This window comes from Streptomyces sp. NPDC107562, assembly GCF_055657325.1.
Genome location: NZ_JBVKBE010000016.1, coordinates 113160 through 170830, shown reverse-complemented (window position 1 = coordinate 170830; position 57671 = coordinate 113160). Strand labels below are relative to the sequence as shown.

Sequence of the window (57671 nt, the reverse complement as noted above, 5' to 3'; positions counted from 1 at the left end):
GTCGAGGAGCTGATCGGCGGGGCACGGGTGCTGCTCGTCACGGACGCCGGGATGCCCTCCGTGTCGGACCCCGGGTACCGGCTGGTGGCGGCCGCGGTGGAGCGGGACGTCCGGGTCACCGCGGTGCCGGGGCCGTCCGCCGTGCTGACCGCTCTGGCGCTGTCCGGGCTGCCGGTGGACCGCTTCTGCTTCGAGGGGTTCCTGCCGCGCAAGGCGGGGGAGCGGCTGTCGCGGCTGCGGGAGGTCGCGGGCGAGAGGCGGACGCTGGTCTACTTCGAGGCCCCGCACCGCCTCGACGACACGCTGGCGGCGATGGCCGAGGCGTTCGGCGCGGATCGGCGGGCGGCCGTCTGCCGGGAGCTGACGAAGACGTACGAGGAGGTACGGCGGGGCCCGCTCGGGGCGTTGGCCGAGTGGGCGGCCGAGGGGGTGCGCGGAGAGATCACCGTGGTGGTCGAGGGCGCCGCCGACAAGGGGCCCGAGGACGTCGGCCCCGAGGAGCTGGTGCGGCGGGTGCGGATCCGGGAGGAGGCCGGCGAGCGGCGCAAGGAGGCCATCGCGGCGGTGGCCGTGGAGGCGGGGGTGCCCAAGCGGGTGGTGTTCGACGCCGTGGTCGCGGCGAAGCGTGAGCCCTGAGTCGCGTATCCGTGCCAACCGCCGGTAAAGGGTGACGGGGCCAACGGCAAGACACCTCCAAGTCCCGCCCAATACTGGACAGAAGGCGTGCTTCCGGGCCTCCTCGGGAGTCCACTGGGTGAGGGAACGGAACCCGTTCCCCCAGCGGACGACAGGAGCTGGCATGAGCGAGATCGCAGGGCACACCGGCCTTCGCAACGGGGCGACCGCCGTGGTCAACGAGTCGTATTCGTTCGCCTGCATGCGATGCGGGCACGGGTGGGAACAGTCGTACGAGATAGAGCACCACGTCGACGGCGAGGGTCGTCAGTTCGTCCTGTACGTGGCCGACGGGCGGATCGTGCCGTCGCCGCTGAGCCGGCCGGGCTGCCAGAACTGCGACGGGCACGTGGTGCGGATCATGCGGGCCGGTCAGGTGTCGTCGGCGCGCGAGGCGGGGCTGCGGCAGCCGTCCGCGGGGGCGGCGGCCGGTCCGGTCGCGGTGCCGCGGCCGGCCGGCGAACCCGGGGCGCACGGCGAATCCCGGGCGCACGGCGAGCAGCATCACTGGCACCTGTCCGACCTGCTGCACGTCTTCCAGCGCAAGGCGGGCTGACCTGATCCGGGGCATGCCTCTCTCGTACGATCGGGGCATGCCCACCTCCGACAAGAACGCCGCACCGCCGCTCCCGCCGCCCCTGGCGGTACCGGTCGCCGACTCGCACACGCACCTCGACATGCAGTCCGGCACCGTGGAGGAGGGCCTCGCCAAGGCCGCGTCGGTCGGTGTCACGACGGTCGTGCAGGTCGGCTGCGACGTGAACGGTTCGCGGTGGGCGGCCGAGACGGCGGCGGCGTACGAGAACGTGCACGCGGCCGTCGCGCTGCACCCCAACGAGGCCCCGCGCATCGTGCACGGCGACCCCGACGGCTGGTCCCGTCAGGGGGCGCGCGAGCCCGGCGGGGACGCGGGGCTCGACGAGGCGCTCGCCGAGATCGACCGGCTCGCCGCGCTGCCCCACGTGAAGGCGGTCGGCGAGACGGGGCTGGACCACTTCCGTACCGGGCCCGAGGGCATGGCCGCGCAGGAGCGGTCCTTCCGCGCGCACATCGAGATCGCCAAGCGGCACGGCAAGGCGCTGGTCATCCACGACCGCGACGCCCACGCGGACGTGCTGCGCGTCCTGAAGGAGGAGGGCGCGCCGGAGCGGACGGTGTTCCACTGCTACTCCGGTGACGCCGAGATGGCCGAGGTGTGCGCCCGCGCCGGGTACTACCTGTCCTTCGCCGGCAACGTCACCTTCAAGAACGCCCAGAACCTGCGGGACGCGCTGGCCGTGGCGCCGCTGGAGCTGGTCCTGGTGGAGACGGACGCGCCGTTCCTGACGCCCGCGCCCTACCGCGGACGGCCCAACGCTCCGTATCTCGTTCCGGTCACGGTGCGCGCGATGGCCGCCGTGCGGGGCATCGACGAGGACGCCCTGGCCACGGCGATCGGCGCGAACACCGCACACGCCTTCGGTTACCGACCCCCGACGGGCCACGCTGAGTAGTCGCGTCGCTTTGGAGAGCGACGAACGCTCCGCTAGGTTCTGGGGGCCCGATCCGGACCCCTCTGGACCCCTCCGGCTGCTGGAGCGTGTCGGCGTGAGCAACTCGCAGTACTCGCAGTACTCGCAGGACGAGACATACGGGACCCACCCGCCGTACGAGCCCTTCGACGCCCTCGGCCCCTTCGAGGCGTACGACCCGTCGCCCGAACACGACGGGTTCGACGGGTTCGACGGGCTCGACGGGTGGGACGTGCACAGCGCGCCGACGCTGCCCTACGGCACCACCCACGCCGCCTACGCCCCGTACGACCCGTACGGGGCCGTGGCCGACGACACCTACCGGCCCGCGTACGAGACGACCGAGTCGCTGCTGCCCCGGCAGGGCACGCCGGAGACGACCGGCCCCGTCGGCCGCCCCGGGGCCGGCGGCCGGGCCGCGCGACGGCGCAGGGGGCGGTCCGGCGACCGACCGGACACCTCCGTGCGCCGCCTGCTGCCACGGGCGCTGGTCGTCGCCTTCCTCGCCGGCGGCACCACCGCCTTCGTCGCCGAGGACAAGGCCGTCGAGCTGACCGTCGACGGCGAGCCCCGCGAGCTGCACACCTTCGCCGACGACGTCGGTGAGCTGCTCGCCGAGGAGGGCGTCGAGATCGGCGCGCACGACGTGATCACGCCCGCGCCGGGCGCCGAGATCGGCCACGGCGACGAGATCGCCGTGCACTACGGCCGCCCCGTCCGGCTCACCCTCGACGGTCACCGGCAGGAGGTGTGGACGACGGCACGGACCGTCGAGGGAGCGCTCCGGCAGCTCGGCGTACGGGCCGAGGGCGCGTATCTCTCCGCCGCGCGCTCGCAGGCCATCGGACGGGCCGGTCTCGCCCTGGACGTGCGCACCGAGCGGTCCGTCACGGTCATGGCCGACGGCCGGGCCCGCACCGTCCGCACCAACGCCGCCACCGTCGGCGAGGCCGTCCGGGCGGCCGGGGTCACGCTGCGCGGCCAGGACACCACCTCCGTCCCGCCGGACAGCTTCCCGCGCGACGGGCAGACGGTGACCGTGCTGCGGATCACGGGCGGCAAGGAGACCCGCGAGGAGGAGATCCCCTTCGAGGTGCGGCGGATCGACGACCCCACGGTGTTCCAGGGCACGGAGGTGGTCGAGCAGGCGGGCGAGCCGGGACTGCGCCGGGTCACCTACTCCCTGCGCACGGTCAACGGGGTCCGGCAAAAGCCGCACCGGATCAGGACCGAGCTGGTGCGCGAGCCGACCGCGCGGCTCGTGAAGGTCGGCACGAAGCCGATGCCCACCTCGGTCCAGGGCGCCGACCACCTCGACTGGCACGGCCTCGCCGTCTGCGAGTCCGGCGGCGACCCGGGCGCCGTGGACCCCTCCGGGACGTACGGGGGCCTCTACCAGTTCGACACCGGCACCTGGCACAGCCTCGGCGGCAGCGGCCGCCCCGAGGACGCCCCGGCCGCGGAGCAGACGTACCGCGCGAAGAAGCTGTACACCCGGCGCGGCGCGGGACCCTGGCCGCACTGCGGGGCGCGGCTGCACGGATAGCCGCGGCGGCGGCCACGGATAGGCTGTCGCCGTGAGCAGCCCCACCCCCGACGCCCTCCTGGGTCCCGCCGACATCCGTGAGCTGGCGGAAGTCCTCGGCGTACGACCCACCAAGCAGCGCGGCCAGAACTTCGTCATCGACGCGAACACCGTCCGCCGTATCGTCCGCACCGCCCAGGTCCGGCCCGACGACGTGGTGGTGGAGGTCGGGCCCGGGCTCGGCTCGCTCACCCTGGCGCTGCTGGAGGTGGCCGACCGGGTCACCGCGGTCGAGATCGACGACGTGCTGGCCGCCGCGCTGCCCGCCACCGTCGCGGCCCGCATGCCGGAGCGGGCCGACCGGTTCGCGCTGGTGCACTCCGACGCGATGCGCGTCACCGACCTGCCCGGTCCCGCGCCGACCGCGCTGGTGGCGAACCTGCCGTACAACGTGGCCGTCCCGGTCCTGCTGCACATGCTCGACACCTTCCCGACCATCGAGCGCACCCTCGTGATGGTGCAGGCGGAGGTCGCCGACCGGCTGGCCGCGCCGCCCGGCTCGAAGGTGTACGGCGTGCCGTCGGTGAAGGCCAACTGGTTCGCCGAGGTCAAGCGGGCCGGCGCCATCGGCCGCAACGTCTTCTGGCCCGCGCCCAACGTGGACAGCGGGCTCGTCTCCCTCACCCGGCGCGCGGAGCCGCTCGCGACCACCGCCTCGCAGCGCGAGGTCTTCGCCGTCGTCGACGCGGCCTTCGCCCAGCGCCGCAAGACCCTGCGCGCCGCGCTCGCGGGGTGGGCAGGTTCCGCGGCGGCCGCCGAGGCGGCGCTCGTCGCGGCGGGCGTCTCGCCGCAGGCGCGCGGCGAGTCCCTCACGGTCGAGGAGTTCGCCCGCATCGCGGAGGCCGCGCCGTCGCGCGAGGCGGTTCCCGCGCCCCCGAAGGAGAGCATGTGAGCGTCACGGTACGGGTCCCCGCCAAGGTCAACGTCCAGCTCGCGGTGGGGGCCGCCCGCCCCGACGGCTACCACGACCTGGCCAACGTCTTCCTCGCCGTCGGGCTGTACGACGAGGTCACGGTCACCCCGGCCGACGAGCTGCGCGTCACCTGCGAGGGACCCGACGCGGCCCAGGTCCCCCTGGACCGGACGAACCTCGCGGCCCGCGCCGCCGAGGCTCTCGCCGCGCGCCACGGCCGCCGCCCCGACGTCCATGTCCACATCGTCAAGGACATCCCCGTCGCCGGCGGCATGGCGGGCGGCAGCGCGGACGGCGCGGCCGCGCTGCTCGCCTGCGACGCGCTGTGGGGCACCGGCGCCGGTCGCGACGAGCTCCTCGACATCTGCGCCGAGCTGGGCAGCGACGTGCCGTTCAGCCTGGTCGGCGGGGCCGCGCTCGGCACCGGCCGGGGCGAGCGGCTGACGCCGCTCGACGTCGGCGGCACCTTCCACTGGGTCTTCGCGATGGCCGACCGCGGGCTGTCCACCCCGGCCGTCTTCCGGGAGTTCGACCGGCTGGCGGAAGGCACCGAGGTCCCTGAGCCCGTCGCCTCCCGGGAGCTCCTCGACGCCCTCGCCAAGGGCGACCCCGACGCGCTCGCCGCCGCCGTCTCCAACGACCTCCAGCCCGCCGCGCTCTCCCTCTTCCCCGCGCTGGCCGACACCCTGGCGGCAGGCCGCGCCGCGGGCGCCCTCACCGCGCTCGTCTCGGGCTCCGGCCCGACCACCGCCTTCCTCGCCCGCGACCCCGAGTCCGCGGCGAAGGTGGCGCGGGCACTGAGCGCGTCGGGCACCTGCCGGACGGTGCGCACGGCGTCGGGCCCGGCACCGGGCGCGACGGTGCTCGGCGGCTGACCGGCACCGACCCGCGGTCGCGGCCGGTTTGACGACAGGGCCTAGGCTGGGAGGCTGACCGATCCCCGCGAGCAGGAGTGAAATGGCCGTCAACCTGGTCAATGTCGAGAACGTCAGCAAGGTGTACGGCACCCGGGCGCTCCTCGACGGCATCTCCCTCGGCGTCTCCGAAGGGGACCGCATCGGCGTCGTCGGCCGCAACGGCGACGGCAAGACCACGCTCATCAGGATGCTGGCCCGCCTGGAGGAGGCCGACACCGGCCGCGTCACCCACTCGGGCGGGCTGCGCCTGGGCGTCCTCACCCAGCACGACTCCCTCGACCCCGCGGCCACCGTCCGCCACGAGGTCATCCGCGACATGGCCGACCACGAGTGGGCGGGCAACGCCAAGGTCCGCGACGTGCTCACCGGCCTGTTCGGCGGGCTCGACCTGCCCGGCTTCCCGCAGGGCCTCGACACCGTCATCGGCCCGCTCTCCGGTGGTGAACGGCGCCGCATCGCACTCGCCAAGCTGCTGATCGACGAGCAGGACCTGATCGTCCTGGACGAGCCCACCAACCACCTCGACGTCGAGGGCATCGCCTGGCTCGCCCGGCACCTGCGCGAGCGCCGCTCGGCGCTGGTCTGCGTCACCCACGACCGCTGGTTCCTGGACCAGGTCTGCACCCGGATGTGGGACGTGCAGCGCGGTGTCGTCCACGAGTACGAGGGCGGCTACTCCGACTACGTCTTCGCCCGCGCCGAGCGCGAGCGGATCGCCGCCACCGAGGAGGTCAAGCGGCAGAACCTCGTCCGCAAGGAACTGGCCTGGCTGCGCCGCGGCGCCCCCGCCCGGACCTCCAAGCCGCGCTTCCGTGTCGAGGCGGCCAATGAGTTGATCAAGGACGTGCCGCCGCCCCGGGACAGCTCCGAGCTGATGAAGTTCGCGTCCTCGCGGCTCGGCAAGACCGTCTTCGACCTGGAGGACATCACCGTCCAGGCCGGTCCCAAGGTGCTCCTCAAGCACGTCACCTGGCAGCTCGGCCCGGGCGACCGCATCGGCCTCGTCGGCGTCAACGGCGCCGGGAAGACCTCGCTGCTGCGGGCCATGGCCGAGGCGGCCCGCACGGAGGGCGAGGCGCAGCCCGCGGCCGGCCGTATCGCCGTCGGCAAGACGGTCAAGCTCGCCTATCTCTCCCAGGAGGTCGCCGAGCTGAACCCCGGCCTGCGGGTCCTGGAGGCCGTCCAGCAGGTGCGCGAGCGCGTCGACCTCGGCAAGGGGCGCGAGATGACCGCGGGGCAGCTCTGCGAGACGTTCGGCTTCAACAAGGAGAAGCAGTGGACGCCCGTCGGGGACCTCTCCGGCGGTGAGCGGCGCCGGCTTCAGCTCCTGAGGCTGCTGATGGACGAGCCGAACGTGCTCTTCCTCGACGAGCCCACCAACGACCTCGACATCGAGACGCTGACCCAGCTGGAGGACGTCCTCGACGGCTGGCCGGGCTCGATGATCGTGATCTCCCACGACCGGTTCTTCGTGGAGCGCACCACGGACCGGGTGTTCGCCCTGCTCGGCGACGGCACGCTGCGGATGCTGCCGCGCGGGATCGACGAGTACCTGGAGCGGCGCCGCACGATGGAGGAGGCCGTCGCGGCCGCCACCCCGGCGGCGCCGGCGAAGCAGGCCACCGAGAAGAGCGCCGCCGACCAGCGCGCGGCCAAGAAGGAACTCCAGAAGATCGAGCGGCAGTTGGACAAGGTCTCCGAACGGGAGGCCAAGCTGCACGCGCGGATCGCGGACAACGCCACGGACTTCGCGAAGGTGGCCGAACTGGACGCCGAGCTGCGCGGGTTGGCCGGGGAGCGGGAAGAGCTGGAGATGCGGTGGCTGGAGCTGGCCGAGGACGCCTGAGTCCGGGCGCCCCGGCGCGTTCCCGTGACCGCGCAGGGCGCGCGCGTCGCGTGAAGGGGGCGTGAAGGCGCGTAACAAGGGCATCACGGGCCGGTGCTCCCTTGGGAACAGGGGCTGTTCCGGCCCGGTTCGTTGGGGGCCCCGGGTGATAGAAATGGGCGGTCTGAGAACCGTCTGAGAATCGTGGGTGTGGCGGAAACGCAGCGCCAGGGGCGCGGCGCCACATCAGTCACAAGGGGGAACCGCTGATGACCCAGCCGCCCAACCAGCCGCCGGGTGGCGGCTTCGGCGCGCCACAGGACCAGCCGCCCGGCGGCGGCTTCGGCGCACCGCAGGATCCGCGGCAGTCCGGTGGTTTCGGCCCGCCGCAGGATCCGTCGCAGGGCACGCCCCCGCCGCCCGCGCAGCCGCCCCAGCCCCCGCAGGGTCCGCCCACGCCCCCGCAGGGTCCGCCGCAGCCGGGTTACGGCTATCCGCAGCAGCCCGGTCCCTACGGGCAGCCGCAGCAGCCGGGCCCGTACGGCACCCCGGGCCCCTACGCCCAGCAACAGCCGGGCCCCTACGGACAGCAGCCCGGCTACGGCTATCCGCAGCCCCAGTACCCGGGAGCCCCCGGCACGCCCCCCGGTTCCGGTTCGCGCAACCCCTTCCGTGGCAAGCCCGCGCTGGCCGTCGGTGCCGCGGTGGCGGCGCTGCTGCTGATCGGCGGCACGGTCTACGCCGTGACGAGCGGTGGCGGCGACGACGACAAGAAGCCGGTCGCCCAACAGAGCGACGACCCCAAGCCCTCCGCCTCCGACGCCCCGGTCAACCCCGGCGACGGCAGCGGCGACGGCGGCGCCGACCCGGACGACCTCAACGCGGGCCGCAAGGCGGGCGAGGCGAAGGTGCTCTGGTACAAGGAGGCGCCCGACGCCCCCGGTTCGGGCGCCGACGCCCCCGGCATGTGGGTCACCGACAAGACGGCGGTGAAGGCGGCGTACAAGGAACTCGTCGCCTACGACGTCGGCGACGGCAACCCCACGTGGGACACGATCACCTTCCCGCAGGAGATCTGCTCGGTCACCTCGGGGAAGACGGCCGACGACAAGATCGTCGTGGCGTACATGAACGGCGCCAGCGACCGCGCCAAGTGCAACCAGATCCAGCTGATCGACCTCAACACGGGCGAGAAGGGCTGGAGCGGCGAGGTCGCGGACGGCGCGCTCTTCGACAGCGCGCTCAGTGTCGAACTCAGCCTGGCCGGCAACACGTTGATGGTGGGCCGCTCGCAGTCCGGCACGGCCTACGACGTCCGGACCGGCAAGAAGCTCTTCGACAAGAAGAAGTACGGCGACTCCTGCTTCCCGACCGCCTTCGCGGGCGGGGAGCGGCTGATCTCGGTCGCCTCCTGCGGCGCGGCGACCGACAACGAGCACGACGAGATCCAGGAGCTGGACCCGAGGACCGGCAAGGTCAAGTGGACCCGGGCCTTCGACAAGGGCTGGCGGGTCATGCGCACCTACTCCGTCGACCCGCTGGTGGTCTACAGCACCAACGAGGACAAGGACGCCTGGAACATCTCGACGCTCGACGCCAAGGGCGGCTTCCGCTCCCAGGTGAAGATCGACGAGAGCTTCGCGCCCGAGTGCGGCTGGTCCGTCCTCCAGCGCGACCTGACCGGCTGCGAGGGCGTCGCGGCCGACGCCGACACGCTCTACCTGCCCACCGAGGCCAGCGGCGGCGCGAACGAGGTCGTCGCCGTCAACCTGGCCACCGGCAAGGAGAAGTGGCGGGTGAAGTCCCCCGCGGAGGAGTCGATGCTGCCGCTCCAGGTCGAGGGCGGAAAGCTCATCGCCTACGTCCAGCCGTCGTACGACGCGGGCGGCCGGATCGTCTCCGTGCCGACGACCGGCAGCAGCCATGTGCCGACCGACCTGCTGAAGAACCCCACCGGCGCGGCGGAGGTCGAGGGCAGCTTCTTCTCCCGGGACGTCGCCTGGGTGGACGGCCGCTTCTACATCTCCACGACCAGGCTGTCCGGCGCGGACGAGGCCAAGGAGAAGCTGATGCTCGCCTACGGCAAGTGACGCGCCCCCACGACTTGTTCCGTCCCCGTCTCCCCGAGGTACCCACGTCATGACCCAGCCGCCGCCTCCGCCGCCCCACCAGCCCCCGCAGGGGGGTGGGTCCGGCTCGTCCCCGTCCCAGCCTCAGCCTCCGGCCCAGCCTCAGCCTCAGCCTCCGGCCCAGCCTCAGCCTCAGCCTCCGGCCCAGCCTCAGCCTCAGCCTCCGGCCCAGCCTCAGGGGCAGCCGCCTCAGCAGCCGCCCGCCTTCGGGGCCCCGCAGCCTCCGGCCGGGCAGCCCACGCCGCCGCAGCAACCGCCCGGTTACGGATACCCGCAGCCGCCGCAGCCGCAGCCCGGGTACGGCTATCCGCAGGGTCCGCCGACCCCTCCGCAGCCGCCGCAGGGCGCGCCCGGATACGGCAATCCCGGGGCGCCGCAGCAGAACCCGTACGGGCAGCCCGGCCCCGCCTACGCGCAGCCGACCGTGCCGATGCACCCGCAGCCGGGCCGGCCGGCCGGTGGCGGAGGACGCAACGCGCAGGTGGCCATCATCGTGGCCGCCGTCGTGGCGATCGCGCTGATCATCGGCGGTGGCGTCTGGTACTCGAAGTCGTCCGCCGACGGCGGCAAGGACGACACCGCCAGCTCCAGCGGGGGCAAGGGTGACGGGAAGGGCGGCGCGGACGAGGGCTCGTCCAAGGGCTCCGAGAAGGTGCCGGCCGACCCCAACTCCAAGGTGCTGTTCCAGGTTCCGGCGCCCAAGGTGGACAAGGACGACTCCGTGGTCGTCTCCGGTTCCTGGCTCACCGACACGGTGTACGCCAAGGCCGGTGTCGCCGAGATCGTCGGCTACGACCGGGACAAGGGCACCGAGCTGTGGACGATCCCGCTGCCCGGGCCGGTCTGCGAGGCCACCGAGCACGCCACCGCGGACGGGCGGACGGCCGTCGTCTTCCAGCCCCGGATGCCTGCGAAGAACTCCTCCGAGGGGTGCAGTCAGGTCGCCGCGATCGACCTGAACGCGGGCAAGAAGCTCTGGACGAAGACCGCCAACTCCGGTGACCAGCCGATCAACTTCGACAACGTCACCGTGAGCGCGAGCACGGTCGCCGTGGGCAGCACGAGCGGCGGCGCCGCGTTCGACATCGCCACCGGCAAGTCGCTGTGGTCGCCGAAGCCCGGGGACACCTGCTACGACGCCGGGTACGGCGGCGGGGCCAAGCTGGTCGCGGTGCGCAAGTGCGGTCAGTACGAGGCACGGGAGCTGCACATCCAGACCATCGACCCGAAGTCCGGGAAGGTGATCTCCGAGTACAAGATGGCCAAGGGCATCGAGTACGCCAGCATCGTGTCGACCGAGCCGCTGGTCGTGGCGGCGGACGTGGGTGACTCCGCCGGGGACGGCAGCGGCATCTCGGACTTCTTCTCCGTCGACAACAAGACGGGCAAGCTGCGGGCGCGGATCTCGGCGCCGGGGGACTCCTACGCGGCCGACTGCGACGGGATCTCGCGGGTCGAGGACTGCACGGGGCTCGCGGTCGGCAACGACCGGCTGTACGTGCCCACGGAGGAGCAGGACAGTACCGGCGACTACGGGCGGATGAACTCGGTCGTCGTGTTCGACCTGGCCTCGGGCAAGCAGACCGGGCAGCGGGCGGACGCCGGGGACGGGTACACGATGACGCCGCTGCGGATGGACGGCGGGAACGTGATCGCGTACAAGAGCGGGCCCTACGACAAGGGCGGGCAGATCGTCAGCATCGACGGCGGCAGCTTCAAGCAGGTCAAGCTGATGGAGAACCCGGGTACCGACGCGGTGCGGGACGTGGAGTCCGGCAAGGCGCCGCAGTACGGCGAAGTCCTGTACGCGCAGGGGCGGCTGTACATGTCCGAGGTGTACGTCAGCGGGTCGACCGCGAGCGGGGAGGAGTATCTCGCGATCGCGTTCGGCGTGAACGGCTGAGGTTCCGGTCTGCTGTGGTGGTGTGCGGCCCCGTCCCTGCTCAGGGGCGGGGCCGCACGCGCGCCGCGCGTGCGCCCGGGGCTCAACACCCCTCGAATGAGGGGATTTTCGGCGATCCGGGGCACTTCTCGCGGGTAGCGGCAGCGCGACGTCGAACAAGCGTGTAGCTTCCGGGGGCATGACGGGCGTCGATGCCGGGGGGCTGTCGTCCGGGGGGCGGGACTTCGTGGGTTCCGTGTGTGTTCCGGGTCTGTCCGTGGGGACCATTGGGCATCCATAGTGGGCGTCCATTGGGGGGACTGGGGGGTTGCTCGATGGGAGTGCGGCTGATGGTGGTCGACGACCACCGGTTGCTGGCCGAGGCGCTGGCCTCGGCGTTGAAGTTGCGGGGGCACCGGGTGCTGGCCGCGGCGGCGCCGGCCGTGGGGGCGGCGGATCTGGTGATCGCGCGGGCGCCGGAGGTGTGTCTGTGGGGGACGGCCACGCCGGCTGAGGCGGGGGCGTTCGATCCCTTGGTGCGGATCAAGCGGGAGCGGGGGCAGGTGGCGGTGCTGGTGCTGGGGCCGGTGCCGAGTCCGCGCGGGATCGCGGCGGCGTTCGCCGCGGGGGCGTCCGGGTATGTGCGGCACGACGAGCGCATCGAGGGGGTGGAGCGGGCGATCATGAAGGCGCGGGCGGGGGAGGCGGCGGTGGCGCCGCAGTTGTTGCAGGGGGCGTTCAGTGAGCTGCTGAATCCCGTGGCGCAGCCGGACGACGAGGGGCAGCGGCTGTTGCAGATGCTGACGCCGAGGGAGGTGGAGGTGCTGGTGCGGGTGGCGGACGGGGAGGACACGCGACTCATCGCGGCGGGGATGGGCATCGCGCCGTCCACCGCGCGCACGCATGTGCAGCGCGTCCTGATGAAGCTCGGCGTGGGGTCGCGGCTGGAGGCGGCGGCCCTGGCGGCCCGCACCGGCCTGCTGGACCGGGCGGGGCCGCTGCCGGAGCGTGGCGAAGGCTGAGGGGCGGGGTTGCTGTCGCGCGGTCGGTGCTTGTCTCGTCGGGGGCGGGTCGGGGGGTGTCCGTCCTCGGAACGGCGCGGAATCGGTCTCTTACCGACGTACCCGTGTTGACGCGCCAACCGCTGCGGGCGGACACCCCCCGACCCGTCCCCTCCCCGCCGCGGGCGGGTGCGGCGCCGTGTGACGGACGGCAGTCTCCATCTCCCGCAGGCGGGCAGGTCCGACGCCCTGCGCCCCCCTTCCGTCCACGGGTACGTGCGGCGCCGTGCGCCCGACGCCGGAGCAGGCCACTTCCTTCGCGCCGCGCGCGGCTGCGGCCTCGTGCGTCCGAGGCGCGGCGCCGCCGTGGGTGGAGGGCGCCGTGTGGCCCCCGCCCCTGGGGGCGGGGGCTGGGGTGGTCAAGGGGTGTTGGGGGGTTCGGGTGGGGGTGGGGGAGACGTGGGGCGGAGTTTTAGCCAGGTCAGGAAGAAGAGGCCCAGCAGGAGCATGCCGAGGCCGGTCCAGAGGTTGATGTTGATGCCCTCGGCCTTGTCGATCGCGGCCTTGTCGTCGGTGAGGCCGGTGATCGTGACGATGACGCCGTAGAGGACGAACAGGCCGCCGATGATGCGGCGGATGTCGAAGAGGCGGGCCGCCGTCGCGGACTTGCCCTCCAGTTCGGTGACCTCCCGCTGGACGTCTTGTTCGGGGCGGTCGGGTTGCTCCGACATGGTTTCTCAGATCCTTCGGTCAGAACGAGAACGGGATGTAGCAGGCGGCAGCCAGGATCACCGCGCCCCAGCCGAGCAGCGCCGGCCTGCGGTACCAGGCGTCGTCACCCTCCGCGGGCGGCTCCGCCATGCCGGGCGAGCGGGTGCCGTAGACGAGGCCCTGGAGTTCGCGCTCGGGCTTGGGGGCGGTGAAGAGGGAGACCGCCACCATGACCACCGCGCCGGCCACGAAGCCCGCGATCGCGGAGACGAAGTTGGCGCCCTGGTCGGAGGGGATGTCGATGATGCCCTGCTTGTAGATGACGAAGTAGTTGACCATCGCCGCCGTGGTGCCCGCCAGAAGGCCCCAGAAGCCCGACTTCATCGACGCGCGCTTCCAGAACATGCCGATGATGAAGACGACGAACATCGGGACGTTGAAGAAGGAGAACAGCGTCTGGAGGTACGCCATGATGTTCGAGAAGGACGACGCCAGGAACGCCGTGCCCACGGAGGCGAGGACGCCGATCGCCGTGATGAGGCGGCCGAAGCGCACGTAGTAGGTGTCCTCCTCGCCCCGCTTCACGTACTTGGCCCAGATGTCGTTCGTGAACACCGTGTTGAACGAGGACACGTTGGCCGCCATACCGGCCATGAAGGCCGCCAGCAGGCCGGTCACCGCGATGCCGAGGACGCCGTTGGGGAGCAGGTCCTGCATCAGGTAGGGGATCGCGTCGTTGTACTGGTAGCCCGACTCGGGGGTGCCGAACTGCGGGATCAGCGCGGCGGCGACCAGACCCGGGATCATCACCAGGAAGACGATGAAGATCTTCGGGAACGCGGCGATCAGCGGCGTGCGCTGGGCCGCGGAGAGGTTCTTGGCCGACAGCGCGCGCTGCACCTCGGCGAAGTTCGTCGTCCAGTAGCCGAAGGAGAGGACGAAGCCGAGGCCCAGCACGATGGTGAGCCAGTTCGCGCCGAGCGGGTTGGGGTCGCCGATGCCCGTGCCGCCCCACGAGGTCACGAAGTCGTCGCCGTAGCGGGAGGTGAGGGTGTCCGACAGGCCGTCCCAGCCGCCGGCCTTCTTCAGGCCCAGGATCGTGATCGGGATCAGCGCGGCGAGGATCACGAAGAACTGCAGGACCTCGTTGTAGATCGCCGAGGAGAGACCGCCGAGGGTGATGTAGGCGAGCACGAAGAAGCCCGCGACGACGATCGCCACCCACTCCGGCCAGCCGAGCAGCGCCTCCACGACGATGGCGAGCGCGTAGAGGTTGACGCCCGCGATCAGGATCGCCGCGAAGGCGAACAGGATCGAACTGAGCAGGTGGGCCCCCTTGTCGAAGCGGAGCAGGAGGAACTCCGGGACCGAGCGGACCTTGGAGCCGTAGTAGAACGGCATCATCACCAGGCCCAGGAAGACCATGGCCGGGATGGCGCCGATCCAGTACCAGTGGGTCGTGTAGACGCCGTACTGGGCGCTGTTGGCGGCCATGCCGAGGATCTCGGTGGCACCCAGGTTGGCCGCGATGAACGCGAGACCGGTGACCCAGGCGGGCAGGGAGCGTCCGGACAGGAAGAAGTCGAGGCTGGTCCTGACCGACCGGCGGGCGGCGAAGCCGATGCCGAGGACGACCACGAAGTAGATGCCGAGGATCGTGTAGTCGAGCCAGTTGGTGGGGAGCCGTAGCTCGGCTGAGAGATATGTGGGGGTTTCCATACGCACTCGCTTCGTTGCGTGAACTGATCCGGTGCGAACCTACGCCGGGGCGTTCGCTTATTGAACACGCCCGATGTCGAGCTTTGTTTGATTGTGATGTTGACTGTCTGTGATGAGTTGTGTTCTAGTGTGTTTGGTTATGTTGATTGGTTGGGTGGCGTGACTGAGGAGTCCGCGGTGAAGAAGACCTCGACCCGGCTGGCGGACGGCCGCGAGCTCATCTACTACGACCTGCGGGACGACGCCGTCCGGGACGCGGTCGACCGCCGCCCGCTGGAGCGGACCGTGACGACCTCCGAGATCCGCCGCGACGACCTGCTCGGCGACTCGGTCGCGATCGCCTCGCACCGCCAGGGCCGCACCTACCACCCGCCCGCCGACCAGTGCCCGCTGTGCCCTTCGCGGGGCGAGCGGCTGAGCGAGATCCCGGACTCGTCGTACGACGTGGTGGTCTTCGAGAACCGCTTCCCCTCGCTGGCCGGCGACTCCGGCCGCTGCGAGGTGGTCTGCTTCACCTCCGACCACGACGCGTCTTTCGCCGGCCTGGGCGAGGAGCAGGCGCGGCTCGTCCTGGACGCGTGGACCGACCGTACGTCGGAGCTGTCCCATCTGCCCTCCGTCGAGCAGGTCTTCTGTTTCGAGAACCGGGGTGCGGAGATCGGTGTGACACTGGGTCACCCGCACGGGCAGATCTACGCCTACCCCTTCACCACCCCCCGCACCGCTCTGATGCTCCGGTCCCTCGCGGCACACCAGGAGGCCACGGGCGGCGAGAACCTCTTCGACGCCGTCGTGGAGCGCGAGCTCGCCGGTGAGCGCGTCGTCCTTGAGGGTGAACACTGGGTGGCCTTCGTGCCGTACGCCGCGCACTGGCCCTACGAGGTCCACCTGTACCCGCGGCGCCGGGTGCCCGATCTGCTCGCGCTGGACGAGGCGGCGCGCTCGGAATTCCCCCGGGTCTATCTGGAACTCTTGAGGCGCTTCGACCGGATCTTCGGCGAGGGTGAGCCTCCGACGCCGTACATCGCCGCCTGGCACCAGGCGCCGTTCGGCCAGCTGGTGGAGTTCGAGGGCGTCAGCCGTGACGACTTCGCACTTCACCTGGAGCTTTTCACCATTCGCCGAACTTCCGGCAAGCTGAAGTTTCTCGCGGGTTCCGAATCCGGCATGAGCGTGTTCATCAACGACGTGCCGCCGGAGCACGCGGCCGAGCGACTGCGAGAGGTAGCTAGTTCATGAGCGGGAAGTACCTGGTCACCGGGGGAGCGGGATACGTGGGCAGCGTGGTCGCCCAGCATCTGCTGGAGGCGGGCCACGAGGTCGTCGTCCTCGACAACCTGTCCACCGGATTCCGCGAGGGCGTGCCCGCCGGTGCCTCCTTCGTCGAGGGCGACATCCGCGACGCCGCGAAGTGGCTCGACTCCTCGTTCGACGCGGTGCTCCACTTCGCCGCCTTCTCCCAGGTCGGCGAGTCCGTCGTGAAGCCCGAGAAGTACTGGGACAACAACGTCGGCGGCACCATGGCCCTGCTCGCGGCCATGCGGGCGGCCGGGGTGCGCAAGCTGGTCTTCTCCTCCACGGCCGCCACCTACGGCGAGCCGCGGGACATCCCGATCGTCGAGTCCGCGCCGGCCGCGCCGACCAACCCCTACGGCGCCTCCAAGCTCGCCGTCGACCACATGATCACCGGTGAGGCGACGGCGCACGGGCTCGGCGCGGTGTCGCTGCGCTACTTCAACGTCGCGGGCGCCTACGGCGAGTTCGGCGAACGCCACGACCCCGAGTCGCACCTCATCCCGCTGGTCCTCCAGGTGGCTCTGGGCCGGCGCGACGCCATCTCCGTCTACGGCGACGACTACCCGACGCCGGACGGCACCTGCGTCCGTGACTACATCCACGTCGCGGACCTCGCCGAGGCGCACCTGCTGGCCGTCGGCGCCGCCGTCCCCGGCGAACACCTGATCTGCAACCTCGGCAACGGCAACGGCTTCTCCGTCCGTGAGGTCGTCGAGACGGTCCGCAAGGTCACCGGCCACCCGATCCCCGAGGTCGTGGCCCCGCGCCGGGGCGGCGACCCGGCGGTGCTGGTGGCGTCCGCGCGCACCGCCCGTGAGCGGCTCGGCTGGAACCCCACCCGCGCGGACCTCGCCGCGATCGTCGCGGACGCCTGGGAGTTCGCGCAGCGGCGCGGCAAGTAGCAACGTAGGGAAGGTCAGGGGTCAGGGCATGAGCGAGGCTGGAGAGACGGTCGCCGAGGCGGTCGCCGAGCGGTTCCGTGAGCTGTACGGGGCCGATCCGCAGGGCGTGTGGGCGGCGCCGGGGCGGGTCAACCTCATCGGTGAGCACACCGACTACAACGACGGTTTCGTCATGCCGTTCGCGCTGCCGCACACCGCGGTCGCCGCGGTCTCCCGGCGCACCGACGGCGTACTGCGGCTGCACTCGGCGGACGTCGAGGGCGGTGTGGCCGAACTGCGCGTGGACGCCCTGGAGCCGGAGTCGGACCGGAACTGGACGGCGTACCCGGCCGGCGTCGTCTGGGCGCTGCGCGCCGGGGGCCACGAGGTGACCGGCGCGGACATCCACCTGGCCTCCACGGTCCCGGCGGGCGCGGGGCTGTCGTCGTCGGCGGCGCTGGAGGTGGTGGTCGCCCTCGCCCTGAACGACCTGTACGAACTCGGCCTGAAGGGCTGGCAGCTGGCCCGCCTGTGCCAGCGCGCCGAGAACGTCTACGTCGGCGCCCCCGTCGGGATCATGGACCAGACGGCGTCCGCCTGCTGCACCGCCGGCCACGCCCTGTTCCTCGACACCCGCGACCTCTCCCAGCGCCAGATCCCCTTCGACCTCGCCGCCGAGGGCATGCGCCTGCTGGTGGTCGACACCCGGGTCAAGCACGAGCACAGCACCGGTGAGTACGGCAAGCGCCGCGCCGGCTGCGAGAAGGGCGCCGCCCTGCTGGGCGTCGACGCTCTGCGCGACATCCCCTACGACGGACTGGGCGCGGCGCTGGAACGCCTCGGCGACGACGAGGAGGTGCGCCGGCTGGTGCGGCACGTGGTCACCGAGGACGAGCGCGTCGAACGCGTCGTCTCCCTGCTGGAGTCGGGCGGGACCCGGGCGATCGGTCCGGTCCTCACCGAGGGCCACGCCTCTCTGCGCGACGACTTCCGCATCTCCTGCCCGGAGCTGGACCTGGTCGTCGACACCGCCCTGTCGGCCGGCGCGCTCGGTGCCCGGATGACGGGCGGCGGCTTCGGAGGCTCGGCGATCGTGCTCGCGGAGGTGGCCGACGTCGAAGGCGTCACCAAGGCGGTGCGGGAGGCGTTCGCGGCGGCGGGATTCACGGCGCCCCGGGTGTTCGAGGCGGTGCCCTCGCCGGGGGCGCGGCGGCTGCGGTAGGGCGGTCGCGTCAGCCGGTCCGAAGGCCCTTGGTCAGCGTGAACTCCGTGATGCCGGGCGGGTAGTCGGGGACCGTGCCGACCACCTCGTACCCGTGTCTGCGGTAGAAGTCCGGGGCCTGGAAGTCCCAGGTCTCCACGCGGGCGGCGGTGCAGCGGCGCTCCGCGCGCGCGGTGTGCTCCGCCTGCGTCAGCAGGCGCGAGCCCAGGCCGCTGCCCCGGTGGCGGCCGTCGACCCAGAGGTACGTCACGTGCAGCCAGCTCGCCCAGGTGTGCCCGACCAGTCCGCCGGCCAGCTCGCCTGCCGTGTCCAACGCCCAGACGTGCAGAGGGGCTTCGCGTGCGGCGGGAGTTCCGCGCAGGGCGCGCAGGACGGGTGAGGCTGCCGTATTGGTGTCGCGGAGCCGCGAACGGAGAAGATCGCGCCGGGCCCTGTCGACTTCTGTCTCAATACGAAACATGCGGCTCACCATAAACGCGCCGGACGGGCAGTTCTGCAAATTGCCTTCCGCTCCTGCGCCCTGTCCGTACTCTGATGAAAGCACCGGTGGGGGCCGGTGCTGTTCAGGGGGCGAGACAAGTCGGGTACGACGCCCGAAGTGGGGGTAGCAGTTTCTGCACGGCGGCGGCCGTGCGGCTGCGGCGACCCCGTCCTGGGGGAACGGCTCGGACACCAACCCAGGACTGCTTCGGGCGTCGTGCCCGCACCGGTCACCGGCTCCCGTCGATGGGCGTTCCCCTGCTCTTCCAGAGCGCGGGGAAGGGGGTTTCGTGGTACGCATCCGAGTCTTGGTCGTCGACGACCACCGCATCTTCGCCGAGTCCCTGGCGGCGGCACTCGCCGCCGAACCGGACGTCGAGGTCTCCGCGGCCGGCAGCGGTCCCGCCGCGGTGCGCAGCCTGGAGCGCGCGGCCGCCGAAGGGCGCCGCTTCGACGTGCTGCTCGTCGACGCCGATCTGGGCGGCACCGCGCCCGGGATACGGTCCGCCGTGCCCGTACAAGACGGCGGCGACGGGGTCGTGGACGGGATCTCCCTGGTCGCGGGGGTCCGGGTCGCGCAGCCCGGGGTGCGGGTGGTCGTGCTCGCCGAGAAGGACGATCCCCGGCGGGCGGCGCTCGCCCTGCAGGCCGGCGCGAGCGGCTGGGTCGCCAAGGACTGCTCGCTGTCGCGGCTGCTCACCGTCATCCGAGGCGTGCTGCGCGACGAGACGCATCTGCCGCCCGCCCTGCTCACCGGGGTGCTGCGCGAGCTGACCGCGGCCCGTCGGCACCGCACCGAGAGCGAACGGCTGGTGGAGTCCCTGACCCCGCGCGAGCGGGAGGTGCTGCGCTGCATGGTCGCGGGCCTCGGCCGCAAGGCCGTCGCCGAGCGCCTCTACCTCTCCCCGCACACCGTGCGCACCCATATGCAGAACGTCCTCGGCAAACTCGGCGTCCACTCCACCCTCGCCGCCGTCGCCCTGGCCCGCCGAGCAGGCGTGGGCCCGGCCGACCTGGGCCCGACACCCAGAATCCCCACAGAGGAAAGCAACAGCGCCTGAACCCCAACGCCGACGGCCGCACGATGGTTCGCGGCTGAGCATCCGACTTCAGGGGCGCGTGACGGTTGGCGGCTGAGCATCCGACCTCAGGGCGCCTGATAGTTCGCGGCCGGGCATCCGACCTCAGGGGCGCGGGGAACTGCGCGACCAGCCACCCCCGGCCCGCGGACAACCGACGACGGCCGACGGCCGACGGCCGACGCACGACCTAACCGGGAATGTTGTCGAACGGCGCCGTCAGCTGACGCAACAGCGCCGCCAGTTCCGCCCGCTGCGCCCGCGACAACTCCGCCAGAATCGCCCGCTCCTGATCAAGCAGCCCCGCCAGCGCCTGATCCGCCCGATCCCGCCCCTCCTCGGTGAGCCGCACCAGCACACCCCGCCGGTCACTGGGATCAGGCAACCGCTCCACCAGCCCCTTCTTGGCGAGCCGGTCGATACGGTTCGTCATCGTGCCCGAGGTGACCAGGGTCTGGGTCAGCAGCTGTCCCGGCGACAACTGATACGGCGTCCCCGCCCGGCGCAACGCCGTCAGGACGTCGAACTCCCACGGCTCCAGACTGTGCTCGGAGAAGGCCAGCCGACGCGCGCGGTCCAGGTGCCGGGCCAGCCGGCTCACCCGGCTGAGCACCTCGAGCGGATCCACGTCGAGGTCCGGGCGCTCCCGGCGCCACGCTGCGACCAGCCGATCGACCTCGTCCTCCATGGCGATCAGTGTAGTGGTTGTGTCGACGTGAAGTCTCTTGACGTCGAGATACCCGTCTTGCCAAGCTGAGGGCATGGCCGACCCCACCTGGGACCCTGCCCAGTACCTGCGGCACGCGGGACACCGCGCCCGCCCCTTCCTGGACCTCCTGGCCCAGCTCCCCGACCCGCCGACCGACCCGCCCCGCGTCGCCGACCTCGGCTGCGGCCCCGGACACCTCACCGCGCTCCTCGCCACCCGCCGGCCCACCGCCCGCGTCACCGGCTACGACAACTCCCCGGAGATGCTCCGCCGCGCCCGCGCCGAACACACCGGCACCGACCGCCTGGACTTCGCCCACGCCGACGTCCGCACCTGGACGCCCGACGAGCCGTACGACCTGATCCTCAGCAACGCCACGCTCCAGTGGATCCCGGGACACGCGGACCGCTTCGCCGACTGGATCGCCGGCCTCGTCCCGGGCGGCACGTTTGCCTTCCAGGTCCCCGGCAACTTCACCGCCCCGAGCCACCGCCTGATGCACGAGCTGGCCGCCTCCCCCCGCTGGGCGGACCGCCTGGCCGGCGTCCTGCGGCACGACGACGCCGTCCTCACCCCCGAGGCCTACCTCGAACGCCTCACCGACCTCGGCTGCGCCGCCGATGTCTGGGAGACCACGTACATCCATCTCCTGACCGGCGAGGACCCGGTCCTGGACTGGGTGAAGGGCACCGGCCTGCGCCCCGTCCTCACCGCCCTCGCCGACGACCCGCCGGCGGCGCGCGCCTTCGAGGACGAGTACCGCACGGCGCTGCGCGAGGCCTACCCGTCAGGCGGCCACGGCACCCCGTTCCCGTTCCGCCGCATCTTCGCCGTCGCCCACAAGGAGGCGTAGAAGATCAGCGCCGGTCCGCCGGTGGCGGTCTCAGCTCTTGCGGTGCCCGATCAACCGCGGCTTCTGCTCCAGGCCGTCCAGGCCGTGCCATGCCAGGTTCACCAGGTGCGCCGCGACTTCCGCCTTCTTGGGCTTGCGTACCTCCAGCCACCACTGGCCGGTCAGCGCGACCATCCCGACCAGGGCCTGGGCGTACAGGGGCGCCAGTTTGGAGTCGAAGCCGCGGTTCTTGAACTCGCGGCCCAGGATGTCCTCCACCTGGGTGGCGATGTCCGAGATCAGGGAGGCGAAGGAGCCCGTGGACTGGGGGATGGGGGAGTCCCGCACCAGGATGCGGAAGCCGTCCGTGTACTCCTCGATGTAGTCCAGCAACGCGAACGCCGCCTGCTCGCACAGTTCCCGCGGGTGGCCCGCGGTCAGCGAACCGGTCACCATGTCCAGCAGGCGGCGCATCTCACGGTCCACGACGACCGCGTACAGCCCCTCCTTGCCGCCGAAGTGCTCGTAGACCACCGGTTTGGACACCCCGGCCTTCGCCGCGATCTCCTCCACCGACGTGCCCTCGAAGCCCTTCGCGGCGAAGAGGGTGCGACCGATCTCCAGCAACTGCTGGCGCCGCTCCGCACCGGTCATCCGGGTACGGCGCGTCCGCCGCGGCTTGTCGTTGCTGGGGGTGCTGGAGTCGGTCGCCACGCCGTCAATCATGCCGCCTCGGCGGTCTCCGCCCCGCGCCGGGAACCGCCTTCACGGTCCTGACGGCGGGAATCGATACGCGAGCGTGACGGCCAGCGCACGTCGTACGCCCACCCGGCGAGCTCGAACCAGCGGATCAGCCGGGCGGAGGAGTCGATCTGGCCGCGCTCCACACCGTGCCGCGCCGAGGTCGGGTCGGCGTGGTGCAGGTTGTGCCAGGACTCACCGCAGGACAGGATCGCCAGCCACCACACGTTGCCCGAGCGGTCCCGCGACTTGAACGGCCGCTTGCCCACCGCGTGGCAGATCGAGTTGATCGACCAGGTCACGTGGTGCAGCAGCGCCACCCGGACGAGCGAGCCCCAGAAGAACCCGGTGAACGCCCCCCACCACGACATCGTCACCAGGCCGCCGATCAGCGCGGGCAGCGCCAGGGACAGCAGCGTCCACAGGAGGAACTGCCGGGAGATCGCCCGCAGCGTGCGGTCCTTGATCAGGTCCGGGGCGTACTTCTCCTGCGGCGTGCGCTCTTCGTCGAACATCCATCCGATGTGCGCCCACCACAGGCCCTTCATCAGCGCGGGGAGCGTCTCGCCGTACCGCCACGGCGAGTGCGGGTCACCCTCCGCGTCGGAGAACTGGTGGTGCTTGCGATGGTCGGCCACCCAGCGCACCAGGGGACCCTCGACCGCCAGCGACCCGGCGATCGCCAGCGCGATCTTCAGGGGCCGCTTGGCCTTGAACGAACTGTGGGTGAAGTGCCGGTGGAAACCGATCGTGATGCCGTGGCAGCCGAGAAAGTAGAAGAAGACCAGCAGACCCAGGTCCAGCCAGCTCACTCCCCAGCCCCACGCCAGCGGCACGGCCGCGAGGAGCGCGAGGAAGGGGACGACGATGAAGAGCAGGAGCGCGCCCTGCTCGACGGAGCCCTTGCGGTCGCCGCCGAGCGTGGCGGGCGACAGGGAATCGGCGGTGTCCTGTGAGGTCGACTTCGGGGCGTCGTCGATCACATCGGAACTCGAGGTCATGGGGCGTCCCCTGTGGGGTCGTGGATTGAGGCAGGTGCCGGGCTGTGGGTACCGCGTACGACTCGGAACAAGCCATTCCTACGGTTCCGTAACCTACGGCGTCGTAAGTATGGCAGCGCGTCCCGCGGCGGCAAGAGCCCGTGATCCTGCGCGTCCCGGCCGACACCTATCCTGGGTGTCGGTCGGACAGCGCGGTCCGCTCTGATTCCTTCCCCGGAAGTCCGGCCCGTAATACGGCTCCCGCCGTGCGACGGTCACCGGGTTCCCGCCCACACGAGCTTCAGACGAGCTTCAACACTGCAAGGAGCCGCACCTGTGAGCAGTGCCGACGACCAGACCACGACGAACAGCAGTGAGCTGCGCGCGGACATCCGCCGGCTCGGCGACCTCCTCGGGGAGACCCTCGTCCGCCAGGAGGGCCCTGAGCTGCTGGAACTCGTCGAACGGGTACGCCGCCTCACCCGGGAGGACGGCGAGGCCGCCGCCGAGCTGCTGCGCGGCACCGAACTGGAGACCGCGGCCAAACTGGTCCGCGCCTTCTCCACCTATTTCCACCTGGCGAACGTCACCGAGCAGGTGCACCGGGGCCGCGAGCTGCGGGCCCGCCGCGCCGCCGAGGGCGGGCTCCTGTCCCGCACCGCCGACCGGCTGAAGGACGCCGATCCCGAGCACCTGCGGGAGACCGTCCGCCATCTCAATGTTCGTCCGGTGTTCACGGCTCACCCCACGGAAGCCGCCCGCCGTTCGGTCCTCAACAAGCTGCGGCGCATCGCCAAGCTTCTGGAGACCCCGGTCATCGAGTCCGACCGCCGCCGCCAGGACATCCGGCTGGCCGAGAACATCGACCTCGTCTGGCAGACCGACGAGCTGCGCGTCGTGCGCCCCGAACCGGCCGACGAGGCCCGCAACGCGATCTACTACCTCGACGAGCTGCACGCCGGCGCCGTCGGGGACGTCCTGGAGGACCTGACGGCGGAGCTGGAGCGCGTCGGCGTCAAGCTGCCCGACGACACCCGCCCCGTCACCTTCGGCACCTGGATCGGCGGCGACCGCGACGGCAACCCCAACGTGACCCCCGAGGTCACCTGGGAGGTGCTGATCCTCCAGCACGAGCACGGCATCAACGACGCCCTGGAGATGATCGACGAGCTCCGCGGCTTCCTGTCGAACTCCATCCGCTACACGGGCGCCACCGAGGAACTCCTGGAATCCCTCCGGGCCGACCTGGAGCAGCTGCCCGAGATCAGCCCCCGCTACAAGCGCCTCAACGCCGAGGAGCCCTACCGCCTCAAGGCCACCTGCATCCGGCAGAAGCTGGAGAACACCAAGCAGCGCCTCGCCAAGGGCACCCCGCACCAGACCGGCCGCGACTACCTCGGCACCGGCGAGCTCCTCCACGACCTCAAGCTGATCCAGGCCTCCCTGCGCGCCCACCGCGGCGGCCTGTTCGCCGACGGCCGCCTGGACCGCACCATCCGCACGCTGTCCGCCTTCGGCCTGCAGCTCGCCACCATGGACGTGCGCGAGCACGCGGACGCCCACCACCACGCGCTCGGCCAGCTCTTCGACCGGCTCGGCGAGGAGTCGTGGCGGTACGCCGACATGCCGCGCGACTACCGCACGAAGCTGCTCGCCAAGGAACTCCGCTCACGCCGCCCGCTGGCCCCGACCCCGGCCCCCGTCGACGCGGCCGGCGCCAAGACCCTCGGCGTCTTCCGGACCGTCAAGCGGGCCCTGCAGGTCTTCGGACCCGAGGTCATCGAGTCGTACATCATCTCGATGTGCCAGGGCGCCGACGACGTCTTCGCCGCCGCCGTCCTCGCCCGCGAGGCCGGCCTGGTCGACCTGCACGCCGGCTGGGCCAAGATCGGCATCGTGCCGCTGCTGGAGACCACCGACGAGCTGAAGGCAGCCGACACGATCCTGGAGGACATGCTCGCCGACCCCTCCTACCGGCGCCTGGTCGCCCTGCGCGGTGACGTCCAGGAGGTCATGCTCGGATACTCGGACTCCTCCAAGTTCGGCGGCATCACGACCTCCCAGTGGGAGATCCACCGGGCGCAGCGGCGCCTGCGCGACGTCGCCCACCGGTACGGCGTACGACTGCGGCTCTTCCACGGCCGTGGCGGCACCGTCGGCCGTGGCGGTGGCCCCACGCACGACGCGATCCTCGCCCAGCCCTGGGGCACCCTGGAGGGCGAGATCAAGGTGACCGAGCAGGGCGAGGTCATCTCCGACAAGTACCTGATCCCGTCCCTGGCCAGGGAGAACCTGGAACTGACGGTCGCCGCGACCCTCCAGGCCTCCGCCCTGCACACCGCGCCCCGCCAGTCCGTGGAGGCCCTCGCCCGCTGGGACGCCGCGATGGACGTGGTCAGCGACGCGGCGCACGCGGCGTACCGCAGGCTGGTGGAGGACCCGGACCTGCCCTCGTACTTCTTCGCCTCCACCCCCGTCGACCAGCTCGCCGACCTGCACCTCGGCTCGCGGCCGTCGCGCCGCCCGGACTCGGGCGCGGGCCTGGACGGGCTGCGGGCCATCCCGTGGGTGTTCGGCTGGACCCAGTCCCGGCAGATCGTCCCCGGCTGGTTCGGTGTCGGCTCCGGCCTCAAGGCGCTGCGCGAGTCGGGCCTGCGGCAGGAAGGGGACACGGTGCTCGACGAGATGTACGGGCAGTGGCACTTCTTCCGCAACTTCGTCTCCAACGTCGAGATGACGCTGGCCAAGACCGACCTGCGGATCGCCGGCCACTACGTCGACACCCTCGTCCCGGACGAGCTGAAGCACGTCTTCGACACCATCCGCGCCGAGCACGCCCTCACCGTCGCCGAGATCCTGCGGATCACCGGCGGGGACGAACTCCTCGACGCCCAGCCGGTGCTGAAGCAGACCTTCACCATCCGCGACGCCTACCTCGACCCGATCTCCTACCTCCAGGTCGCCCTCCTCAAGCGGCAGCGTGACGCCGCCGCCACGGGCGCCGAGCCGGACCCGCTGCTCGCGCGGGCCCTGCTCCTGACCGTGAACGGCGTGGCGGCCGGCCTGCGCAACACGGGCTGAGAACCGCCGCGAGCCCTGCCCCGACATGGGTGTGCCCCCGTGCTCCTCGTGAGCACGGGGGCACACCCGCGTCCGGTCCCGGTCCCTACACGACGACGTACGTCGCGGTGATCAGGGCCAGCCCGGAGCCGGCCATCACCCAGGCCGTCCGTATTCGTCCCAGTCCGCCCGCGACCACGACGGAGCCGAGCAACAGCGCGCCGCCCAGCGGCACCCAGGAGTACAGCACCCCCGCGGGCCCGGACCGCACGACCTCGCCGCCGCCCGGTTTCATCACCACGGTGTAGGTCTGCCCGTCCCGCACGGCGGCGGTCTTCTCGATGACGACCCGGTCACGGGCCTGCGAGCCCGCGGAGATCGGGGTGTACGGGCCGGAGCATGTGGCGCCGGCGCAGCCGGTCACCTTGATCGTCCCGCTCTCCCGGCCCTTGGTGAGCATCACGTACTGGGCGGTGCTCCAGGACGCCCACACCCCCGCGATCAGGATCAGCGCCGCGACGAGACCCATCGCCGCGAGCCGCCCGAACCGCAGCGCGACGGACACGCCCTGACTGGAGACGACGGCAGAAGGCATGGCCGCGATCCTTGGCCATGCCTGTACGGTCAGTCAACCGAGGTGGGGGACAAGTCAGGAGTTGTACAGACTCTGCGCCCGCTCCAGCCCCTCGCTCAGCAGACACTCCACGCCGTCCGCCGCCCGGTCCACGAAGTAGTCCAGCTCCTTGCGCTCGGCGGACGAGAAGTCCTTGAGCACGAAGTCGGCCACCTGCATCCGCCCCGGAGGCCGCCCGATCCCGAACCGCACCCGGTGGTAGTCCGGCCCCATCGCCTTCGTCATCGACTTGAGCCCGTTGTGCCCGTTGTCGCCGCCCCCGAGCTTCAGGCGCAGCGTCCCGTAGTCGATGTCCAGCTCGTCGTGGACCGCGACCACCTGGCCGAGCGGCACCTTGTAGAAGTCACGCAGCGCGTTCACCGGGCCGCCCGACAGGTTCATGAACGACATCGGCTTCGCCAGAACCACCCGGCGGCTCGCCGGCCCCGGCGGACCGATCCGGCCCTCGACGACCTGCGCCTGCGCCTTCCCCGCCCGCTTGAACCTGCCCCCGATCCGCTCCGCGAGCAGATCCGCCACCATGAAGCCCACGTTGTGCCGGTTCATCGCGTACTCGGGTCCGGGATTGCCCAGCCCCACGATCAGCCAGGGGGCCGCCGCGTCGGTCGTCACGTCCACATCTCCTTAGATACGCCACCAGCCGCCGCCTCCGCGAGGGAAGCAGCGGCTGGCAAACTACCGGCGATCAGGCCTCGGCAGCGGCCTCTTCGCCCTCGCCGCCCGCAGCGGCCTCCTCGCCCTCCGGGGCCTCCTCGGCCTGCGCGGCCAGGACCTGCAGGACGACGGCGTCCTCCTCGACGGCCAGCGTGACGCCGTTCGGGAGCTTGACGTCCTTGGCGTGGATCGAGGCACCGGCCTCCAGACCCTCCACGGAGACGGTGAAGTTCTCCGGGATGTGCGTGGCCTCGGCGTCGACCGGAAGCGCGTTCAGCACGTGCTCCAGCAGGTTGCCACCGGCCGCCAGCTCGCCCTCGGCGATGACCGGGACCTCGACGGTGACCTTCTCGCCGCGCTTGACCAGCAGCAGGTCGACGTGCTCCAGGAAGCCCTTCAGCGGGTCACGCTGCACGGACTTCGGGATCGCCAGCTCGTTGGACTTGCCGTCGATGTCCAGGGAGATCAGGACGTTCGGCGTACGCAGCGCCATCAGCAGCTCGTGGCCCGGGAACGTCAGGTGCAGCGGGTCGGAACCGTGGCCGTACAGCACACCGGGAACCTTGTTGTCGCGGCGGATACGACGGGCGGCACCCTTGCCGAACTCCGTGCGGGACTCGGCGGCGAGCTTCACCTCGGACATGACGATCACTCCTCGTAGAAATCAGGTACGGACGTGGTCACCCGGCCACGAACGGCCTGCTACGAAGAGCGCGTCGATAACGGACAGCCGAGTCCCGTCCGGAACGGACTACGGACCACGGCCTCCCTCGCCGAGCAACCTGAACAGACTACTCGGTGGGGAGGCCGCAGAAAAATCGATCAACCTGGAGGAGCAGCCGCCTACTGCTCGTCGAACAGGCTCGTCACCGAACCGTCCTCGAACACCTCACGCACGGCGCGCGCGATGGTCGGGGCGATCGACAGCACCGAGATCTTGTCCATGTCCCGGGCCAGCTCACCCGGCGTCGGCAGCGTGTTGGTGAACACGAACTCACTCACCCGAGAGTTCTTCAGCCGGTCCGCAGCCGGACCCGACAGCACACCGTGCGTCGCCGTCACGATCACGTCCTCCGCACCGTGCGCGAACAGCGCGTCGGCAGCGGCACAGATCGTCCCACCCGTGTCGATCATGTCGTCGACCAGGACACACACCCGGCCCTTGACCTCACCCACGACCTCGTGGACCGTCACCTGGTTCGCGACGTCCTTGTCCCGCCGCTTGTGCACGATCGCCAGCGGCGCGCCCAGCCGGTCGCACCAGCGGTCCGCGACCCGGACCCGGCCGGCGTCCGGCGAGACCACCGTCAGCTTCTCCCGGTCCACCTTCTTGCCCACGTAGTCCGCGAGCAGCGGCAGCGCGAACAGGTGGTCCACCGGACCGTCGAAGAAGCCCTGGATCTGGTCCGTGTGCAGGTCCACGGTCAGGATCCGGTCCGCCCCGGCCGTCTTCATCATGTCCGCGATCAGACGCGCCGAGATCGGTTCACGACCACGGTGCTTCTTGTCCTGCCGCGCGTAACCGTAGAACGGCACAATGACCGTGATGGAGCGCGCCGACGCCCGCTTCAGGGCGTCGATCATGATCAACTGCTCCATGATCCATTTGTTGATCGGAGCCGTGTGGCTCTGGATCAGGAAGCAATCGGCACCACGCGCCGACTCCTGATAACGCACATAGATCTCACCGTTGGCGAAGTCGAAGGCCTTGGTGGGGACAACCCCGACACCCAGCTGGTGGGCGACCTCCTCGGCAAGCTCGGGGTGGGCGCGGCCGGAGAAGAACATCATCTTCTTCTCGCCGGTCGTCTTGATCCCGGTCACAGCACTGTCTCCTCAGAGGTGTCTCAGCTGGATGTCGACACGACGTCTCAACTGGACGAAAAGCGTCGTCTCAGCTGGTGGGGTGCGGGTGTGCACTTATCACGGTACGCCGTCCCAGACGCACCTGTTTCCGGTCAGCCTTCGCCTTCCGGCTTCCTGGAAGCCGCCTCGGCCGCCTTCGCCGCCGCGCTGCCCGGACGCTTACGAGCCACCCAACCCTCGATATTCCGCTGCTGACCACGGGCCACGGCCAGCGAACCGGGCGGCACGTCCTTCGTGATCACGGACCCGGCGGCGGTGTAAGCACCGTCCCCGATCGTGACAGGCGCCACAAACATGTTGTCCGAACCCGTCTTGCAGTGCGACCCGACGGTGGTGTGATGCTTCTCCTCGCCGTCGTAGTTCACGAACACACTCGCGGCGCCGATGTTCGAGTTGTCGCCGATCGTCGCGTCCCCGACGTACGACAGATGCGGCACCTTCGTACCCTCACCGATCGAGGCGTTCTTCGTCTCGACGTACGTCCCGATCTTGCCCTTGCGCCCCAGCCGCGTCCCCGGACGCAGATAGGCGTACGGCCCCACCGTCGCCTCCGGACCGACCACCGCACTGTCCGACACCGTGTTGTCGACCCGCGCCCCGGCCCCGACCCGGGTGTCCTTCAGCCGGCTGTTCGGACCGACCTCGCAGCCCGCGCCCAGATGCGTCGACCCCTGCAGCAGCGTGTTCGGCAGCACCACGACGTCCTGCTCGAACGTCACCCCCACCTCGACCCACGTCGAACCCGGATCCACGACGGTCACACCGTCCAGCATGGCGGCCGTCAACAACCGCTCGTTCAGGATCCGCCGCGCCTCCGCCAGCTGCACACGGTTGTTGATCCCCGCGATCTCCCGGTGATCACCGGCCACCGAGGCACCCACGCGGTGCCCGGCCTCCCGCAGGATGCCGAGCACGTCCGTCAGGTACTCCTCGCCCTGGCTGTTGTCCGTACGGACCTGCCCCAGCGCCTCGGCCAGCAGCCGGCCGTCGAAGGCGAACACCCCCGAGTTGATCTCCCGGATCGCCCGCAGCTCCTCGGACGCGTCCTTGTGCTCGACGATCGCCGTCACCGCACCCGAGGCCGCGTCCCGCACGATCCGCCCGTACCCCGTGGCGTCCGGCACCTCGGCGGTCAGCACCGTGACCGCGTTGCCGTCCTCGGAGTGGGTGCGGGCGAGGTTCTTGAGGGTCTCGCCGGTCAGCAGCGGGGTGTCACCGCAGACGACCACGACGGTCCCGGCGAGACCGCCGCCGAGCTCCTCCAGACCCATCCGGACGGCGTGACCCGTGCCGTTCTGCTGCGCCTGGACGGCGGTGCGCACGTCGGGGGCGACGTCGCCGAGGTGAGCGGTGACCTGCTCCCGGGCGTGCCCGACGACCACGACGAGGTTCTCGGGCTTCAACTCACCGGCGGCGGCGAGGACATGGCCGACCAGGGAACGTCCGCAGATCTCGTGCAGGACCTTCGGTGTGGCCGACTTCATACGGGTGCCCTCACCCGCTGCGAGTACGACGACGGCTGCCGGGCGAATGGCGCTCACGGGATGCCCTTCGGCTGTGGAGGGGGTGTGGACAACCGCAGGATACCGGGGTGGGGTCGGGGGCAGATGAGAGCGGGCCCTGACAGAGCTGTCAGGGCCCGAACTCAAGTGTGGCGCACTGTGGCTCCCCCGCAAGGATTCGAACCTTGACCTGCCAAGACCAAAACTTGGTGTGCTGCCTGGTTACACCACGGGGGACAGTGCCTCAGACCTTACCGGAGTCGCGTCGCTGCGCCAGCAGCTGTCCCGTTCCACCAACCATCAATACGGCAGTACAGTTGCGCCCCTTGCCGGACTCGCACGACAAGGCAGCCGCGACAGTCGGCCGCGTCGGCGCTCTCGTGGATCATGACTCGAAACCTGACGCGCTCGCGGTCCACGCCCAGCAGGTCGAGCCAGGCGAGGAAGACCTGGATCACCGCCGGGTCACTGTTGACGAAGTCCACGACCTCGCGACGTTGATACGGCCTGCTCTTCTGCCCCTCGGCCCAATAAGGTCGTCCTTCGCGTTCGGCCGCTTCGTCCACGCCGGCGGCGGCTCGCCCCTCACCAACTGGTGGAGGACGTCGTTGTTGTAGATCTTCAGCTGGTCGCGGATCTGCCGGAGGCTGTGGCCCTGGCGTACTTGCCGTGTGAATGTGCCATGCGCATACCGTCCGGGTGGAATGATCCGTTCCGGGGGTGGACGTTCGGGGTTCAGTAGTTCGGGGGATTCCAGGGGGTTTCGTTGTTGTTCGGCTACGGAGTGTGGTGTGGCCAAGTCGTCGAAACTCGCCGGAAAAGCGATGGCCCCCGCCCGTAGGCTGGAGGGCATGACCACGACGGGGGAAGAGCGCGCCCAGGGCCTGTCGGGCCCGTGGTGGTGGGCGAGATGGCGTAGTGCCGCACTGGACGGGACGCTCGCGCTGCTGTCCGCGATCGAGTGCGGTGTCGAGGGAGTGCCGTTCGCGCGGGACGCGGGAATCCCGGTCGCCGCCGGTGTCGTCTTCGGCCTGCTGGCCGGCTCGACGCTGCTGCTGCGCCGGATGTGGCCGATCCCCGTCGTGCTGGTGTCGATCGCGATCTCACCGGCGCAGATGGGCTTCCTGCTGACCGTGGTCGGCCTGTACACCCTCGCCGCCTCGGAGCTGCCGCGCCGGATCATCACGGCGCTCGCGGGCATGTCGCTGGTGGGCACGCTGGTGGTGACGTTCGTCCGGGCGCAGCAGGACATGGCGCGGGGCGACGTGGGCATCGGCGAGTGGGTCGTCCCCTTCGTCTCCATCACGGCCTCGCTCGGCGTGACCGCGCCGCCTCTGCTGCTGGGCCTGTACGTGGGTGCCCGGCGCCGGCTGATGGAGAGCCTGCGGGAGCGCGCCGACAGCCTGGAGCGGGAGCTTCAGTTGCTCGCGGAGCGGGCGGAGGAGCGGGCCGAGTGGGCGCGCAACGAGGAGCGGACGCGGATCGCGCGGGAGATGCACGACGTGGTCGCGCATCGGGTGAGTCTGATGGTGGTGCACGCCGCCGCGTTGCAGGCCGTCGCGCGGAAGGATCCGGAGAAGGCCGTGAAGAACGCGGCGCTGGTGGGCGACATGGGGCGGCAGGCGCTGACCGAGCTGCGCGAGATGCTCGGGGTGCTGCGCAGCGGTGACGGTGGTGCGGGGCGGCGGGAGCGGGCGGCGGTGCCGCTGGCGGCGGTGGGGGCGGCCGCGGCCGCCGCGGCGGCGGCCTCGCGGGCGGTCGCGGTCGACGAGGGTCCGGTGGGGGACGGTCCCTGTCTGTCGGAGCTGGACGAGTTGGTCGGGCAGTCTGCGGCGGCGGGGATGGTGGTCGACCTGTCGGTCGAGGGGGAGGTGCGGGTGTACGCGCCCGCGGTGGAGCAGACGGCGTTCCGTGTGGTGCAGGAGGCGCTGACGAACGTCCACAAGCACGCGGCAGGGGCGAAGACCTATGTGCGGTTGGCGCACCGGGTGTCGGAGATCGCGATGCAGGTGGAGAACGAGCCGCCGCCGGAGGCCGCGTCGGCGTCCTCGGCCCGGTTGCCCTCGGGGGGCAACGGGCTGGTGGGGATGAAGGAGCGGGTCGTCGGCCTGGGCGGGGTGTTCGTGTCCGGGCCGACGGACGCGGGGGGTTTCCGGGTGTCGGCGGTGATTCCGGCGTCGTAGCCGGGGTGGGACCGCCGGGAGGTTCAGCCCGCTGTGAGGCGTACCGGTTCCATGCCGGAGACGAGGCCGGTGAGGGCGCGGTCGATGTCGGCGCCGAGGTACCAGTCGCCGGTGTGGTCGAGGGCGTAGACGCGGCCTTCGGTGTCGATGGCGAGCAGGGCCTGGGTGTCGGATTCGGCGCCGAGGGGGCTGACCTCGGTGTCGAGGGCGCGGCCGAGGTCGCCGAGGGTGCGGGCCATGTGCAGGCCGTGCAGCGGGTCCAGGTGGAGGTGTGCGGGGGCGATCTGGCGTCCGGGGCCGGTCGGGGCGATCCGCAGGCCGCCGAATTCGGCCCAGGCTTCCACGGCGGCGGGGAAGACGGCGTGCCGGTGGCCGGCGGGTGAGGTGTGCTCGCGCAGGGTGTCGGCCCAGATCTCGGCCTGCTTGATGTCCCAGCGTCCCGGTTGCCAGCCGGCGTCGCGCAGGGCGGCGTCGACGGGTACGGCGAAGCGGGTGGTCGAGGTGCGGTCGGTGTGCATCTGCCCTTCGTTCGTCGTACGGCTCGTGCGGTGCGGCGACCCGGGTGTCGAGGGACTCCGGCGGGCCGTTCCAGTCGTCAGTCGTCAGTCGTCAGTCGTCAGTCGTCAGTCGTCGGCCGTCGCCGGGTCGACGACGCGGACGCCGAAGTGGGCGGTGAGGGCGGCGCAGGCGCGGCACGGGGCGGCGAAGCCGCCGTGCAGGGGGTCGCCGTCCTCGCGGATGCGGCGGGCGGTGAGCTTGGCCTGCTTGAGGGCCTTGCGGGCCTCGCCGTTGGTCATGGGTTTTCGGGCCGCGCGTCTGCTGCGGGCGGCGTCGGCGGCGGCGAGGTGCCGGGAGATGAGGATGGCCTCGGCGCAGCGGCCGGTGAAGCGGTCGCGTTGGGCGCTTGTGAGGGTGTCGAGGAAGTCCTGCACGAGGGGGTGGAGGGCGGGGGGCTGGTCGCCGCGGGCGGCGGTGCCGGTGAGGGTGGCGCCGCGGACGGAGAGGGCGGCGGCGACGGTCGGGAGTATGCCGTCGCGGCGGTGGTGGAGGGTGGGCGCGGGGCGGCTGTCGGTGGCGCTCCAGCCGATCCGAGGGTCGCCGGAGGGGCCGGCGTGCGGCCCCGTTTGCGTGGCGTTCATGATCGTATTTCCCCTCCCGTGCATCCCCCCGGCGGACACAGAGTGCCAAATGCCGTGGCCTGTGTGGAAGCTGGGGCGCCGCGACACGCCCGGGGCGGGGCAGGCTGTCACGGTGGGGTGACGGCTGGTCACCGTGGGCGGAGGAAGGGTTTCCGGTGCTGTGACGTGCGCCGGTGACCGGTTTCGTCGTACCGCATAGGCTGTTGGCACCACGAGGCGCGGTCAACGCGTTGGAGACAGTCGATACGGGGCGTAGCGGGCCGAAGGGTTCAAGAAGGTCCGCCACGGGTCGTACCAGAGTGCCGCAGGGGGCAACCGCCATGACGACAGGTCGGCTCGGGCTGGGGGCACCTCCCGGCCGCCAGGCCGGGGGAGAAGCCGCGCCGCCGAACGCGGCCTACGCCGGGCAGGTCGTGCACTTCCCGGATCCGGTCCGGGCGGCCCGTCACCCGGGAGGGGTGCGGGTGGACGAGAACGGCTACCCCGACTTCTCGGCCTACGCGCGTGCGGCCGCGGAGATCGCGGAACCGCCGGCGGGTTTCGGTGTGGACGAGTTGCGGCTGACGGACTACGTGTCGGCGAACGCGGCGTTGTCGGCGTCCGGTCACGACCTGTGGGACACGGTGGCGCCGGTGGCGACCCCGCACGGGTGGACGTGGCATCACGTGGTGGGGACGCGGCGGCTGGAGTTGGTGCCGGTCGAGGTGAAGGCGCTGTTGCGTCATCACGGCGGGATCGCCACGGCCGCGGTGGACCAGACGAAGCGGGGCACGCGGCCCCTCCAGGAGACGCGGCCGGCGCACTTCGGTTTGCCGAAGTCGGGTCTTGCGGTGACGGAGGCGCAGGTGCTGGGCGTCGAGGAGGACCTCGGGTACCGGCTGCCGGGCGCGTACCGCTCGTTCCTGAAGGCGGCCGGTGGCTGTGCGCCGGTCGGGACCGCGCTGGACGCGGAGTTGGGGCTGCTGATCGACCAGCCGTTCTTCACGGTGCGCGACGAGGCGGCGGTCAACGACCTGGTGTACGTGAACAAGTGCCTGCGTGACCATCTCACCAAGGACTACCTGGGTGTCGGGTTCGTGCAGGGCGGTCTGCTCGCCGTGAAGGTGAAGGGCGAGCGCGCCGGTTCGGTGTGGTTCTGCGCGTACGACGACACGCGGGACGTCGATCCCGCGTGGGCTCCGGCCGAGCGGGTGGAGCGGTTGCTGCTGCCGGCCGGGGAGGACTTCGACGTCTTCCTGTCGCGGCTGGCGGGGTCGCCGCCGGAGTTGGACACGGTGGCGAATCTGATGGTGGACGGCGGTTTCGCGCGGGCGGTCGACGTCTCGTCCTCGGTGTCTGTGGGGGAGTGAGCTGACGATGGTGACCTTCGCGCAGGCGCAGGAGCGTGCCGAGGAGTGGATCAACGGGGACGTGCCGTCGTACCAGCATCGTGAGGTGCGGGTGCGGGAGTTCGAGCTCGGGTTCGTGGTGTGGGCCGAGGACCGCGCGGACGGGCCGCGGTCGGACGGCGGCACACAGCGGCTGGTGATCGCGCGGGACAGCGGGGAGGCCACGCTCTGGCCGTCGCTGCCGGTGGGCGAGGTCGTCCGGCGCTACGAGGAGGAGTACGGGCGTCCGGAGGCGACGCCCGCGCCGGTGGCCGCGCCCGCGGAGCGGGTGGACCTCAACCAGACGTCGTTCCTGCTGAGTCCGCCGGAGTGGTTGCAGGAGGCGGCCGACAGGATGGGGATCCCGGATCGCCGGGGTGCGGCCGCGGCGTCCGGGGGCGGCACCGGGGCGGCCCAGCCGGGCGGCGCCGCCGGCAGTGGGGCGGCCTGGCCCGCGGCCGCGGGCGGCACCGAGGACGTGCCGCCGGCCGGGTCCGCGCCGGCGGGTGCGCCGGGTGCGCCTGCGGCACCGGCGGGAGCGACCCCGTGGGCCGGTACGGACACCAACGCGGACGCCGGTGAGGACCGTTCCGTGCCGCTGCCGGTGACGGTGTTCGCGCCGCCGTTGAGCGGGGCCGACGAGGAGGAGTCCCGGGTGGCTCCGCCGGAGGCGCGGACGGCGCTGATCGCGGGGGGAAGCCAGCTTCCGCCGACGACGGTCGCGCCGGTGCTGGACGAGGGGTCCTCGCAGGGGGCGGGTGCCCCGGCGCAGCCGCCGCTCGCGCAGACGTACGGCTATCCGCAGGGGGTGGCGGGCGCGGCGACGCCGGGTTCCGCCACGCCGCCGCCGGTTCCGGGTACGCCGGCTCCGGGGGTGCCCGTGCCGGGGGCGCCGACGCCGCCGCCCGTTCCGGGTGCGCCCGTTCCGGGTTCGGCCACGCCTCCTCCGGGTGTTCCGGGCGGCCCGTCGTACGGGGCCGGGCAGACGCCGGGCGCGCCGCAGCCCCCCGCCGCGGACGCCGGGGACATCGCCGACGCCGCCACCTCCAAGGCGGCGCCGCCGCCCCGTCGTGGGCGGAGCGGCGGCGCGACGCCGCCTCCGCCGCCGGGTGTTCCGGGCACGCCCGGCGCGCGGCCGGGAAGCACGCCTGCGCCGGGTACGCCCGGCGCGCAGGGCGCGTACGTGCCCACGCAGCTCGTCTCCTCCCTCGGGCCCGAGGGACCTGAGGGTCCCGCGGCCGGTCCGGGCGCGCCGCAGGCGCCGGGTGCGCCGACCCCGCCCGGGCCGCCGGCTCCCCCGGGAACGCCGGGAACTCCGGGCGGGACACCGCCCGGTGGGGCGCACCACGCGGCCACGATGCTGGCCGAACCCGGGCCCACCGGGCCCGGGCGGGGGGCACCGCAGCCTCCGGGCGCGCCCCAGGCTCCGGGCGCTCCGGGAGCCCCTGGCATGCCGGGCGCGCATCAGCCCCCCGGTGCCCCCGGCGTCCCGGGTGCGCAGGGTTCGGCCGGGGGTGCGCACGGCGCCGTGCACCACGCGGAGACGATGCTCGCCGGTCCCGCCGTGGGCGGTCCCGGTGCGCCCCCGCCGCCGCAGGCACCGGGTGTTCCCGGCGTGCCTCCCGGCGTCCCGCACCCGATGCCCCCGGCGCAGGGGGCGGTGCCACCGCCTCCGGCTCCCGAGATGCCGATGCCGGGACAGCCGGTTCCCGGGCAGCGTCCGGCGTACGGATATCCGCAGCAGGGTCAGCCGACCGTCGGACCGGGCTATCAGGCCGTGCTGCGCTACCGCGCGCAGGACGGCTCGGAGCAGCAGCTGATCCGGCGTTCGGCGCCGGGTACGCCGCACCCGGAGTGGCAGATCTTCCACGAGCTGCGGGCCATGAACGTGCCGCCGGACCAGGTCCTGGAGCTGCACACCGAGTTGGAGTCGTGCGAGCTGCCGGGCGCGTACTGTGCGCGGATGATCCGCGAGCAGTGGCCGCAGGCGCGGATCGCGAGCATCGCGCCGTACGGCACGGATCACGCGAGCCGGCAGCAGGGCATGCAGCAGCTGCTGGCGCATCAGGGCGAGTTGCATCAGGTGGCGGACGGTCCCGCGCGCCCGGCGCCGGTGCGGGCGCCGCTGCCGCCGGTGCAGCCGGCGCCGCCGCTGCCGCCGGAGGGCGTGGCGCAGGAGCTGGCGGGGGCGTTCGGGCCGGGCGTGTTCCGGTTCGAGCAGGCCGCGGTGTCCCGGCAGGGCGTGCCCCCGGTCGTGGCCCACACGCTGGTGGCGGCCGGACTGCCGCTGGACATGGGGCCGTTCTTCTGGGCGCAGGCCCAGCCGGGCCGGCCGGTGCCGACACTGGCCGAGCTGGCGCAGGAGCGTGGGGTGCAGCCCGCGGCGGGCGCGGGCTCGTACCTCGTCATGGGCAGCGACTTCGGCAAGGCCCTGTGCGTGCAGTACGGCACGGCGCACATCGTGGCCGTGCCGGTGGAGGCCGGGCCGGGCGGTGCGCCGGTGCCGCCGCAGTTCGTGAACACCGGGCTGCCGGAGTTCGTGCGCTGCCTGGCGCTGCTGGGCCGGATGTGGCGGCTGCGGTTCGGGCTGAACCAGGAGCAGGCGGGCCGCTGGACGGTCGACTTCCAGGCCCAGTTGGCGGCGCTCGACCCGGCGGCGCTGGGTTCGCCGGAGAGCTGGTGGTCGGTGCTGCTGGAGCAGATGTGGGACGGGCTGCTGTGATGCCTGCGGTGCGCTGACATCCCTTGCGGGGAGGGCCGGGCCCGGTCGTGAGACCGGGCCCGGCCCCTCTGTTTTCCGGAACGTGCACCAGGAGCGCCCGGCGCGGAGTGTCGGATTATGACCATTTCTGTCCGATACATCAAGATATGCGCTAAATCGACATCGCTCGAGGAGTTCCGCAATGAGCAGCGCATCCGTGTCGTCGCATGGCTTCGCGCCAGTACGGGGGCGCGGTTACCGCCCCGAAGAGGTCGATGCCTACATCGAGGCCCTGTCCGAGGATCGTGACGCCGCCTGGGAGCGGGCCGCCCGTCTCACCGTCCTGGCCCGGGAGATGGAGGAGGAGCTGGAGGATCTGCGCGAGACGCTCGCCGAGCTTCCCCCGCAGACGTACGAGTCGCTGGGGGAGGGCGCCCGGCTGCTCTTCCAGGCGGCGCGGGACGAGGCCGCGGCGGTGCGGGAGTGTGCGCGGCGTGAGACGCAGGAGCAGGTCACCGAGGCCGAGGCGTACGCCGACCGGGTGCGCCGGACGGCGCGGGAAGAGGCGGACGCGCTCGTGACGGAGGTCGAGGAACGGGCCCGGCAGCGGGTGCTCGCGGCGCGCACGGAGGCGGACGAGATCCGGATCGAGGCCCGGCGGGAGGTCAAGGAGGGCCGCGCGGAGGCGCTGTCCGCGCTGCGCGAGGTCCGGCACCGCACCGCCGCGATCCTGGCCGAGCAGGAGAAGGTGCAGGCCGAGCGCTGGTCCGCGGTGGAGAACCAGGCCGTGGAGGGCGACGCCGTCGTGGACGCGGGCCTCGCCGACCGGGTCGCGCGCGCGGAGGCCGAGCTGGCCGAGGCGGAGCGGGACTTCGCCGACGCCGAACAGGCTCTGGGGCGTGAGCAGGAGAAGGCGCAGGCGCTGGCCGCCGAGGTGCTCGCGCAGGCCCGGGCGCGTGAGGAGCACATCGCCCGCGAGACCGAAGGGGTCCTGCGGGAACACGGGGAGCGCTGGGACGACGTACAGGCGCACATGGACTACGTCCGCAACAGCCTCGCAGCACTGACCGGCGGCCGAGCCCCGGCGGAATGACCGACCGGGCCCCCGCCCGCCCACCGACATACGCCGACGAATCCCCCCGCCGACGCCCGACGGCACACCGTTGCGGCCTTTGCTCCCGCCAGCGGTGCACCGTTTCGTCCCGGTGCAGGGCGACTGCGGGGCGGTTCCCGGCGCCCCCCGGGTTCGTAGCTCACCCCTTTCGGCGTACCGCTCCGGCCAGGATCCACGCCTCCACGGCCTCGTACTGGCGACGTTGCTCCTCCGCCTTGCGCCGGCCGGAGGCCATCGTGCCGAGCCAGCCGAAGGCGAAGCCGAGGGGGACGGAGACCAGGCCCGTGGTGGTGAAGGGGAAGTACGTGAAGTCGGCCTCGGGGAAGGCGGCGACGGGTGAGCCGGAGACCAGCTTGGTGCCCGGCGTCAGGATCAGCACCGCGAGCGAGCCGCCGATGAGGGTGCTCAGCAGGCCGGTGCGGGTGTAGCGGCGCCAGAAGAGGGAGTAGACCAGGGCGGGCGCGAGGGCCGAGGCGCCCAGGGAGAACGACAGGGTCACCAGGGGTTGCAGGCTGCGGTGCTGGACCATCGTGGCCAGCAGGATGGTCGGGATGCCGATCGCGACGGCGGAGAGGCGGGCCAGGGTCATCTCACGGCGGGCGGACAGCTCCTGGACGCGTCCGGCGAAGACGTCGTGCGCCAGGGAGTTGGCGCAGGCGAGGATCATCCCGGCGACCGAGGCGAGCACCGTCAGGAAGACGGCGGTCGCGACCGCTGTGAACAGGAACGTCTCCCCGGTCGTCACCTCCGGCCCGAACGCGGCCTGGGAGCCCAGCAGATAGGCGGAGTTGCCCTGCGGGTCGGCGGCCGCGACGGTCTCGCGGCCCAGCAGCGCGGTCGCGCCCATGGCGACGACCGTGATGATCAGCACGAAGACCGCGACGCCGGACACCGCCCAGGACATCGACCGGCGCACCTGGCGGGCGCTGGACGCGGTGTACATGCGCATGGTGACGTGCGGCAGGCAGCCGCCGCCGAGCACCACGCACAGCTCGGCGGTGATCATGTCGAGCCGGGGGAACGGCCCGCCCTCGAACTGCAGCCCGGAGCTGAGGAACGCGGCGCCCACCCCGCTCCGGTCCGCCGCCGTGTCGAACAGGGCGGCCGGGTCCCAGTCGAACTTGGCCAGCACCAGCGCGGCGACCACCGCCCCCGACCCGAGCAGCATCACCATCTTCAGGATCTGGATGAGCGCGGTCCCCTTCATCCCGCCGATCGCGGCGTAGCTGATCATCAGCGCGCCGAGGCCCACGATGCAGCCCGTCTCCACCGTCGTGCCGGACAGCCCCAGCAGAAAGGCCATCAGCTGTCCGGTGCCCGCGAGCTGGACCAGCATCAGCGGCAGCAGCGCGGCCAGCGTCACCACGCAGGCGGTCACCCGCACGGCCCGCCCCGGCATACGGCGTGCGAAGGCGTCCCCCATCGTGAAGCGGCCCGCGTTGCGCAGCGGTTCCGCCAGCAGGAACATCAGCAGCAGCAGCGAGAGCGTGGTGCTGAGCGCCAGCACGATCCCGTCGTGGCCGTACAGGGCGATCACTCCGGCGGTGCCCAGCACGGTCGCCGCGGAGATGTAGTCGCCGGCGATCGCGAGGCCGTTGCGCATCGGGGACAGGGAGCTGTAGCCGGTGTAGAACTCGTCGAGGTCGTCGCGGTCGGGGCCGGTCATCACGCACAGCAGCAGCGTGATGGTGGCGACGACGGTGAACGCGACCAGCGTCATCGTCTCCGCGGACTCACTGAATCCGGTCATCGGCCGGCCCCCCGCTTGGCGTCGAGCGCGGCCTGCCGGCGGATGCGGTCCGCCAGCGGATCGACCCGCACGCGCGCCGTGCGCTCGTACAGCGCGATCGCCAGCCAGGTGACCGGCAGTTGGGCCAGCGCGAGCAGCAGTCCGGTCGGCAGTCCGCCGGCGGCCCCGGCCGTCATGAAGCCCGGCGCGACCGCGGACAGCACCAGGAACAGGGTGAAGTACCCGAGAGCGGTCAGCGTCGCCACCCGCCGCTGCCAGCGGTAGGCGCTGCGCAGGATGCGCAGGTCGCTGTGGTGTCCGAGCGGCGCGTGCACGGGCGTCGGCCGCCGGTCGGGTTCGGGACGGGCTTCCGGCTGCCAGGGGTAGGTGGGGTGGGTCCGCGAGGCGAGGGGCGGCGCGGACGCGGTGGGCGGGAGGCCGGGGAAGCGGGGCGGGAAGGGGTCGTCGCCGGAGGGCGGGTACGACCGGTCGCGGGGAGGCGGCGGGTAGGAGGGGTGGCGGGGAGGCGGCGGGTACGACGGGCGTCGGGGAGGTGGCGGGTACGGGTCGTGGGACATCCCGTGCTCCTTGCGTGGCTCGGGTCCGTGGCGGCGGACCGCAGGGAGGTGGGGGGCGGGCCACGCACGCTACTCGCGAGTTAAGGAACGCGCGGCGTTTTCTCCAAACTGAGCGGTCGGTATGCGCTTACTTCACCGACCTGTCGATGACCTGCGGTGTTACCCGCGTTAACTCAGACTTTTGGATGCGCCCGGCGTGGGTCAGGACTCGTCGATGACCGGGAAGCGGCGCGGAGCCAGCACCAGCAGCGCCAGGAAGGCGAGCGCGGCCGCGCACGCCGCCCCCAGGTACACCGCGTGGACCGCGTCGGCGACGGCCCGCCGGGTCGTCTCGGACACCGCGCCCGTGCCGAGGCCGTGCGCCACGGCGTCGAGGTCCGCGCTGCCCATGTGTCCGGCCAGCACGCCGTTGGCCACGGCGCCGAAGACCGCCGCGCCCACGGTCTGTCCGGTCTGGCGGCAGAAGAGGATCGAGGCGGTGGCCGTGCCGCGCTCCGACCAGCCCACCGTGGACTGGACGCCGACGATGAGGGGCAGCTGGAACAGGCCGAGCGCCGCGCCGAGGAGGAGCATCACCAGCGTCGGCTGCCAGGCCTGGCCCGGGTACGGCAGCAGCGGGAAGGCCAGCAGGATCAGGGTCGCCGCGCCGATGCCCAGCATCGCCGTGTGGCGAAAGCCGATCCTGCGGTAGACGTGCTGGCTGCAGGCCGCCGAGACCGGCCAGCTCAACGTCCATACGGAGAGCACGAATCCGGCGGCGACCGGTCCGAGTCCGAGGACCGACTGGGCGTACGTCGGCAGGAAGACGGTCGGTGCGACCATCAGCAGCCCGAGCGCGCCCAACGCCAGGTTGACCGCGACGATCGTCCGGCGGCGCCACACCCACCCGGGGATGATCGGCTCGGCCGCCCGGCGTTCGATCACCACCAGGAGCGCGACCAGCGCGAGTCCCGTGCCGAACAGGGCGAGCGAGGGCGCCGACAGCCACGGCCAGGCCACCCCGCCCTGCACCAGTGCCGTCAGCAGCACCCCGCCGCAGGCGAAGACGGTGAGCGCGCCCCACCAGTCCACCCGCGCGCGTGCGGCCCGCTCACGCAGCGGCTCGTGCAGGTGACGCACGATCAGCCAGAGCGCGAGGCCGCCGACCGGCAGGTTGACCAGGAAGATCCAGCGCCAGTCGGCGTACGCGGCGAGGACCCCGCCGACCGCCGGGCCGGCGACCGCCGACACCGCCCACACCGTGGAGAGCCTGGCCTGGATCTTCGGGCGCTCCTGGAGCGGATACAGGTCGGCGGCGAGCGTCTGGACCGTGCCCTGGAGGGCGCCGCCTCCCAGACCCTGGACGACACGGAAGACGATCAGCGCCCACATGTTCCAGGCGAACGCGCACAGCAGGGAGCCGAGCAGGAAGACGGACGCTCCCACGACGAGGACCGGTTTGCGGCCGAAGGTGTCGGAGAGCTTGCCGTAGACGGGCAGGGTCACGGTGACCGCGAGCAGATAGCCCGAGAAGAGCCACGAGAAGACCGAGAAGCCGCCCAGGTCACCGACGATCTGCGGGACGGCCGTGGAGACGACGGTGGAGTCGAGCGCCGCCAGCGCCATGGCGAGCATCAGCGCCGCCACGACCGCTCCCCGCCTGCCGGTCGCGGCGCGCTCGGCGGCGCCCCGCACCACGGGTCTGGTGCTGCCCACGCGGATTCCTTCCCCTTGCACCTATCTGCCGTCCGACAGCTTCCCACTTGACCCTCACGCGACGGGAGGGTGCACCCTGAGGAGGCCGGAGGGGGGACCCGACCCTGAGACGGACTCCGCCCAGAGGGTGACGGCCCCTAGGGGGTTCTCCGTACTACGGCCCGGGGAGGGTTCGTCCCGGCGGAGGACGAACGCCCTCCCTGCCGTCCTTAACCTGGCTTTACGTCGTTGAGCGCCGCCGGGGAGGGCGGCCGGGGGCGGTGCACCGCACCTTCGGGGGTGGGGTTTTCCTCAGTGCAAGAGGGGGCCGTGCACCATCGAACGGCAGGCCTCCTGCCGCCAGACTCATCGGCGTAGCACTTCGCGGCGCACCTCGCACCACCCGGTACGACCCGGCACGGGCCGGTGGGCGCACTTCCGCGTCAACTCATGACCGACATAGGAGACATACGGTGACATCGGCTGTAACCATTCCCAGGCACGGGGGCACTGGAGAGCGTACGGCCGTAGCCGCGCGAGCGCGGCAGGTCGTCAAGGCATACGGGGCCGGGGAGACCCGCGTCGTCGCCCTCGACCATGTCGACGTGGACATCGCCCGCGGCCAGTTCACCGCGATCATGGGTCCGTCGGGCTCCGGCAAGTCCACCCTGATGCACTGTCTGGCCGGGCTCGACACCGTGACCAGCGGTCAGATCTACCTGGACGAGACGGAGATCACCGGCCTGAAGGACAAGAAGCTGACACGGCTGCGCCGCGACCGGATCGGCTTCATCTTCCAGGCCTTCAACCTGCTGCCGACGCTCAACGCCATAGAGAACATCACGCTCCCGATGGACATCGCCGGCCGCAAGCCCGACAAGGCGTGGCTGGACCGGGTGGTGGAGACCGTCGGGCTCGCCGACCGGCTCAAGCACCGGCCGACGCAGCTCTCCGGCGGCCAGCAGCAGCGCGTCGCCGTGGCCCGGGCCCTCGCCGCCCGCCCGGAGATCATCTTCGGTGACGAGCCGACCGGAAACCTGGACTCACGCGCGGGCGCCGAGGTGCTGGGCTTCCTGCGCCGCTCCGTGGACGAGCTCGGACAGACCATCGTGATGGTCACCCACGACCCGGTGGCCGCGTCCTACGCCGACCGGGTGCTGTATCTCGCCGACGGCCGGATCGTCGACGAGATGTTCCGGCCGACGGCCGAGACCGTCCTGGACCGCATGAAGGACTTCGACGCCCGGGGGCGCACGTCATGACCGTGCTGAAGACCTCGATGCGCAACTTCTTCGCGCACAAGGGGCGCATGGCCCTCTCGGCCGTCGCCGTGCTGCTCTCGGTCGCCTTCGTGTGCGGCACGCTCGTGTTCACCGACACCATGAACACCACCTTCGACAAGCTGTTCGCGGCCACCGCCTCCGACGTCACGGTCAGCCCCAAGGGCTCCTCGGACACCGGCGAGACCACCGCCGACAACGGCAAGCCGCCGGTCATGCCGGCCTCCGTCGTCGCCGAGGTCGGCCGGGCGGACGGCGTGAAGTCGGCGCAGGGGACGGTCTTCTCGACCTCGGTGACCGTCGTCGACGCCGACAAGGACAGCCTCTCCCCGACCAGCGGCGGGCCGACCATCGTCGGCAACTGGAACGCCAACGACGCCCGCACCATGAAGATCGCCTCCGGTTCCGCGCCGCAGGGCGCCGACCAGGTGATGGTCGACGCGGACACCGCCGACAAGCACGGCCTCGCACTGGGTGACGGGATCGGCATCATCACCGCCGTCGGCACCCACCGGGCGAAGATCACCGGCATCGCCGACTTCACCATCACCAACCCCGGTGCCGCGATCTTCTACCTCGACACGAAGACCGCCCAGCAGGCCCTGATCGGTGAGACCGGGGTGTACACCAACGTCAACGTCACCGCCGCGGCCGGTGTCAGCGACGCCCAGCTGAAGAAGAACGTCGCCACGGCGCTCGACGGCGGCTACAAGGTGCAGACGGCCAAGGAGGTCGCCGACGCCAACGCCGCGGACGTCCAGGAGTTCATGGGCGTGATCAAGTACGCGATGCTCGGCTTCGCCGGGATCGCCTTCCTCGTCGGCGTCTTCCTGATCATCAACACGTTCTCGATGCTGGTGGCCCAGCGCACCCGCGAGATCGGCCTGATGCGGGCCATCGGATCGAGCCGCAAGCAGGTCAACCGCTCGGTGCTGATCGAGGCGCTGCTGCTCGGCGTCGTCGGCTCCGTGCTCGGCGTCGGCGCGGGCGTGGGGCTCGCGGTGGGGCTCATGAAGCTCATGGGCGCCATGGGCATGAACCTCTCCACCGACGACCTGACCGTCGTGTGGACCACCCCGGTGGTCGGCCTCGTCCTCGGTGTCGTGGTCACCGTCCTGGCCGCCTACCTCCCGGCCCGCCGCGCCGGCAAGGTCTCGCCGATGGCCGCCCTGCGCGACGCCGGCGCCCCCGCCGACGCCAGGGCCGGAGTCGTCCGGGCCGTGATCGGCCTGCTGCTGACCGGCGGCGGCGGGTCCGCGCTCTACCTGGCCTCGGCAGCCGACACCGCCGGTGAGGGTGCGCTGTGGCTGGGCGCCGGTGTGGTGCTCTCGCTGATCGGCTTCGTCGTCATCGGCCCGCTGCTCGCGGGCGGCGTGGTCCGGGTGCTCGGGGCGATCGTGCTGCGGATGTTCGGCCCCGTCGGACGGATGGCCGAGCGCAACGCGCTGCGCAACCCGCGCCGCACCGGCGCCACGGGGGCCGCGCTGATGATCGGGCTGGCGCTGGTGGCCTGCCTGTCGGTGGTCGGCTCCTCGATGGTCGCCTCGGCGACCGAGGAGCTCGACAAGAGCGTCGGCACGGACTTCATCGTGCAGTCCGACAGCGGGCAGCTGATCACCCCGCAGGCGGTCCAGGCCGTCAAGGACGCCGACGGCGTGGCACGCGTCACCGAGTACAAGTGGACGCAGGCCGACTTCAGGACCCCGGACGGCAAGACGTCCAAGGACACCGCCATCACGGCCGCCGACCCGACGTACGCGCAGGACCTGCGGGTCGAGACCGTCGCCGGCAACCTCGCCGACGCCTACCGGCCCGACTCGATGTCCGTGCACGAGGAGTACGCCGAGGACCACGGCATCCGCCTCGGCTCCGCGATCACGGTCGCGTTCAAGGACGGCTCCGAGGCCCGGCTGACGGTCCGGGCGATCACCAGCAGCGACGCGGTGATCGACCAGGGCGCGATGTACACGTCGATCGACACCCTCGCCACCTATGTCCCGGCCGAGAAGATGCCGCTCGACACCCTGGTGTTCGCCTCGGCCGAGGAGGGCCAGGAGGCCGCCGCCTACACCGCGCTGAAGGCCGGTCTGGACGACTACCCGCAGTACAGCGTGCGGGACCAGACCGACTACAAGGAGGCCCTGAAGGACCAGATCGGGCAGCTGCTGAACATGATCTACGGCCTGCTGGCCCTCGCGATCATCGTCGCGGTCCTCGGCGTCGTGAACACGCTCGCCCTGTCGGTGGTCGAGCGGACCCGGGAGATCGGCCTGATGCGGGCGATCGGCCTCTCGCGCCGGCAGCTGCGCCGGATGATCCGCCTGGAGTCGGTCGTGATCGCCCTCTTCGGCGCCCTGCTGGGGCTCGGGCTGGGCATGGGCTGGGGCGCCACGGCGCAGCAGCTGCTGGCCCTGGAGGGGCTGGACGTGCTGGAGATCCCGTGGCCGACCATCGGCGCGGTCTTCGTCGGCTCGGCCTTCGTGGGACTGTTCGCCGCCCTGATCCCGGCGTTCCGGGCGGGCCGCATGAACGTCCTCAACGCCATCGCCACCGAGTAGCCACCGCACACGGGGGTTGCGGCGGACGGGCCCGGTGCCGAAAGTCCTGGGGGGACTTCCGGCACCGGGCCCCGCGCCGTCCCGGGCCCCGCGCCGTCCCGGGCCCCGCGCCGTCCCGGGCCTTGCGTCGTTCCGGGCCTTGCGTCGTTCTGGGTCCTGCGTCGTTCTGGGTCCTGTGTCGTTCTGGGTCCTGTGTCGTTCCGGGTCCTGTGTCGTTCCGGGCCTTGCGTCGTTCCGGGTCCTGTGTCGTTCCGGGTCCTGTGTCGTTCCGGGTCCTGTGTCGTCCCGGGCCTTGCGCCGTTCCGGGTCCTGTGTCGTCCCGGGTCCTGTGTCGTTCCGGGCCTTGCGTCGTTCCGGGCTTTGCGCTGTCCCGGGCCTTGCGCCGTTCCGGGTCCTGTGTCGTTCCGGGTCCTGCGTCGTCCCGGGCCTTGCGCTGTCCCGGGCCTTGCGTCGTCCCGGGTCCTGTGTCGTTCCGGGTCCTGCGTCGTCCCGGGTCCTGCGCTGTCCCGGGCCTTGCGTCGTCCCGGGTCCTGCGCCGTTCCGGGTCCTTCACTCCCGCGGGTGACATGTGCGGCGGCGACGTACCCTGGAGACCCCCGGCCCGCACCGCGTGTCGGGTGGTTCGCGTTGCCCACCCCCGGCTCGTCGCGAGCCCGGTCAGTCATCAGCCCCTGTCATCCCGGACGGAAAGCCCCCCATGAGCCTGCACGGTCTGCTCGACGCCGTCGTCAAGGACGCCGCACTCGCGGAAGCGATCAAAGCGGCCACGGACGGCAACCGGACGCACGTCGACCTGGTCGGCCCCCCGGCGGCCCGCCCCTTCGCGGTCGCCGCGCTGGCCCGCGAGAGCGGCCGCCCGGTGCTGGCGGTGACGGCGACCGGCCGCGAGGCCGAAGACCTCACGGCGGCCCTGCGGACGCTGCTGCCCCCGGACGGCGTCGTGGACTACCCGGCGTGGGAGACGCTCCCGCACGAGCGGCTGAGCCCGCGCAGCGACACCGTGGGCCGTCGCCTCGCCGTGCTGCGCAGGCTGGCCCACCCCCGGCCCGACGACCCCGAGACCGGCCCGGTCTCCGTCGTCGTGGCACCCGTGCGCTCGGTGCTCCAGCCGCAGGTCAAGGGCCTCGGCGACCTGGAGCCCGTGGCACTGCGGGGCGGGCAGACGGCCGACCTGAACGAGATCGTCGACGCCCTCGCCGCCGCCGCGTACGCACGCGTGGAGCTGGTCGAGAAGCGCGGCGAGTTCGCCGTACGCGGGGGGATCCTCGACGTCTTCCCGCCCACCGAGGAACACCCCCTGCGCATCGAGTTCTGGGGCGACGACGTCGAGGAGATCCGCTACTTCAAGGTCGCCGACCAGCGCTCCCTGGAGGTCGCCGAGCACGGTCTGTGGGCCCCGCCCTGCCGTGAGCTGCTGCTCACCGACGACGTGCGCGCCCGCGCGCGCCGGCTCGCCGAGGAGCACCCCGAGCTCGGCGAGCTGCTCGGCAAGATCGCCGAGGGCATCGCGGTCGAGGGCATGGAGTCGCTCGCGCCGGTCCTCGTCGACGACATGGAGCTGCTGCTCGACGTGCTGCCGAAGGGCTCCATGGCCGTCGTGTGCGACCCGGAGCGCGTACGCACGCGCGCCGCGGACCTCGTGGCGACCTCGCAGGAGTTCCTCCAGGCGTCCTGGGCGGCCAGCGCCGGCGGCGGCGAGGCGCCCATCGACCTCGGCGCGGCCTCCCTGTGGTCGATCGCGGACGTCCGCGACCGGGCGCGCGAGCTGGACATGATGTGGTGGTCGGTGTCGCCGTTCGCCGCCGACGAGGAGCTGGACGCGGCCACCCTCAAGCTCGGCATGCACGCTCCGGAGACCTACCGCGGCGACACCGCCAAGGCGCTCGCCGACACCAAGGGCTGGCTCGCCGACGGCTGGCGCACGGTCTACGTCACGGAGGGCCACGGCCCGGCCGCCCGCACCGTCGAGGTGCTCGGCGGCGAGGGCATCGCGGCCCGGCTGGACGCGGACCTGGGCGACATCTCCCCGTCCGTGGTGCACGTGGCGTGCGGCTCGATCGACCACGGCTTCGTGGACCCGGCGCTCCGGCTCGCCGTGCTCACCGAGACCGACCTGTCCGGCCAGAAGGCCGCCGGCCGCGACGGCCAGCGCATGCCCGCCCGCCGCCGCAAGACCATCGACCCGCTCACCCTGGAGGCGGGCGACCACATCGTCCACGAGCAGCACGGGGTGGGCCGCTACATCGAGATGGTGCAGCGCACCGTGCAGGGCGCGACCCGCGAGTACCTGGTCGTGGAGTACGCCCCCGCCAAGCGGGGCCAGCCCGGCGACCGCCTCTACATCCCCACCGACCAGCTGGAGCAGATCACCAAGTACGTCGGCGGTGAGGCGCCCACGCTGCACCGCCTCGGCGGCGCGGACTGGACGAAGACCAAGGCGCGGGCCAAGAAGGCCGTCAAGGAGATCGCGGCCGACCTGATCAAGCTCTACAGCGCGCGGATGGCGGCGCCCGGGCACGCGTTCGGCACGGACAGCCCCTGGCAGCGCGAGCTGGAGGACGCGTTCCCCTACGCGGAGACGCCGGACCAGCTGACGACCATCGCCGAGGTCAAGGAGGACATGGAGAAGTCCATCCCCATGGACCGCCTGATCTGCGGCGACGTCGGCTACGGCAAGACCGAGATCGCGGTACGGGCCGCCTTCAAGGCCGTGCAGGACGGCAAGCAGGTGGCGGTCCTCGTGCCGACCACGCTGCTGGTGCAGCAGCACTTCGGGACGTTCAGCGAGCGCTACGCGCAGTTCCCGGTGAGCGTGAAGGCGCTGTCCAGGTTCCAGACGGACACCGAGGCCAAGTCGGTCCTGGAGGGTCTGCGGGAGGGCTCGGTGGACGTCGTCATCGGCACCCACCGCCTGTTCTCCTCGGAGACCAAGTTCAAGGACCTCGGGCTCGTCATCGTCGACGAGGAGCAGCGGTTCGGCGTCGAGCACAAGGAGCAGCTGAAGAAGCTGCGCGCCAACGTCGACGTGCTGACGATGTCCGCCACCCCGATCCCGCGCACCCTGGAGATGGCGGTCACCGGCATCCGCGAGATGTCGACGATCACCACCCCGCCGGAGGAGCGGCACCCGGTGCTGACCTTCGTCGGCCCCTACGAGGAGCGGCAGATCGGCGCGGCCATCCGCCGTGAACTGCTGCGTGAGGGCCAGGTCTTCTACATCCACAACCGGGTCGAGTCCATCGACCGCGCGGCGGCCCGGCTGCGCGAGTTCGTCCCCGAGGCGCGGATCGCCACCGCGCACGGGCAGATGTCGGAGACGGCGCTGGAGCAGGTCGTCGTCGACTTCTGGGAGAAGAGGTTCGACGTGCTGGTGTCGACGACGATCGTCGAGTCCGGCATCGACATCTCCAACGCCAACACCCTGATCGTGGAACGCGGTGACACCTTCGGCCTGTCGCAGCTGCACCAGCTGCGCGGGCGCGTCGGCCGCGGCCGCGAGCGCGGCTACGCCTACTTCCTGTACCCGCCGGAGAAGCCGCTGACCGAGACCGCCCACGAGCGGCTCGCCACCATCGCCCAGCACACCGAGATGGGCGCGGGCATGTACGTCGCCATGAAGGACCTGGAGATCCGCGGCGCCGGAAACCTCCTCGGCGGGGAGCAGTCGGGCCACATCGCGGGCGTCGGCTTCGACCTGTACGTCCGGATGGTCGGCGAGGCCGTCGCGGACTACCGACGGCAGCTGGAGACCGGCGAGATCGAGGAGGAGCCGCCGCTCGAGGTCAAGGTCGAACTGCCCGTCGACGCCCACGTCCCGCACGCCTACGCGCCGGGCGAGCGGCTGCGCCTCCAGGCCTACCGTGCGATCGCCTCCGCCAACTCCGAGGAGGACGTGAAGGCCGTACGGGAGGAACTCGTCGACCGGTACGGCAAGTTGCCCGAGCCGGTGGAGAACCTGCTCCTGGTTGCCGGTCTGCGCATGCTGGCGCGCGCGTGCGGCGTGGGCGAGATCGTGCTCCAGGGGAACAACATCCGTTTCGCGCCGGTGGAGTTGCGCGAGTCCCAGGAGCTGCGCCTCAAGCGGCTCTACCCGGGGACGGTCGTCAAGCCGGCGGTGCACCAGGTGCTGGTGCCGCGTCCGAAGACGGCGAAGGTGGGCGGGAAGCCGTTGGTCGGGCGAGAACTGCTGGGCTGGGTCGGCGAGTTCCTCGCGTCGGTCCTGGGGTCGTAGCCGCCGGGGCCGGGCATGTGTCGCCGCCCGCGGGTGCCGCGCACCGCGGGCGGCTGCGCACGCCGACTACGGCTGCTGGGGCTTGTCGCGGTCCATGCCGATCCTGCCCTCGATGTTCTGCTGGGCGCTGTCGACCTGACCCTCGTACTTGTTGCCCGTCCTGTCGTTGGCCTTCTTCTCCGCGGCGTCGGACATCTGCCGGGCCTTGTCGTGTGCTGCCTTGTGGCTCTTGAACCTGTCGAGGATGCCCATCCAGAGCTCCTTCCAGAGGTGTCCCAGAACCGACGATACGCCGGGAAGAGGACGTATGCCGGAAAAGGGGCCCTATGGTCTGGACCTCTCGACGGCTACCGTGTCCTCACGGAGTGAGGCCGCGACGAGCACGACAAGGGGTGGGGACGCATCGTGAGGCGTCTGAGGGGTGGGGCGACGGCCGCAGGGGTCGCCGCGGCACTGTGCTTGACGGCGGGGTGCACGGAACAGGGCGCCGCCACCGATGGCCCGCGGGATGCGGCCGCCGGTGGCGCGGCTCTCACGGCGGCGGAGTCGCTGCCGGTGAAGGGGCGCGCGCCTCGCACGGGGTACGACCGGGACCGGTTCGGCTCGCCCTGGGCGGACACCGACTCCAACGACTGCGGCACCCGCGTTATCTCTATGGTTCGCGCCCTGATGGAACTTTTCTCGCAGCGTACGTGGGGTGTGGTCGGCTGTGCGTAGTGAGAGGCACGTGAGTCACGGGCTCCTGCGGACTCGCGGGAAGAAGGCCGTGCTCTCGGTCGTGGTCGTCGCCGCGTTCGGCGCGGGTTGTGATGGCCTGGAGCCGGGCGGGAGTTCCGCGGGATCCGGGCCGGAAGCAGCTGCCGGCCAGGCGGTGAGCCCTTTGGCGAATCCCGACGGGACGAAGCCGGGGCTCGTCGCGCTCACGTCGGAAGCGGACAAGGCCCACGCGCGCAAGCTCATCCAGGAAATCACTACAAAGGGGCGTGGCCCGAAGACGGGCTACGAACGGGATGAGTTCGGCTACGCGTGGATGGATACGGCGGACGGGGTGCCGCTGGCCAGGAATGGTTGTGACACGCGGAACGACTTGTTGAAACTCCATGGGAGGCACGTGCAGTTCCGTTCAGGTTCCGACTGCGTGGTTGTTGCGATGGACCTGTACGACCCGTACACCGGCAAGGACATCGCTTGGAAGAAGGCGAAGGCCACCGAGGTGCAGATAGACCACGTGGTCCCGCTCTCCTACAGCTGGCAGATGGGCGCCGCCCGATGGCCGGAGAGCAAGCGCGAGCAGCTGGCGAACGACGTGCTCAATCTGCTTCCTGTCGAAGGGCGCGCGAATTCGGCGAAGCGGGACTCGGGGCCCGCGTCCTGGTTGCCGCCGAACAAGGAGATCCGGTGCTCGTACGTGGTGCGCTTCGCCCAGGTCGCCGAGAAGTACGAGCTCCCGGTGACGGCGGCGGACAAGACGATGATGCTGAAGCAGTGCCAGGGCTGACAGCATTTTCATGTCTGTCCCGCACCCGGGGTTGCGGGGTCCCTCTCGGACGTGGTGGCTGAGGTGCGCAGTCATGGACGCTGCCGATCTCGACCGTCAGGCCCGGACGTTGTCCGGCTGCATTCCTCCACTCCTGGTCTCCCGGCTTCTTGAGCTCGGCCACAGTGACGAGGTGGAGGCCCAAGCCCGTCGCGGAGAATGGTTCTGCGCGCGGGCCTGGGCGCAGCTACTCAGTGACCAGGGTCGGCAAGCCGAGGCGCTGGAGGTGCTTTCGCCGTACGTTGCCACTGGCTGGTGGTCGGCGGCCCGGACCCAGCGGAGCTGCTGGAGAGCTGGGGGCGGGCAGAGGAAGCGATTGCGCTGGCCCTGCCGTATGCGAGCACGGGAGGGCCCCCGTTGGAGTATTTCGCGCGCCTGCTGGCGCGGCACGGGCGTACGGACGAGGCGGTCACTCGACTGAGCGCCGGAATCGATGACCGGCTTCTTGCTGTCGCTCTGGTCGACATCGCCGAGGGAGCAGGCCGGGATGAAGACATCGCCGCGTTGCTGGCTGCCCGCATCCCGGACCAGCACCGGTGTGACAGTCCATGGTGCTGCCGCGGTCTCGACCCCGACGACGCAATCGGGCTGCTCGCCACGATCCGTGAACGCCAGGGCCGGGTCGACGAAGCGATCGCCCTGCTGCGGAGCAGGCACATGACGTCGGTCAACAACCGGGATCAGCTGGCCGACCTACTGGCGAGACACGATCGGATCGAGGAACTGCGCGCCTATGCGGCGACCGATCACCTCGGTCACGCCGCGCAGCGTCTGGCTGATGCACTGGAGGAGCGCGGTGACGTGGAAGGCGCGATTGCCGTGTGCCGGCAGCCGGGCGACTCGCAGGACTTGCGGTGCCACGGCACGGTGCGACTGGCGGAGCTCCTGGCACGGCATGGTCGAGGGGGCGAAGCCCTCGATGTGATGCGGGTCCTGGCCGAGGCCTGGAACGGGGACGACTGGATCCTGCATACGTGGTCCAGCCTGTGCCTCGAACAGGGCCGCCCCGAGGACGGCCTGGCGCATCTCGACGCCCTCGCCGCCTCCCGCGGGGGTGAGGAGGAGTGGGACCTGTACTGGATACGGTTGCCGCTGATCGCCGCCCGCGACGGCATCGACGTAGCGGTCGCCCAGGCCCGCTCCCACCCCGAGGGCGCCACCTCGTACGCGGCCCCGCACATCGCCGAACTGCTCGCCGGCGCCGGACGCACCGAGGAGGCTGTTGCCGTTCTCGAACCGCACGAACCCGCGAACAGCAACGAACTTGCCGGCTACCTCATCGATCTGGGGCGCGTCAACGACGCCGTCGTGATCCTTCAGCAGCGTGATCCCGGGCCGGTACGGCTGTCCGGCTGACGGCACTCAAGCCGGACAGCCGCGGGTGGCGGTGGAACGCGAGCTACGGGGACGGAACAGCCCGCATGGCGCGGCGGAGGCCGGCTCGTGCGGCGGTGAGGTCGTCCTCCGCATCGCGCAGTTGGCTCTCCAGGGCGGCAATCTGGCCCCTGGCCTCTGACAACGCCTGCTCCAGCGCGGTATTCCGCTGCTCGATCTGCTGTACCCGATCGATCAGCTCGTGCTGGTTCACGCCCTCCAACTCGGCGCCGAGAGAGAGCCTGACCCGGTTACGGAGCCGATCGCGCTCCTTCTTGAGGTCCTTGATCTCTTCGCGGGCCAGGGCGAGGTCTGTCTGCAACCCCGCCGGAGACACCTGCGATGCCTCCGGAGCGAGGAAGTTCTGACGCCCCCGCGTCCGCTGGGCGGTGATGCCGTCCTGAACGGCCTGGTGGACCTGGGGTTGGTTGTAGACGAACCACGTGGACACCGAGGCTTCTCTGGCTACTTGGGCGACGGTGATCCGTCGTCCCGAGCGGAGAAGGCTGTCCACGGCGTCGAGTGCACGCCTGGTCTTGTCTTCGCTGTCCTTGGCACGGCTGACGCGCAGCCGCTCGATCCGGGCGTTCCGGTCGTTGCCGCCAGAAGCAGCAGGGAAATTCATGCGGGGTTCCGTGTCGTGAGTGCCTGCAGGGGGATGAAGGGCGCTGCCGAACGTGCCTTGCGCAGCTCGCGTGAGGCGGATTCGACGGCGGCCCGCTCCTCGGCGGGCAGGGCGTCGAGCTTCCGCCGCATCTCGTCGGCCGACTTCGAGTAGGCGCGGACCTGGTCGTCGAGATTGCGCACGACCCAGTCGGCGGCATCCATCGCGAATGCGGCCTCTTTGTCGGCCCGCAGGTCCGCGATCTGCTGTTCCAGGGCAGGCAGGTAGGAGGGATCAGGCCGGTAGAAGTCGCATCCGGCGCACTGGAAGCGGATGCGACAGTGCCCGCCGCCGGCCTTGACGTTGCTCGGCTCGGTGCAGCCCCCGTAGGGGACCCCGACGCTTTCCACCTCGTAGGCGAGGGGATCGCTGAATCCGCGGGCTGCTCCGTTCCGGTCGACGGCAAGTGCCGCGACGGTGCGCACGGCCTCCTGCTTTCGGCTGAGGGAGACCTTGTAATAGCCCATGGTCACATCCAGCGAACGGTGGTCCATGAGTTCCCGCAGTACGTCGGGGCGGGTGCCCGCGTCCGCATGACGCTGGGCGTACGCGTGACGGAAGCCGTACGGGACGACCTGGGTGCGGTCGTAGGCGAGCGGGGCGCCGTCCTCGTCGAGCCGGTCGTCCACGAGGTCAGGGATCAGTTCGTCGACCCAGTTCCGGAAGATCCGGTTGCAGAACTGCGAAGCGTTCAGATGTCCGCGGCGTGGGCGGTTGCGTTGTCCCGGTGAGGGGAAAAGCCACTGGGCGCAGGCTGGTACGGCCGGTAGTGCATCGAGCTCTTTCTGCCAGGCTTCGATCAGCTGGGCGGTGCTCTCCGAGATCGGCAGCCGACGGCCGTGGCGGCGCCGTTTGTGGTTGTCGTAGATCAGCGTCGGTTTGCCGTCGACCCGCTCCAGGCAGTCGCGGCGCAGGCTGGTGATCTCGCCCGGGCGCCGGCCGGTGTCCCGGAGGACCGCGTAGACCACCTGGTACATCCGCGCGAAGTCGACGGCCGCCCAGCCGCCGCTCGCGTACCCCGTCGAGGTGCCCAGCAGATCGAGGTGCGCGTCGAGCTGAGCGATGACGTGCTCGGGGACCGCACGGCCGAGATCGTCCTCGGTCACTTCCACGGCGGCGATGCTGTGGAAGCGGGGGTTGAGCGCGAACCCGCCGGGCACGTGGTCCATCATCCCGGCCTGCCGTGCGTACGCCAGGAACGTGCGCCAATGGCGTAGCAGGGCTCTGCGGTGGCTGGTCGAGTAGTCGTGACCGTCCTCGGGACGCTTGGTAATGCGGAACATGTCCACTACGGCGTTCATGTCAGCCATGGCGAGGAGCCCAGGCTCATCCCCATGGGGGCGGCCCGCCAGCGCGGAGGACGCGATGGTCGCCGCGTAGACGGTCTGCCGTAGGTCCATGACGTTGGGGCGTGCCGTGCGGCCGTACTCCTTGGCCAGCTCCCGTAGCCAACGCTGCCGCACCGGACGGAAGTCGATGTCGCCGTGGACAGCGGCGTACCTGCGCCCGCGCCCTGCGGTCAGCCCGATGAGGGCGCACTCCCACACGTCGCCCGAGGTCGGATCGGTGCCCTCGAACTCGACGCGTGCGCGTCGGACGTGCAGGAGAACACCGTTCAGGACACCGGCGGCCGCCGCCGGAAGCCCGGAGGAGAAGGTGGCGTCCAGGTCGAGGAGCGAGCCGAGTCCGGCGGGAAGGCCGGACACAATGCGGCGTACCCGCTGGGGGACCAGGCTGATCCCCGCGTCGTCGCGCTGCTGGAGCCCGTACAGGAGCTCTTGGCGGACCGCCGGGCTCACATCGGCGAGTGAGAACTGGGAGACGCCTGGCATCGCCCCGTTCGCGGAGGTGTTGGGCCTGCGCCGGGACGGATCCGGGATGTGCGTGGTGTCGAAGTCCGCAGGGTTCCCCAGGAGATAACGGGCTTTCCTGCAGGCATCACAGCGGGAAGCGTTGCTCGCCACATGGGTGGCGCAGCAGGCCACGGAGCAGACGAACACGCTGGTCGTCGGGTTACCGGGATCGGCGGTGAACAATGCCTGCACGGGGTCCCACTCACCTGCCCGCCAGTCCGACGGCAGGCGCGCCGCGAGCCATGGCGGCCACTCCGGCTCACCGGAGACGGTGGCAACGACAGCCGAGCGGAGAGGCGCAACGGTCATCGGAGCAGCTCCGAGGCGAGACTGTCGACGGCTGCGACGGCTGCGACGGCTGCACGGAGATCCTCGTCCTGGGCGTGCACGTACACGGCTGTGCTCGCCGAGGAGGCATGGCCCAGGAGTGTCTGCACGACGTCCGGAGCGACCCCGTTGCGGATCCAGCGGGTGGCGGCAGTGTGCCGCATCATGTGCGGCCGGGCGGTCAGACCGCAGCGCCTCCCGATCCGTTCGAGCACTTGCTTGGCGTTGGAGTAAGACAGGGGTCGTCCCGCGTGGACGCCGACGAGGTTGACGAAGACGTAGCCACAGACGTCGGCGTCGGCCACCTGTTCACGCTCGGCGAGATGATCGCGGTACCGATGGACCACCTCTGGCGTCAGTGGAACCGTGCGAGGGCGCCCGGACTTGGCCCGTGCCCCGTTGACGTTGTCCTGCCGGGGCCTGACGTGCAGGTGTGCGCCACCGGTCCGGCAGCCGAGGTGTGTGGAGTCGGGGAGCAGATGCATGTCCTCGCGCCGCAGCCCGAGGACTTCGCCGATGCGGAGGCCTCCTTCCAGGAGGACGGTCAGCAGCAGCCGG

General features: G+C 71.5%; 45 protein-coding genes, 1 tRNA gene and 1 pseudogene (2 of these 47 cut by a window edge). 25 read left to right on the top strand and 22 right to left on the bottom strand.

What is annotated here, in order from left to right:
• The 10 genes from rsmI to ACZ7LV_RS33090 all read left to right on the top strand — a co-directional run.
• Positions 1 to 636, top strand: the 3' portion of a protein-coding gene (rsmI, locus tag ACZ7LV_RS33135; RefSeq protein WP_471944871.1) for a 16S rRNA (cytidine(1402)-2'-O)-methyltransferase. Its footprint begins 210 nt before the window's first position; the window shows 636 of its 846 coding nt (coding positions 211–846); its start codon lies off the left edge, out of view; the stop codon is at positions 634 to 636.
• 163 nt (positions 637 to 799) lie between these two features.
• Positions 800 to 1231 carry a hypothetical protein gene (locus ACZ7LV_RS33130; RefSeq protein ID WP_471944870.1) on the top strand — a complete coding sequence of 144 codons (432 nt, stop codon included), beginning with the start codon at positions 800 to 802 and terminating at the stop codon, positions 1229 to 1231.
• Positions 1232 to 1268: 37 nt separating this feature from the next.
• Positions 1269 to 2168, top strand: a complete 900-nt coding sequence (locus ACZ7LV_RS33125; protein ID WP_471944869.1) for a TatD family hydrolase — start codon at positions 1269 to 1271, stop codon at positions 2166 to 2168.
• 94 nt (positions 2169 to 2262) lie between these two features.
• Complete coding sequence (locus ACZ7LV_RS33120) at positions 2263 to 3732, top strand: ubiquitin-like domain-containing protein (protein ID WP_471944867.1); 1470 nt, start codon at positions 2263 to 2265, stop codon at positions 3730 to 3732.
• Between the two features lie 31 nt (positions 3733 to 3763).
• On the top strand, positions 3764 to 4663 hold the full coding sequence (rsmA, locus tag ACZ7LV_RS33115) for a 16S rRNA (adenine(1518)-N(6)/adenine(1519)-N(6))-dimethyltransferase RsmA (RefSeq protein WP_471944865.1): 900 nt from the start codon (positions 3764 to 3766) through the stop codon (positions 4661 to 4663).
• Positions 4660 to 5559 carry a 4-(cytidine 5'-diphospho)-2-C-methyl-D-erythritol kinase gene (locus ACZ7LV_RS33110; protein WP_471944863.1) on the top strand — a complete coding sequence of 300 codons (900 nt, stop codon included), beginning with the start codon at positions 4660 to 4662 and terminating at the stop codon, positions 5557 to 5559. Before rsmA ends, ACZ7LV_RS33110 begins: the two co-directional genes overlap by 4 nt.
• 82 nt (positions 5560 to 5641) lie before the next feature.
• Positions 5642 to 7447, top strand: a complete 1806-nt coding sequence (locus ACZ7LV_RS33105; protein ID WP_471944861.1) for an ABC-F family ATP-binding cassette domain-containing protein — start codon at positions 5642 to 5644, stop codon at positions 7445 to 7447.
• A 248-nt stretch (positions 7448 to 7695) separates the two neighbouring features.
• Positions 7696 to 9516, top strand: a complete 1821-nt coding sequence (locus ACZ7LV_RS33100; RefSeq protein WP_471944859.1) for an outer membrane protein assembly factor BamB family protein — start codon at positions 7696 to 7698, stop codon at positions 9514 to 9516.
• A gap of 49 nt (positions 9517 to 9565) precedes the next feature.
• Positions 9566 to 11458, top strand: coding sequence for an outer membrane protein assembly factor BamB family protein (locus tag ACZ7LV_RS33095; protein ID WP_471944857.1), 1893 nt, complete (start codon positions 9566 to 9568; stop codon positions 11456 to 11458).
• Positions 11459 to 11772: 314 nt separating this feature from the next.
• Complete coding sequence (locus ACZ7LV_RS33090) at positions 11773 to 12459, top strand: helix-turn-helix transcriptional regulator (RefSeq protein ID WP_471944855.1); 687 nt, start codon at positions 11773 to 11775, stop codon at positions 12457 to 12459.
• A 398-nt stretch (positions 12460 to 12857) separates the two neighbouring features.
• Here the strand turns inward: ACZ7LV_RS33090 and ACZ7LV_RS33085 are convergent, their stop codons facing one another.
• Together ACZ7LV_RS33085 and ACZ7LV_RS33080 are read right to left on the bottom strand one after the other, a co-directional pair.
• Entirely contained in the window at positions 12858 to 13169 is a 312-nt protein-coding gene (locus tag ACZ7LV_RS33085; RefSeq protein WP_471944853.1) for a hypothetical protein, read from the bottom strand.
• Between the two features lie 19 nt (positions 13170 to 13188).
• Entirely contained in the window at positions 13189 to 14868 is a 1680-nt protein-coding gene (locus tag ACZ7LV_RS33080) for a sodium:solute symporter family protein (protein WP_471944851.1), read from the bottom strand.
• A 177-nt stretch (positions 14869 to 15045) separates the two neighbouring features.
• Here ACZ7LV_RS33080 and galT point away from each other — a divergent pair, with 177 nt between their 5' ends.
• Genes galT through galK form a run of 3 tightly spaced genes read left to right on the top strand, consistent with a single transcriptional unit; the run spans position 15046 to position 18267 of the window.
• Complete coding sequence (galT, locus tag ACZ7LV_RS33075) at positions 15046 to 16107, top strand: galactose-1-phosphate uridylyltransferase (RefSeq protein WP_471944849.1); 1062 nt, start codon at positions 15046 to 15048, stop codon at positions 16105 to 16107.
• Positions 16104 to 17066 carry a UDP-glucose 4-epimerase GalE gene (galE, locus tag ACZ7LV_RS33070; RefSeq protein WP_401681572.1) on the top strand — a complete coding sequence of 321 codons (963 nt, stop codon included), beginning with the start codon at positions 16104 to 16106 and terminating at the stop codon, positions 17064 to 17066. The genes galT and galE overlap by 4 nt, the downstream gene beginning before the upstream one ends.
• Positions 17067 to 17094: 28 nt before the next feature.
• On the top strand, positions 17095 to 18267 hold the full coding sequence (gene galK / locus ACZ7LV_RS33065) for a galactokinase (RefSeq protein WP_471944847.1): 1173 nt from the start codon (positions 17095 to 17097) through the stop codon (positions 18265 to 18267).
• 10 nt (positions 18268 to 18277) lie between these two features.
• Here the strand turns inward: galK and ACZ7LV_RS33060 are convergent, their stop codons facing one another.
• A complete protein-coding gene (locus ACZ7LV_RS33060; RefSeq protein WP_471944845.1) occupies positions 18278 to 18739 on the bottom strand; it encodes a GNAT family N-acetyltransferase in 462 nt (153 codons plus the stop codon).
• Positions 18740 to 19037: 298 nt separating this feature from the next.
• On the opposite strand from ACZ7LV_RS33060, the gene ACZ7LV_RS33055 reads away from it, so the two are divergent.
• On the top strand, positions 19038 to 19808 hold the full coding sequence (locus ACZ7LV_RS33055; RefSeq protein ID WP_471944843.1) for a LuxR C-terminal-related transcriptional regulator: 771 nt from the start codon (positions 19038 to 19040) through the stop codon (positions 19806 to 19808).
• Positions 19809 to 20016: 208 nt separating this feature from the next.
• On the opposite strand, the gene tamR is transcribed toward ACZ7LV_RS33055, so the two are convergent.
• A complete protein-coding gene (gene tamR, locus ACZ7LV_RS33050; protein WP_471944841.1) occupies positions 20017 to 20514 on the bottom strand; it encodes a MarR family transcriptional regulator TamR in 498 nt (165 codons plus the stop codon).
• Between the two features lie 73 nt (positions 20515 to 20587).
• Here tamR and ACZ7LV_RS33045 point away from each other — a divergent pair, with 73 nt between their 5' ends.
• Positions 20588 to 21388: a trans-aconitate 2-methyltransferase gene (locus tag ACZ7LV_RS33045; protein ID WP_471944839.1), complete on the top strand. Its 801-nt coding sequence runs from the start codon at positions 20588 to 20590 to the stop codon at positions 21386 to 21388.
• A gap of 30 nt (positions 21389 to 21418) precedes the next feature.
• On the opposite strand, the gene ACZ7LV_RS33040 is transcribed toward ACZ7LV_RS33045, so the two are convergent.
• Positions 21419 to 22093, bottom strand: coding sequence for a TetR family transcriptional regulator (locus ACZ7LV_RS33040; RefSeq protein WP_471944837.1), 675 nt, complete (start codon positions 22091 to 22093; stop codon positions 21419 to 21421).
• Positions 22090 to 23109, bottom strand: a complete 1020-nt coding sequence (locus ACZ7LV_RS33035) for an acyl-CoA desaturase (RefSeq protein WP_471944835.1) — start codon at positions 23107 to 23109, stop codon at positions 22090 to 22092. The genes ACZ7LV_RS33040 and ACZ7LV_RS33035 overlap by 4 nt, the downstream gene beginning before the upstream one ends.
• Before the next feature lie 315 nt (positions 23110 to 23424).
• On the opposite strand from ACZ7LV_RS33035, the gene ppc reads away from it, so the two are divergent.
• On the top strand, positions 23425 to 26169 hold the full coding sequence (ppc, locus tag ACZ7LV_RS33030; RefSeq protein ID WP_471944833.1) for a phosphoenolpyruvate carboxylase: 2745 nt from the start codon (positions 23425 to 23427) through the stop codon (positions 26167 to 26169).
• A gap of 85 nt (positions 26170 to 26254) precedes the next feature.
• Here the strand turns inward: ppc and ACZ7LV_RS33025 are convergent, their stop codons facing one another.
• From ACZ7LV_RS33025 to ACZ7LV_RS32995, 7 genes and pseudogenes are all read right to left on the bottom strand, one after another.
• Complete coding sequence (locus ACZ7LV_RS33025; protein WP_471944831.1) at positions 26255 to 26743, bottom strand: hypothetical protein; 489 nt, start codon at positions 26741 to 26743, stop codon at positions 26255 to 26257.
• A gap of 54 nt (positions 26744 to 26797) precedes the next feature.
• Positions 26798 to 27400 carry an aminoacyl-tRNA hydrolase gene (gene pth / locus ACZ7LV_RS33020; RefSeq protein WP_471944829.1) on the bottom strand — a complete coding sequence of 201 codons (603 nt, stop codon included), beginning with the start codon at positions 27398 to 27400 and terminating at the stop codon, positions 26798 to 26800.
• Between the two features lie 67 nt (positions 27401 to 27467).
• Positions 27468 to 28079, bottom strand: a complete 612-nt coding sequence (locus ACZ7LV_RS33015; protein ID WP_471944828.1) for a 50S ribosomal protein L25/general stress protein Ctc — start codon at positions 28077 to 28079, stop codon at positions 27468 to 27470.
• 200 nt (positions 28080 to 28279) lie between these two features.
• The gene (locus tag ACZ7LV_RS33010; protein WP_393109397.1) at positions 28280 to 29260 is read right to left on the bottom strand and encodes a ribose-phosphate diphosphokinase; all 981 of its coding nucleotides are present in this window, start codon (positions 29258 to 29260) and stop codon (positions 28280 to 28282) included.
• A 134-nt stretch (positions 29261 to 29394) separates the two neighbouring features.
• Complete coding sequence (gene glmU / locus ACZ7LV_RS33005) at positions 29395 to 30843, bottom strand: bifunctional UDP-N-acetylglucosamine diphosphorylase/glucosamine-1-phosphate N-acetyltransferase GlmU (RefSeq protein WP_471944826.1); 1449 nt, start codon at positions 30841 to 30843, stop codon at positions 29395 to 29397.
• 121 nt (positions 30844 to 30964) lie between these two features.
• Positions 30965 to 31041: transfer RNA gene (locus tag ACZ7LV_RS33000), tRNA-Gln, on the bottom strand.
• A gap of 14 nt (positions 31042 to 31055) precedes the next feature.
• Positions 31056 to 31513 (bottom strand): annotated as a pseudogene (locus tag ACZ7LV_RS32995) (hypothetical protein).
• Between the two features lie 142 nt (positions 31514 to 31655).
• On the opposite strand from ACZ7LV_RS32995, the gene ACZ7LV_RS32990 reads away from it, so the two are divergent.
• Positions 31656 to 32987, top strand: coding sequence for a sensor histidine kinase (locus ACZ7LV_RS32990; RefSeq protein ID WP_471944824.1), 1332 nt, complete (start codon positions 31656 to 31658; stop codon positions 32985 to 32987).
• Positions 32988 to 33010: 23 nt separating this feature from the next.
• Here the strand turns inward: ACZ7LV_RS32990 and ACZ7LV_RS32985 are convergent, their stop codons facing one another.
• Both ACZ7LV_RS32985 and ACZ7LV_RS32980 read right to left on the bottom strand, forming a co-directional pair.
• Positions 33011 to 33505, bottom strand: a complete 495-nt coding sequence (locus ACZ7LV_RS32985; RefSeq protein WP_471944822.1) for an SUKH-3 domain-containing protein — start codon at positions 33503 to 33505, stop codon at positions 33011 to 33013.
• A gap of 105 nt (positions 33506 to 33610) precedes the next feature.
• The gene (locus ACZ7LV_RS32980) at positions 33611 to 34126 is read right to left on the bottom strand and encodes a YwqJ-related putative deaminase (protein WP_471944820.1); all 516 of its coding nucleotides are present in this window, start codon (positions 34124 to 34126) and stop codon (positions 33611 to 33613) included.
• Between the two features lie 320 nt (positions 34127 to 34446).
• On the opposite strand from ACZ7LV_RS32980, the gene ACZ7LV_RS32975 reads away from it, so the two are divergent.
• The 3 genes from ACZ7LV_RS32975 to ACZ7LV_RS32965 all read left to right on the top strand — a co-directional run bounded on the left by ACZ7LV_RS32975 (position 34447) and on the right by ACZ7LV_RS32965 (position 39287).
• Positions 34447 to 35475: an SMI1/KNR4 family protein gene (locus ACZ7LV_RS32975; protein ID WP_471944818.1), complete on the top strand. Its 1029-nt coding sequence runs from the start codon at positions 34447 to 34449 to the stop codon at positions 35473 to 35475.
• Between the two features lie 7 nt (positions 35476 to 35482).
• A complete protein-coding gene (locus ACZ7LV_RS32970) occupies positions 35483 to 38215 on the top strand; it encodes an SUKH-4 family immunity protein (protein WP_471944816.1) in 2733 nt (910 codons plus the stop codon).
• A 181-nt stretch (positions 38216 to 38396) separates the two neighbouring features.
• Positions 38397 to 39287: a DivIVA domain-containing protein gene (locus ACZ7LV_RS32965; RefSeq protein ID WP_471944814.1), complete on the top strand. Its 891-nt coding sequence runs from the start codon at positions 38397 to 38399 to the stop codon at positions 39285 to 39287.
• A gap of 160 nt (positions 39288 to 39447) precedes the next feature.
• Here ACZ7LV_RS32965 and ACZ7LV_RS32960 read toward each other — a convergent pair whose 3' ends face one another.
• The 3 genes from ACZ7LV_RS32960 to ACZ7LV_RS32950 form a co-directional block, all read right to left on the bottom strand.
• Positions 39448 to 41058, bottom strand: a complete 1611-nt coding sequence (locus tag ACZ7LV_RS32960) for a sodium/solute symporter (RefSeq protein ID WP_471944812.1) — start codon at positions 41056 to 41058, stop codon at positions 39448 to 39450.
• Positions 41055 to 41615, bottom strand: a complete 561-nt coding sequence (locus ACZ7LV_RS32955) for a DUF485 domain-containing protein (protein ID WP_471944810.1) — start codon at positions 41613 to 41615, stop codon at positions 41055 to 41057. Before ACZ7LV_RS32955 ends, ACZ7LV_RS32960 begins: the two co-directional genes overlap by 4 nt.
• A 201-nt stretch (positions 41616 to 41816) precedes the next feature.
• On the bottom strand, positions 41817 to 43310 hold the full coding sequence (locus ACZ7LV_RS32950) for an MFS transporter (protein ID WP_471944809.1): 1494 nt from the start codon (positions 43308 to 43310) through the stop codon (positions 41817 to 41819).
• 452 nt (positions 43311 to 43762) lie between these two features.
• Here ACZ7LV_RS32950 and ACZ7LV_RS32945 point away from each other — a divergent pair, with 452 nt between their 5' ends.
• The 3 genes from ACZ7LV_RS32945 to mfd all read left to right on the top strand — a co-directional run bounded on the left by ACZ7LV_RS32945 (position 43763) and on the right by mfd (position 51358).
• Positions 43763 to 44551: an ABC transporter ATP-binding protein gene (locus tag ACZ7LV_RS32945; protein ID WP_401681515.1), complete on the top strand. Its 789-nt coding sequence runs from the start codon at positions 43763 to 43765 to the stop codon at positions 44549 to 44551.
• Positions 44548 to 47127, top strand: coding sequence for an ABC transporter permease (locus ACZ7LV_RS32940; RefSeq protein WP_471944808.1), 2580 nt, complete (start codon positions 44548 to 44550; stop codon positions 47125 to 47127). The genes ACZ7LV_RS32945 and ACZ7LV_RS32940 overlap by 4 nt, the downstream gene beginning before the upstream one ends.
• A gap of 697 nt (positions 47128 to 47824) precedes the next feature.
• Positions 47825 to 51358 (top strand): transcription-repair coupling factor, encoded by a 3534-nt coding sequence (gene mfd, locus ACZ7LV_RS32935; protein WP_471944807.1) that lies wholly within the window; start codon positions 47825 to 47827, stop codon positions 51356 to 51358.
• 66 nt (positions 51359 to 51424) lie between these two features.
• Here the strand turns inward: mfd and ACZ7LV_RS32930 are convergent, their stop codons facing one another.
• Complete coding sequence (locus ACZ7LV_RS32930) at positions 51425 to 51610, bottom strand: antitoxin (protein WP_471944805.1); 186 nt, start codon at positions 51608 to 51610, stop codon at positions 51425 to 51427.
• A gap of 514 nt (positions 51611 to 52124) precedes the next feature.
• Between ACZ7LV_RS32930 and ACZ7LV_RS32925 the strand changes: the two genes are divergently transcribed.
• Positions 52125 to 52856: an HNH endonuclease family protein gene (locus ACZ7LV_RS32925; RefSeq protein WP_471944803.1), complete on the top strand. Its 732-nt coding sequence runs from the start codon at positions 52125 to 52127 to the stop codon at positions 52854 to 52856.
• Positions 52857 to 53150: 294 nt separating this feature from the next.
• Entirely contained in the window at positions 53151 to 54251 is a 1101-nt protein-coding gene (locus ACZ7LV_RS32920; RefSeq protein WP_471944801.1) for a tetratricopeptide repeat protein, read from the top strand.
• A 43-nt stretch (positions 54252 to 54294) separates the two neighbouring features.
• Here the strand turns inward: ACZ7LV_RS32920 and ACZ7LV_RS32915 are convergent, their stop codons facing one another.
• The 3 genes in view from ACZ7LV_RS32915 to ACZ7LV_RS32905 are tightly spaced (each overlapping or abutting the next) and all read right to left on the bottom strand, a layout consistent with a single transcriptional unit that may run on beyond the window.
• Positions 54295 to 54894 carry a DUF6262 family protein gene (locus ACZ7LV_RS32915; protein ID WP_471944799.1) on the bottom strand — a complete coding sequence of 200 codons (600 nt, stop codon included), beginning with the start codon at positions 54892 to 54894 and terminating at the stop codon, positions 54295 to 54297.
• Positions 54891 to 57095: a tyrosine-type recombinase/integrase gene (locus ACZ7LV_RS32910; RefSeq protein WP_471944797.1), complete on the bottom strand. Its 2205-nt coding sequence runs from the start codon at positions 57093 to 57095 to the stop codon at positions 54891 to 54893. The genes ACZ7LV_RS32915 and ACZ7LV_RS32910 overlap by 4 nt, the downstream gene beginning before the upstream one ends.
• Positions 57092 to 57671 carry the 3' portion of a tyrosine-type recombinase/integrase gene (locus ACZ7LV_RS32905; protein ID WP_471944795.1) on the bottom strand. It continues 560 nt past the right edge of the window, so 580 of the gene's 1140 nt are visible here — the last part of the coding sequence; its start codon lies beyond the right edge, outside the window; its stop codon occupies positions 57092 to 57094. Before ACZ7LV_RS32905 ends, ACZ7LV_RS32910 begins: the two co-directional genes overlap by 4 nt.

Excerpts from the sequence above, each read along its gene's own strand:
- ACZ7LV_RS33125 (WP_471944869.1), top strand. The coding sequence starts at position 1,269 with ATGCCCACCTCCGACAAGAACGCCGCACCGCCGCTCCCGCCGCCCCTG.
- ACZ7LV_RS32965 (WP_471944814.1), top strand. The coding sequence starts at position 38,397 with ATGAGCAGCGCATCCGTGTCGTCGCATGGCTTCGCGCCAGTACGGGGG.
- ACZ7LV_RS33130 (WP_471944870.1), top strand. The coding sequence starts at position 800 with ATGAGCGAGATCGCAGGGCACACCGGCCTTCGCAACGGGGCGACCGCC.
- ACZ7LV_RS32980 (WP_471944820.1), bottom strand. The coding sequence starts at position 34,126 with ATGAACGCCACGCAAACGGGGCCGCACGCCGGCCCCTCCGGCGACCCT.
- ACZ7LV_RS32970 (WP_471944816.1), top strand. The coding sequence starts at position 35,483 with ATGGTGACCTTCGCGCAGGCGCAGGAGCGTGCCGAGGAGTGGATCAAC.
- ACZ7LV_RS33025 (WP_471944831.1), bottom strand. The coding sequence starts at position 26,743 with ATGCCTTCTGCCGTCGTCTCCAGTCAGGGCGTGTCCGTCGCGCTGCGG.
- ACZ7LV_RS33040 (WP_471944837.1), bottom strand. The coding sequence starts at position 22,093 with ATGATTGACGGCGTGGCGACCGACTCCAGCACCCCCAGCAACGACAAG.
- ACZ7LV_RS33035 (WP_471944835.1), bottom strand. The coding sequence starts at position 23,109 with ATGACCTCGAGTTCCGATGTGATCGACGACGCCCCGAAGTCGACCTCA.
- mfd (WP_471944807.1), top strand. The coding sequence starts at position 47,825 with ATGAGCCTGCACGGTCTGCTCGACGCCGTCGTCAAGGACGCCGCACTC.
- ACZ7LV_RS33105 (WP_471944861.1), top strand. The coding sequence starts at position 5,642 with ATGGCCGTCAACCTGGTCAATGTCGAGAACGTCAGCAAGGTGTACGGC.
- ACZ7LV_RS33100 (WP_471944859.1), top strand. The coding sequence starts at position 7,696 with ATGACCCAGCCGCCCAACCAGCCGCCGGGTGGCGGCTTCGGCGCGCCA.
- ACZ7LV_RS32990 (WP_471944824.1), top strand. The coding sequence starts at position 31,656 with ATGACCACGACGGGGGAAGAGCGCGCCCAGGGCCTGTCGGGCCCGTGG.
- ACZ7LV_RS32930 (WP_471944805.1), bottom strand. The coding sequence starts at position 51,610 with ATGGGCATCCTCGACAGGTTCAAGAGCCACAAGGCAGCACACGACAAG.
- tamR (WP_471944841.1), bottom strand. The coding sequence starts at position 20,514 with ATGGAGGACGAGGTCGATCGGCTGGTCGCAGCGTGGCGCCGGGAGCGC.
- ACZ7LV_RS32910 (WP_471944797.1), bottom strand. The coding sequence starts at position 57,095 with ATGACCGTTGCGCCTCTCCGCTCGGCTGTCGTTGCCACCGTCTCCGGT.
- ACZ7LV_RS32940 (WP_471944808.1), top strand. The coding sequence starts at position 44,548 with ATGACCGTGCTGAAGACCTCGATGCGCAACTTCTTCGCGCACAAGGGG.
- ACZ7LV_RS33080 (WP_471944851.1), bottom strand. The coding sequence starts at position 14,868 with ATGGAAACCCCCACATATCTCTCAGCCGAGCTACGGCTCCCCACCAAC.
- ACZ7LV_RS33095 (WP_471944857.1), top strand. The coding sequence starts at position 9,566 with ATGACCCAGCCGCCGCCTCCGCCGCCCCACCAGCCCCCGCAGGGGGGT.
- ACZ7LV_RS33085 (WP_471944853.1), bottom strand. The coding sequence starts at position 13,169 with ATGTCGGAGCAACCCGACCGCCCCGAACAAGACGTCCAGCGGGAGGTC.
- galK (WP_471944847.1), top strand. The coding sequence starts at position 17,095 with ATGAGCGAGGCTGGAGAGACGGTCGCCGAGGCGGTCGCCGAGCGGTTC.
- ACZ7LV_RS32985 (WP_471944822.1), bottom strand. The coding sequence starts at position 33,505 with ATGCACACCGACCGCACCTCGACCACCCGCTTCGCCGTACCCGTCGAC.
- galE (WP_401681572.1), top strand. The coding sequence starts at position 16,104 with ATGAGCGGGAAGTACCTGGTCACCGGGGGAGCGGGATACGTGGGCAGC.
- ACZ7LV_RS33015 (WP_471944828.1), bottom strand. The coding sequence starts at position 28,079 with ATGTCCGAGGTGAAGCTCGCCGCCGAGTCCCGCACGGAGTTCGGCAAG.
- ACZ7LV_RS32955 (WP_471944810.1), bottom strand. The coding sequence starts at position 41,615 with ATGTCCCACGACCCGTACCCGCCACCTCCCCGACGCCCGTCGTACCCG.
- ACZ7LV_RS33090 (WP_471944855.1), top strand. The coding sequence starts at position 11,773 with ATGGGAGTGCGGCTGATGGTGGTCGACGACCACCGGTTGCTGGCCGAG.
- ACZ7LV_RS33060 (WP_471944845.1), bottom strand. The coding sequence starts at position 18,739 with ATGGTGAGCCGCATGTTTCGTATTGAGACAGAAGTCGACAGGGCCCGG.
- ACZ7LV_RS32960 (WP_471944812.1), bottom strand. The coding sequence starts at position 41,058 with ATGACCGGATTCAGTGAGTCCGCGGAGACGATGACGCTGGTCGCGTTC.
- ACZ7LV_RS33045 (WP_471944839.1), top strand. The coding sequence starts at position 20,588 with ATGGCCGACCCCACCTGGGACCCTGCCCAGTACCTGCGGCACGCGGGA.
- ACZ7LV_RS32915 (WP_471944799.1), bottom strand. The coding sequence starts at position 54,894 with ATGAATTTCCCTGCTGCTTCTGGCGGCAACGACCGGAACGCCCGGATC.
- ACZ7LV_RS32975 (WP_471944818.1), top strand. The coding sequence starts at position 34,447 with ATGACGACAGGTCGGCTCGGGCTGGGGGCACCTCCCGGCCGCCAGGCC.